Source organism: Sinomonas sp. RB5 (assembly GCF_054063535.1).
On sequence record NZ_JBSSGJ010000004.1, the window covers coordinates 165,876 to 222,923 of the forward strand.

Annotated in this window: 48 protein-coding genes, 1 pseudogene and 1 riboswitch (2 of these 50 running past the window's edge); of the genes and pseudogenes, 15 read left to right on the top strand and 34 right to left on the bottom strand. The window is 73.1% G+C overall.

Going from position 1 to position 57,048, the window contains the following annotated elements:
• The 3 genes from ACVWWH_RS07050 to ACVWWH_RS07060 all read right to left on the bottom strand — a co-directional run.
• On the bottom strand, window positions 1–1,181 hold the 5' portion of the coding sequence (locus ACVWWH_RS07050) for a bifunctional o-acetylhomoserine/o-acetylserine sulfhydrylase (protein ID WP_457316085.1). 211 nt of this gene lie to the left of the window's left edge; 1,181 of the gene's 1,392 nt are visible here — the first part of the coding sequence; it begins with the start codon at window positions 1,179–1,181; the stop codon falls past the left edge of the window.
• Between the two features lie 13 nt (window positions 1,182–1,194).
• Window positions 1,195–1,306: riboswitch (SAM riboswitch) on the bottom strand.
• Window positions 1,307–1,419: 113 nt separating this feature from the next.
• Window positions 1,420–2,727: a type II toxin-antitoxin system HipA family toxin gene (locus tag ACVWWH_RS07055; RefSeq protein ID WP_218030612.1), complete on the bottom strand. Its 1,308-nt coding sequence runs from the start codon at window positions 2,725–2,727 to the stop codon at window positions 1,420–1,422.
• Window positions 2,724–2,942 (bottom strand): type II toxin-antitoxin system Y4mF family antitoxin, encoded by a 219-nt coding sequence (locus tag ACVWWH_RS07060; protein WP_066497122.1) that lies wholly within the window; start codon window positions 2,940–2,942, stop codon window positions 2,724–2,726. Before ACVWWH_RS07060 ends, ACVWWH_RS07055 begins: the two co-directional genes overlap by 4 nt.
• 215 nt (window positions 2,943–3,157) lie before the next feature.
• Here ACVWWH_RS07060 and ACVWWH_RS07065 point away from each other — a divergent pair, with 215 nt between their 5' ends.
• From ACVWWH_RS07065 to ACVWWH_RS07085, 5 genes are all read left to right on the top strand, one after another.
• Entirely contained in the window at window positions 3,158–3,901 is a 744-nt protein-coding gene (locus tag ACVWWH_RS07065; protein WP_457316086.1) for a phosphatase PAP2 family protein, read from the top strand.
• A 6-nt stretch (window positions 3,902–3,907) separates the two neighbouring features.
• Window positions 3,908–4,537 carry a VTT domain-containing protein gene (locus ACVWWH_RS07070; RefSeq protein WP_066497121.1) on the top strand — a complete coding sequence of 210 codons (630 nt, stop codon included), beginning with the start codon at window positions 3,908–3,910 and terminating at the stop codon, window positions 4,535–4,537.
• 55 nt (window positions 4,538–4,592) lie between these two features.
• The gene (locus ACVWWH_RS07075) at window positions 4,593–5,261 is read left to right on the top strand and encodes a response regulator transcription factor (RefSeq protein WP_066497120.1); all 669 of its coding nucleotides are present in this window, start codon (window positions 4,593–4,595) and stop codon (window positions 5,259–5,261) included.
• The gene (locus tag ACVWWH_RS07080) at window positions 5,258–6,289 is read left to right on the top strand and encodes a sensor histidine kinase (RefSeq protein ID WP_066497118.1); all 1,032 of its coding nucleotides are present in this window, start codon (window positions 5,258–5,260) and stop codon (window positions 6,287–6,289) included. Before ACVWWH_RS07075 ends, ACVWWH_RS07080 begins: the two co-directional genes overlap by 4 nt.
• Before the next feature lie 89 nt (window positions 6,290–6,378).
• Entirely contained in the window at window positions 6,379–7,017 is a 639-nt protein-coding gene (locus tag ACVWWH_RS07085) for a VOC family protein (RefSeq protein ID WP_066497116.1), read from the top strand.
• 139 nt (window positions 7,018–7,156) lie between these two features.
• On the opposite strand, the gene ACVWWH_RS07090 is transcribed toward ACVWWH_RS07085, so the two are convergent.
• The 6 genes from ACVWWH_RS07090 to tdh all read right to left on the bottom strand — a co-directional run bounded on the left by ACVWWH_RS07090 (window position 7,157) and on the right by tdh (window position 13,868).
• Window positions 7,157–7,957 (bottom strand): CPBP family intramembrane glutamic endopeptidase, encoded by an 801-nt coding sequence (locus ACVWWH_RS07090; RefSeq protein WP_066497114.1) that lies wholly within the window; start codon window positions 7,955–7,957, stop codon window positions 7,157–7,159.
• A gap of 31 nt (window positions 7,958–7,988) precedes the next feature.
• Window positions 7,989–9,230 (bottom strand): amidohydrolase family protein, encoded by a 1,242-nt coding sequence (locus ACVWWH_RS07095; RefSeq protein ID WP_457316087.1) that lies wholly within the window; start codon window positions 9,228–9,230, stop codon window positions 7,989–7,991.
• A gap of 10 nt (window positions 9,231–9,240) precedes the next feature.
• Complete coding sequence (locus ACVWWH_RS07100) at window positions 9,241–10,368, bottom strand: NAD(P)/FAD-dependent oxidoreductase (protein WP_457316088.1); 1,128 nt, start codon at window positions 10,366–10,368, stop codon at window positions 9,241–9,243.
• 41 nt (window positions 10,369–10,409) lie between these two features.
• Complete coding sequence (locus tag ACVWWH_RS07105; protein WP_457316089.1) at window positions 10,410–11,396, bottom strand: MIP/aquaporin family protein; 987 nt, start codon at window positions 11,394–11,396, stop codon at window positions 10,410–10,412.
• A gap of 161 nt (window positions 11,397–11,557) precedes the next feature.
• A complete protein-coding gene (locus ACVWWH_RS07110) occupies window positions 11,558–12,778 on the bottom strand; it encodes a glycine C-acetyltransferase (RefSeq protein WP_457316090.1) in 1,221 nt (406 codons plus the stop codon).
• A gap of 43 nt (window positions 12,779–12,821) precedes the next feature.
• On the bottom strand, window positions 12,822–13,868 hold the full coding sequence (tdh, locus tag ACVWWH_RS07115) for an L-threonine 3-dehydrogenase (RefSeq protein ID WP_457316091.1): 1,047 nt from the start codon (window positions 13,866–13,868) through the stop codon (window positions 12,822–12,824).
• Between the two features lie 158 nt (window positions 13,869–14,026).
• Here tdh and ACVWWH_RS07120 point away from each other — a divergent pair, with 158 nt between their 5' ends.
• The 3 genes from ACVWWH_RS07120 (at window position 14,027) to ACVWWH_RS07130 (ending at window position 17,445) form a co-directional block, all read left to right on the top strand.
• Window positions 14,027–14,767: a hypothetical protein gene (locus ACVWWH_RS07120; protein WP_457316092.1), complete on the top strand. Its 741-nt coding sequence runs from the start codon at window positions 14,027–14,029 to the stop codon at window positions 14,765–14,767.
• 55 nt (window positions 14,768–14,822) lie between these two features.
• The gene (locus tag ACVWWH_RS07125; RefSeq protein WP_457316093.1) at window positions 14,823–16,370 is read left to right on the top strand and encodes an HD domain-containing phosphohydrolase; all 1,548 of its coding nucleotides are present in this window, start codon (window positions 14,823–14,825) and stop codon (window positions 16,368–16,370) included.
• A 70-nt stretch (window positions 16,371–16,440) separates the two neighbouring features.
• Window positions 16,441–17,445, top strand: a complete 1,005-nt coding sequence (locus ACVWWH_RS07130) for a LysR family transcriptional regulator (protein ID WP_457316094.1) — start codon at window positions 16,441–16,443, stop codon at window positions 17,443–17,445.
• On the opposite strand, the gene ACVWWH_RS07135 is transcribed toward ACVWWH_RS07130, so the two are convergent.
• The 11 genes from ACVWWH_RS07135 to ACVWWH_RS07185 all read right to left on the bottom strand — a co-directional run bounded on the left by ACVWWH_RS07135 (window position 17,387) and on the right by ACVWWH_RS07185 (window position 27,291).
• Entirely contained in the window at window positions 17,387–17,914 is a 528-nt protein-coding gene (locus tag ACVWWH_RS07135; protein WP_457316095.1) for a hypothetical protein, read from the bottom strand. The two genes, ACVWWH_RS07130 and ACVWWH_RS07135, sit on opposite strands and share 59 nt — an antisense overlap.
• An 88-nt stretch (window positions 17,915–18,002) precedes the next feature.
• Complete coding sequence (locus tag ACVWWH_RS07140) at window positions 18,003–18,647, bottom strand: DUF5666 domain-containing protein (RefSeq protein ID WP_457316096.1); 645 nt, start codon at window positions 18,645–18,647, stop codon at window positions 18,003–18,005.
• Window positions 18,648–18,760: 113 nt separating this feature from the next.
• A complete protein-coding gene (locus ACVWWH_RS07145) occupies window positions 18,761–19,132 on the bottom strand; it encodes a VOC family protein (protein WP_447421639.1) in 372 nt (123 codons plus the stop codon).
• Window positions 19,133–19,141: 9 nt separating this feature from the next.
• Window positions 19,142–19,492, bottom strand: a complete 351-nt coding sequence (locus ACVWWH_RS07150; protein ID WP_066497094.1) for a VOC family protein — start codon at window positions 19,490–19,492, stop codon at window positions 19,142–19,144.
• Between the two features lie 124 nt (window positions 19,493–19,616).
• Entirely contained in the window at window positions 19,617–21,128 is a 1,512-nt protein-coding gene (gene gatB / locus ACVWWH_RS07155; protein ID WP_457316097.1) for an Asp-tRNA(Asn)/Glu-tRNA(Gln) amidotransferase subunit GatB, read from the bottom strand.
• A gap of 2 nt (window positions 21,129–21,130) precedes the next feature.
• Window positions 21,131–22,732, bottom strand: coding sequence for an Asp-tRNA(Asn)/Glu-tRNA(Gln) amidotransferase subunit GatA (gatA, locus tag ACVWWH_RS07160; RefSeq protein ID WP_457316098.1), 1,602 nt, complete (start codon window positions 22,730–22,732; stop codon window positions 21,131–21,133).
• Between the two features lie 4 nt (window positions 22,733–22,736).
• Window positions 22,737–23,033: an Asp-tRNA(Asn)/Glu-tRNA(Gln) amidotransferase subunit GatC gene (gene gatC, locus ACVWWH_RS07165; protein ID WP_066497089.1), complete on the bottom strand. Its 297-nt coding sequence runs from the start codon at window positions 23,031–23,033 to the stop codon at window positions 22,737–22,739.
• A 54-nt stretch (window positions 23,034–23,087) separates the two neighbouring features.
• The gene (locus ACVWWH_RS07170) at window positions 23,088–23,585 is read right to left on the bottom strand and encodes a GNAT family N-acetyltransferase (RefSeq protein ID WP_457316099.1); all 498 of its coding nucleotides are present in this window, start codon (window positions 23,583–23,585) and stop codon (window positions 23,088–23,090) included.
• Window positions 23,582–24,472, bottom strand: coding sequence for an inositol monophosphatase family protein (locus tag ACVWWH_RS07175; protein WP_457316100.1), 891 nt, complete (start codon window positions 24,470–24,472; stop codon window positions 23,582–23,584). The genes ACVWWH_RS07170 and ACVWWH_RS07175 overlap by 4 nt, the downstream gene beginning before the upstream one ends.
• On the bottom strand, window positions 24,469–26,772 hold the full coding sequence (ligA, locus tag ACVWWH_RS07180) for an NAD-dependent DNA ligase LigA (protein ID WP_457316101.1): 2,304 nt from the start codon (window positions 26,770–26,772) through the stop codon (window positions 24,469–24,471). Before ligA ends, ACVWWH_RS07175 begins: the two co-directional genes overlap by 4 nt.
• Before the next feature lie 234 nt (window positions 26,773–27,006).
• A complete protein-coding gene (locus tag ACVWWH_RS07185) occupies window positions 27,007–27,291 on the bottom strand; it encodes a WXG100 family type VII secretion target (RefSeq protein WP_457316102.1) in 285 nt (94 codons plus the stop codon).
• 249 nt (window positions 27,292–27,540) lie between these two features.
• Between ACVWWH_RS07185 and ACVWWH_RS07190 the strand changes: the two genes are divergently transcribed.
• The gene (locus tag ACVWWH_RS07190) at window positions 27,541–29,418 is read left to right on the top strand and encodes a DUF222 domain-containing protein (protein ID WP_457316103.1); all 1,878 of its coding nucleotides are present in this window, start codon (window positions 27,541–27,543) and stop codon (window positions 29,416–29,418) included.
• Window positions 29,419–29,550: 132 nt separating this feature from the next.
• On the opposite strand, the gene ACVWWH_RS07195 is transcribed toward ACVWWH_RS07190, so the two are convergent.
• From ACVWWH_RS07195 to ACVWWH_RS07260, 14 genes and pseudogenes are all read right to left on the bottom strand, one after another.
• Complete coding sequence (locus tag ACVWWH_RS07195; RefSeq protein ID WP_457316104.1) at window positions 29,551–34,077, bottom strand: FtsK/SpoIIIE domain-containing protein; 4,527 nt, start codon at window positions 34,075–34,077, stop codon at window positions 29,551–29,553.
• Window positions 34,078–34,848, bottom strand: a complete 771-nt coding sequence (locus tag ACVWWH_RS07200) for a hypothetical protein (RefSeq protein WP_457316105.1) — start codon at window positions 34,846–34,848, stop codon at window positions 34,078–34,080.
• Window positions 34,849–34,936: 88 nt separating this feature from the next.
• Complete coding sequence (locus ACVWWH_RS07205; protein ID WP_457316106.1) at window positions 34,937–36,685, bottom strand: serine/threonine-protein kinase; 1,749 nt, start codon at window positions 36,683–36,685, stop codon at window positions 34,937–34,939.
• The gene (locus ACVWWH_RS07210; RefSeq protein ID WP_457316107.1) at window positions 36,682–38,559 is read right to left on the bottom strand and encodes an FHA domain-containing protein; all 1,878 of its coding nucleotides are present in this window, start codon (window positions 38,557–38,559) and stop codon (window positions 36,682–36,684) included. The genes ACVWWH_RS07205 and ACVWWH_RS07210 overlap by 4 nt, the downstream gene beginning before the upstream one ends.
• Window positions 38,546–39,469 (bottom strand): PP2C family protein-serine/threonine phosphatase, encoded by a 924-nt coding sequence (locus ACVWWH_RS07215; protein WP_457316108.1) that lies wholly within the window; start codon window positions 39,467–39,469, stop codon window positions 38,546–38,548. Before ACVWWH_RS07215 ends, ACVWWH_RS07210 begins: the two co-directional genes overlap by 14 nt.
• Window positions 39,466–40,599, bottom strand: a complete 1,134-nt coding sequence (locus ACVWWH_RS07220; protein ID WP_457316133.1) for an RDD family protein — start codon at window positions 40,597–40,599, stop codon at window positions 39,466–39,468. Before ACVWWH_RS07220 ends, ACVWWH_RS07215 begins: the two co-directional genes overlap by 4 nt.
• An 84-nt stretch (window positions 40,600–40,683) precedes the next feature.
• A pseudogene (locus ACVWWH_RS07225) lies at window positions 40,684–40,785 on the bottom strand (zinc-ribbon domain-containing protein); the annotation flags it as partial.
• The gene (locus tag ACVWWH_RS07230) at window positions 40,782–43,319 is read right to left on the bottom strand and encodes a transglutaminase family protein (protein WP_457316109.1); all 2,538 of its coding nucleotides are present in this window, start codon (window positions 43,317–43,319) and stop codon (window positions 40,782–40,784) included. The gene ACVWWH_RS07230 and the pseudogene ACVWWH_RS07225, both read right to left, overlap by 4 nt.
• A complete protein-coding gene (locus tag ACVWWH_RS07235; RefSeq protein ID WP_084249394.1) occupies window positions 43,316–44,680 on the bottom strand; it encodes a DUF58 domain-containing protein in 1,365 nt (454 codons plus the stop codon). The genes ACVWWH_RS07230 and ACVWWH_RS07235 overlap by 4 nt, the downstream gene beginning before the upstream one ends.
• 8 nt (window positions 44,681–44,688) lie before the next feature.
• Window positions 44,689–45,660 (bottom strand): AAA family ATPase, encoded by a 972-nt coding sequence (locus tag ACVWWH_RS07240; protein WP_066497071.1) that lies wholly within the window; start codon window positions 45,658–45,660, stop codon window positions 44,689–44,691.
• 175 nt (window positions 45,661–45,835) lie between these two features.
• A complete protein-coding gene (locus ACVWWH_RS07245; RefSeq protein WP_084249393.1) occupies window positions 45,836–47,116 on the bottom strand; it encodes an adenylate/guanylate cyclase domain-containing protein in 1,281 nt (426 codons plus the stop codon).
• Entirely contained in the window at window positions 47,116–47,715 is a 600-nt protein-coding gene (locus ACVWWH_RS07250; RefSeq protein WP_084249392.1) for a PH domain-containing protein, read from the bottom strand. The genes ACVWWH_RS07245 and ACVWWH_RS07250 overlap by 1 nt, the downstream gene beginning before the upstream one ends.
• Window positions 47,699–48,589, bottom strand: a complete 891-nt coding sequence (locus ACVWWH_RS07255; RefSeq protein ID WP_066497068.1) for a biotin--[acetyl-CoA-carboxylase] ligase — start codon at window positions 48,587–48,589, stop codon at window positions 47,699–47,701. Before ACVWWH_RS07255 ends, ACVWWH_RS07250 begins: the two co-directional genes overlap by 17 nt.
• 39 nt (window positions 48,590–48,628) lie before the next feature.
• Entirely contained in the window at window positions 48,629–49,489 is an 861-nt protein-coding gene (locus ACVWWH_RS07260; protein WP_066497067.1) for an SDR family oxidoreductase, read from the bottom strand.
• A 206-nt stretch (window positions 49,490–49,695) separates the two neighbouring features.
• Between ACVWWH_RS07260 and ACVWWH_RS07265 the strand changes: the two genes are divergently transcribed.
• The 6 genes from ACVWWH_RS07265 to ACVWWH_RS07290 form a co-directional block, all read left to right on the top strand.
• Window positions 49,696–51,279, top strand: coding sequence for an acyl-CoA carboxylase subunit beta (locus tag ACVWWH_RS07265; protein ID WP_066497066.1), 1,584 nt, complete (start codon window positions 49,696–49,698; stop codon window positions 51,277–51,279).
• Window positions 51,276–51,530 (top strand): acyl-CoA carboxylase subunit epsilon, encoded by a 255-nt coding sequence (locus tag ACVWWH_RS07270; protein WP_066497065.1) that lies wholly within the window; start codon window positions 51,276–51,278, stop codon window positions 51,528–51,530. Before ACVWWH_RS07265 ends, ACVWWH_RS07270 begins: the two co-directional genes overlap by 4 nt.
• A gap of 287 nt (window positions 51,531–51,817) precedes the next feature.
• A complete protein-coding gene (locus tag ACVWWH_RS07275; protein ID WP_066497063.1) occupies window positions 51,818–53,539 on the top strand; it encodes a DUF885 domain-containing protein in 1,722 nt (573 codons plus the stop codon).
• Between the two features lie 161 nt (window positions 53,540–53,700).
• Window positions 53,701–55,104, top strand: a complete 1,404-nt coding sequence (locus tag ACVWWH_RS07280) for a dicarboxylate/amino acid:cation symporter (protein WP_066497062.1) — start codon at window positions 53,701–53,703, stop codon at window positions 55,102–55,104.
• A gap of 161 nt (window positions 55,105–55,265) precedes the next feature.
• Entirely contained in the window at window positions 55,266–55,880 is a 615-nt protein-coding gene (locus ACVWWH_RS07285) for a TetR/AcrR family transcriptional regulator (protein WP_066497060.1), read from the top strand.
• A 72-nt stretch (window positions 55,881–55,952) separates the two neighbouring features.
• Window positions 55,953–57,048, top strand: the 5' portion of a protein-coding gene (locus ACVWWH_RS07290) for an MMPL family transporter (RefSeq protein ID WP_457316110.1). The gene runs 1,520 nt beyond the window's last position; the window shows 1,096 of its 2,616 coding nt (coding positions 1–1,096); it begins with the start codon at window positions 55,953–55,955; the stop codon falls past the right edge of the window.

Here is a 57,048-nt window from a genome sequence, read left to right on the forward strand (position 1 = left end):
ATCACGAGCGAGCGGACGTCGCCGATGTTGGCCACGTGCGAGTGCAGCGACAGGGCGTCGACGAAGGCCGCTCCCGCCGCGGCGGGGTCCGCGCCGTCGTTCACGGCGAGCTCGAAGGACACGATCGCGCCGGTGCCCTTCGGGGCGTACTTCTTCCCGAGCGCGTGCCACGGGCTCGAGGCCAGGCCCGCGTAGGCGACCGACTCGACGTCGGCCCTTGCCTCGAGCCAGCGCGCGACCTTCTGGGCGTTCTCGACGTGGCGCTCGACGCGCAGCGAGAGGGTCTCGAGGCCCTGGGCGATGAGGAAGGCGTTGAACGGGGAGACCGCGGAGCCGAGGTCGCGGAGCAGCTGGACCCGCGCCTTGAGGATGTACGCGAGGTTGGCCCCGAGGGCGCCGCCGACGCCGAGGTCGCGGGCGAACACGAGCCCGTTGTAGCTCTCGTCCGGCGTGTTGAAGCCCGGGAAGCGCTCGGGGTCCTGGGCGAAGTCGAAGCTGCCGCCGTCCACGATCACGCCCGCGATCGCGGAGCCGTGGCCGCCGAGGTACTTGGTGGCCGAGTGGACCACGACGTCGGCGCCGTGCTCGAGCGGGCGCACGAGGTACGGCGTCGCCACGGTGTTGTCGATGATGAGCGGCACCCCGGCCGCGTGCGCGGCACCGGCGACGGCCTCGATGTCGAGGACGTTCTGCCGCGGGTTGGAGATCGACTCGGCGAAGAACGCCTTCGTGGTCGGCCGGACCGCGGCCTTCCACTCGTCCAGGCTGTCCGGGTCCTCGACGAACGTGACCTCGATGCCGAACTTGGCGAACGTGTGCTTGAGCAGGTTGTACGTGCCGCCGTACAGGCTCGCGCTCGCCACCACGTGGTCGCCCGCCTCGGCGACGTTGAGGAGCGAGTAGGTGGTGGCCGCCTGGCCCGAGGAGAGCAGGAGCGCGGCGACGCCGCCCTCGAGGCTCGCGATGCGCTGCTCGACCGCGTCCTGGGTCGGGTTGCCGATGCGCGTGTAGATGGGGGCGAGCTCGGCGAGGGCGAAGCGGTTCGCGGCGCTCTCGGCGCTCGGGAACACGAACGAGGTGGTCTGGTAGATCGGCAGGGCCCGGGCTCCGGTCTCGGCGTCCGGGGTCTGACCGACGTGGATCTGGCGGGTCTCGAAGGACCACTGGGGGTTGCTGGACATAGCAAGCTCCTTTGCGCTGCGCTTGACCGGCGGCTCTCGCCGGCCCAGGTCTTCACCCGGGGCACCCCACCGCGGCGGAGGGTTGCCGGCCAGCGAACCGGGGTTTGGCGCTGGCACTCATGACCTATGGCACGAGTGTAGGGGCGCCTGAGAGGGGGCCCGAAGACTGTGACCGTCTGTGACTTCCCGCCGCCTAGGGCCCCGAACGTCCCCGGTCTGCGGGGTCTGCGGCGGCCCCTCAGCCCTCCATGAGGCGGCGGCGGTGCCGCAGTTCCTTCACCCACGCGCGGGTGACGGCGGCCGCGAACGGCGAGGGGCCGCCGTCGGCCGCCTGCAGGTCCGCCACGAGCGGGCCGGCCGCCCGCAGGGCGACGGCGAGCACCCCCTCCGCCGCGCGGGCCGGGAGCCCGAGCTCGTGCGCCCAGGCGAGGAAGTGGCGCCGGGAAATCCCCGTGCGCTTGCCTCCCAGCGGCAGGGCGAGCGACTTGTCCCCGTAGGGCACGGTCGAGGGGATGTCGTAGACGGGGGCGACCGCCCACTCCCCCGGCACCGCGAGCCCGCGGACCACCGAGACGTTCTTGGCGTGCAGGTCGCCGTTGCCGGTGAGCCACGCGAAGGCGCCCTGGAGGGCGAGGCTCCGCAGCGCCGGCAGCGGCGCGGCGCAGTGGGCGGCCACCACGCTGCAGAGCTCCTCGTAGCTCACGTTGTACTTGTCCGCGGGGTACAGGCCGAGAAGCTGGGAGCCGTCCTCGACCGCCAGGCGGAGGACGCCGGCCCCCGCCGCGCCCGCCTCGCGGGGCGGCCGGTCGAAGCGCTCGACGAGCAGCCCGGCCCTCCCCGCGACGTCGTGCACGAGCCTGACCGGGCTCACCGGGATCCGCAGCCTCACCGCATAGCGGTACATGAGGTGCTCGTTCTCGACCACGTGCGGGAACTCGGGGGCGTTGAGCTTGAGGATGTAGCTGCGCCCGGACTGGGCCGCGGGCACCGAGATCATCCCCGCGCTGACCTTGTCCTGCACGCCGGCGAGCGCCTTGGGGTCCACGAGGTTCGGATCGTCCAGGAGGCGGGCGAAGTCCGGGGTGCGGCGCGGGTCCAGCACCACCGCCTGCTCCTCGGGACGGCCGCGTGTGCTGTCCGGGGCGCCTGTGCCCTCCGGGGTGCCTGTGCCGTCCGGAATGCCGGGGCCCGTGGCGGCGCCCACGCCGGGGAGCGGCTCGCCATGGGGGACGATCTGCACGTCTCCCACGGGGTCCGCGCCGGCGGCCATGAGGAGCCCGAGCTCGTCGTCGGCGCTGGTCTTGACCGCGCGGCGCAGCGAGGCAAGGCGCCGGCCCTCCGGCAGGAGACCGGTGAAGAACGGCGGCACGGCGCCGGCGCCGGTCACGACCGGGCGGCCCGTGAGCGGCAGGGTGCTCGCGACCGGCTCGCCGCCGGAGAGGACGTAGCCGGGCAGGTAGGCGAAGCGGGTCCCCCCCTCGAAGCGCTCGATCCGGGCAGCGAGGAAGCCCGCCTTGTAGACGTCGGCGATGCGGTGCCGGGTCACGGGGCCCCGCCCCGGCCGGCGAGGCGCAGCTCGAGCCCGAGCGCGTCGAGGACCGCTTCGAGGGCGTCGAGCTGGACGCTGGCCTTGGCCTGCTCGACGAAGCGGACGAACCGCTCGCTCACGCCGGCGAGTTCCGCGAGGTCCTGCTGTGTCAGTCCGAGCGCCCGACGGCGGGCCCTCACCTCACCGGCGACCGTCCTGCTGAGCTTGCCCACACGCCTCCCCCGCTCCCCGCCCGACCCCATCCGGGCTCCGCGCCGCGACGGAAGTACCGGCACGAACGTTCCGCTGTCCAGCTTGCGCGGGCCCGCGGTGTGAGTCAAGCCACAGCGACGACCTGGAACCGGCACGATCGTGCCGCCGCTGGCCCCGGGCCGGCGGAGCACGGGTTCTTAGAACCGTCTTAGACCGCCGGCCCCATGATGGGGCCATGACGACCTCCCACGACGCGTCTCCCCGGCCGAGCGCCTGGGCCGACCTCCCGGCCCGCAGCCGGCTCCTCCACCTGCCCACGCTCAAGCACTGGATCCTCGTGCCCCTCGCGATGAGCGTCGTGGTGCTGGCCCTGGGCTTCGCCGCCACCACGAGCGCCTACACCAACGCCGAATTCAACGTCGACGCGTGGATGAGCCTGCACCATGTGCCGTGGATGGACACCGTCTCCCTGGCCCTCGAGCAGATCCTCGGCCCCAAGGGCGCCATCGTGATCCTCGTCGTAGTGCTCGCGGCCCTGTGGTTCGTGCGGCGCACCCCGGTGGACGCCCTCGCCGTCGTCGGCATCACGGGCTTCGGCTGGGTCTACAGCCTGATCTTCAAGTACGCGGTGCACCGCCAGCGGCCCGACCAGGGCCTCCTCGCGCACCCCATCTCCAATGCCATGGACCCCAACAGCTTCCCGAGCGGCCACGTCTGCTTCGCCGTCTCGCTCACCATCGCGCTGTACTTCCTCCTGAGGCACACGCGCTGGGGGGTCTGGGTGCTCGGCGTCGGGTTCGCGGCGTCCGTCTTCGTTGCGTGGACCCGCGTCTACGTGGGTATGCACTACCCGATGGACGTCCTCGTCTCCTTCCCCGCCTCGATTGCCGGGATCTTCCTCTTCGCCGGCCTCTGGAACCGCCTCGTCCCGCCGGTGCTCGCCAAGGTGCCCTTCATCACCCGACTCGAAAGCCGCTGATCCCCCATGCTCGATCCCACTGCACTCCTGACCGGAGCCGGCCCCTGGGTCCTCGGCGTGGTCGCCCTCATGGTCTTCATCGAGTCCGGCCTGCTCTTCCCCTTCCTCCCCGGCGACTCCCTCCTGTTCACCGTGGGCCTCCTCCACGCCCAGCTGGGGCTGAGCCTGCCCGTGCTCATGCTCGTCGTCGCGGCCGCGGCGGTGGGCGGCGACCAGGCCGGGTACCTGCTCGGGCGGTTCGTCGGCAAGCGCTGGTTCCGCGCCGACGCGCGCGTGCTCAAGCTCTCCTACCTCGACAGCGCCGAGGAGTTCTTCGGCCGCTACGGCGGCCGCGCCCTCGTGCTGGCCCGGTTCGTGCCGATCGTGCGCACCTACGTCCCGCTCGCGGCGGGCATGGCGCACTACCCCTACCGCCGGTTCGTCGGCTGGAACGTGCTCGGCGGCGTCGCATGGTCGGTGTCCATCACGCTGCTGGGCGTGTGGCTCGGCCACGTGGAGTTCATCGCCAAGAACATCGACATCCTCTCGGTGCTGATCGTCGCGGCCTCGGTCATCCCCATCGCCCTCGAGATCTGGCGCCGCCGCCGCAAGGCCGCGCAGCCCGATCCGGCCCCGGTGGGCGCCGAGCAGGACTGAGCCGGCCCGTGCGCCACCGGGGCGCCCGGCGCCCCCGCTTGGCACAATGGCAGCCATGACCGCCACGCCCCGCGTCCTGCTCGTCGAGGACGATCCCCAGCTCGGCCCGCTCATGGCGGAGCTGCTCGGTGACGACTTCGATGTGGTCCTCGCCCCCGACGGGCGCGAGGGCCTCCGGCTCGCGCTCGGGGAGGAGTGGGACGCCCTGGTGGTGGACCGCGGGCTCCCGCTCGTGGACGGCGTCTCCCTCGTGAAGTCGATCCGCGCCCGGGGACTCGCGGTCCCGATCCTCATCCTCACCGCCCTCGGCAGCGTCCCGGACAAGGTCGAGGGACTCGACGCCGGCGCCAACGACTACCTGGTCAAGCCCTTCGACTCCGACGAGCTGGCGGCCCGGCTCCGCGCGCTCACGAGGTCCTACGCGCCGCCCGCCCCCGCCCTGCTGGCCGTCGGCTCGTGGGACCTCGATCCGGCGGCCCGTGTGCTCACCTCGCCGTACGGGCACCGGGTCGAGCTCTCGGCGGCCGAGGCATCGCTGCTCGCGCGCCTCGCGGCCGAGCCGGACCGGGTCCATTCGCGCGCCGAGCTCCTCGCCTCGGTGTTCGACGCCGGCGACACCCCCGGCGTCGTCGACACCTACGTCCACTACCTCAGGAAGAAGACGGACAGGACCGTGATCAGGACCGTGCACGGCGTCGGCTACCAGCTCGGCGGCCTCGAATGACGGCGCCGGCCCGCAGCCCGCGCCTCCCCCGGCGCCGCCCGGCGAACTCGGACGAGGCGGCGCTGCGGCGCGCCGCCCTGAAGGTGGGCCTGCAGATCGCGGCGGCCGTCGCCGTCGTCGTCGTGCTCCTCCTGGCCGCCGCCGCCGTCTTCATCTGGGTCAAGTCCCAGCCCTCCGAGATCGCCGCGCACGCGGCCCGCAGCGGGCAGCAGCTCCTGCTGGACACGGTGGACGTCTTCGGCGCCCTGGTCGCCGGCGGGGTGTTCGGGATCGTGCTCGCCGGCGTCGTCGGCGCGCTCGTGGCGCGGCAGGCCGTCAAGCCGCTGGGCGAGTCGCTCGCCCTCCAGCGCAGCTTCGTCCAGGACGCGAGCCACGAGCTGCGCACGCCGCTGACGGTCCTGAACACGCGCATCCAGCTCGCGCAGCGGCGCCTGGGGCACGACAGCGAGGCGGCCGGGGTCCTCGCCGAGCTGCGCACCGACTCGGCCAAGCTCGCCGCCGTCATCGAGGACCTCCTGCACAGCGTCTCCGGCGGACCCGACGTCCCGGAGACGCCGACGGACCTCGCCGGGCTCGCGCGCGATGTCGCGGCCGATGTCGCCGTGCTCGCCGGCGAGCGGGGCATCGTCGTCGCGGCGGACACGCCCGGCCAGCAGGTGCCCGTCGCCGTCGCCCCGGCCCCGCTGCGGCGCGTGATCGTGGCGCTCGCCGACAATGCGGTCAAATACACGCCCGACGGCGGCCGGGTCACCGTCGGCGTGCGGGTCTCCGACGGCGGGAGGGGCCAGGGCACGGCCGCGCTGCTCACGGTCGCGGACACGGGCCCCGGGATCGCCGGGCCGGCGCCCGAGCGGGTCTTCGAACGCTACGCCGGGGGCGGTACGGCCTCGCCGGCCGGGCGCCGGAGCTTCGGGATCGGCCTGGCGCTCGTCCGCGACATCGCCGTCCGCAACGGCGGCTCCGTCCGGATCGCGGAGACCGGCGCGGAGGGCACCACCATGGAGGTCTCCCTCCCCCTCGCACGCTGACGCCGATGCGCGGCCCTCGGACGGGCATCCCCTGCTAGTAAGGCAACCCTAAGCTGAGGCGTCCATCACAAAGTGGCACCATGACTTCCATGCGTATGGACCACGTTTCTTATGCCTGCGAAGCCGACGGCCTTCTGGCCACGACGGAGCGGATCGCCAGCGCGCTCGGGGTCGAGGCAGTCAAGGGCGGGGTCCACCCGCGCTTCGGAACCCGCAACATGATCATCCCGCTCACGGACCACCACTACCTCGAGGTCGTCGAGGTCCTGGACCACCCGGCCTCGGGCAAGGCGCCCTTCGGCCAGGCCGTCCGCGCCCGCAGCGCCGCGGGCGGCGGGTGGATGGGCTGGTGCGTGGAGGTCGACGACCTCGCGCCCTTCGAGCAGCGCCTCGGCCGCCAGGCCGTCCCGGGCAACCGCAAGTTCCCGGACGGCCGCGAGCTCGTCTGGAAGCAGATCGGCATCCTGGGGCTCATTGCGGACCCCCAGGTGCCGTACATGCTCAAGTGGGAGGGCGACCCCTCGCTGCATCCGTCGAACGCCTACCCCGGAACCGTGCGGATGAGCCGGCTCACCATCGCGGGCTCGGCCGAGCGCGTGACCGAGTGGCTCGGCGAGCCCGTCGAGCGGCCGCTCGAGGACGTCGCGGTCGAATGGGTCTCGCCGAAGGGGACCCCGGGCATCATGTCCGTGACCTTCGACACCGCCAGCGGCGCCGTCACGATCTGACCCCTCGACCACGCGTACCTGACTCTCCAACTGCGCGCACCTGACTCCCCAACGGGCCCAGCCCGGTGGGGAGTCAGCTGCGTCAGGTCCAGGAGTCAGGTGCGCCAGGTTCAGGAGTCACGTACGCCACGTTCAGGGGTCAGCCCAGGCCCATCGCCTTCCCCACGAGGCTGAAGCCCACGAACGCGGTGATGTCGAGCAGGGCGTGGGCGATCACGAGCGGCATGACCCGCCCGTACCGGCGGTAGACCAGGGTGAACACGACGCCCATCACGGCGTTGCCGACGAACGGGCCGATCCCCTGGTACAGGTGGTAGCTGCCCCGCAGCAGCGAGCTCGCCGCGATGGCCGCGGGGGCGCGCCACCCGAGCCGGCGCAGCCAGCCGAGCATGAACCCGACCACGATGACCTCCTCGAGGACGGCGTGGCGCATCGCGGAGAGGATGAGCACGGGAACGGTCCACCAGTGGGCGTCGAGGCCGCTGGGGATGATCGCCGTGGTGATCCCCAGCGCGCGCCCGGCCCAGTAGAGCCCGAGCGAGGGAATCCCGATCGCGAGGAACAGCCCCACGCCCCACAGCCAGTCCCGCCCGGGCCGGGCGAGGTCGAACCCGAGGCGGCGGAACGGCGTCGTCCACGGCAGCGCCGCGGAGCTGCGCCGGGCGGCCGCGTCCCACACGAAGTACAGCACGAGCGCCACCGGCACGAGCGAGAACACGATGTCCAGCAGCTGATAGACGAGGTCGAAGTACTCGCGCGTGCTCAGCGACCGGTTGAGGGTGCTCGTCCCCTGCGAGAGGGGCGCCCGGGTGGCCTTGTCGAGCAGCTGGACGACGGAGTAGACCGCCGACTGGCCCAGGGAGAGCCCGAGGACGATCGCCAGCTGGGCGCGCCACCGGACGCGGGAGGCAGGACGGACGACGGCGCGTGCTTGCGGCATGCGTCTATCTTGCCCCGTCCGGGCGCCTCGCTCAGCGCACCCGCGTCCCGGCCCGCCACACGGCATGGGTGAGGGGCATGCCCGGCCGGTAGGCGAGGTGGGTGGCGCTGGGCGCGTCGAGGAGGTGGAGGTCGGCGCGGTGGCCGACGGCGATCGACCCCACCGCGCGCTGCCCGTCGGCGTCCGCCCCGACATGGCGGCGCAGCGCCAGCGCCCCGCCGAATGTCGCGGCCCGGACCGCCTCCTGGACCGTCAGGCCCATCTGCAGCACCGCCGTCGTGACGCAGAAGGAGACCGAGCTCGTGTAGCTCGTGCCGGGATTGCAGTTGGAGGCGATCGCGACCTGCACCCCGGCGTCGAGCAGGGCCCGTGCCGGCGCGAGCGGGGCTCGGGTCGAGAGGTCGCACGCGGGCAGCACGGTCGCGACGGTCCCCGGGGCGCCGGCCGCGCCGCCGTCGGCCCAGCCCGCCCAGCTGTCCGCGAGCGCGGCGATGTCCCCCTCGTCGAGGAAGTTCACGTGGTCCACGCTCGCGGCGCCGAACTCGACGGCGAGCCGGACCCCGGCGCCCGGGCCGAGCTGGTTTCCGTGGACGCGGAGGCCGAGCCCCGCGTCGCGGCAGGCCGCCAGGACGCGGCGGGACTGCTCCTCGGTGAACGCGCCTGCCTCGCAGAACACATCGGCCCAGCGCACGTGCGGGCGCACGGCGTCGAGCATCGGGCCGCACACGAGATCGGTGTACGCCTCGGGGTCGGCGCCGGCGGGGACGAGGTGGGCCCCGAGGTAGGTGACCTCGTCGACGGCCTCGGCGGCGAGGACGGCGCTGCGCGCCTCGTGCCCGACGTCGAGGCCGTAGCCGGTCTTGGTCTCCAGATACGTGGTGCCCCCGGCCACCGCCTCGGCGACGCGCCCCGCGAGGAGGCGGCGGAGCTCGCCGTCGGACGCGGCGCGGGTGGCGGCGGTGGTCACGCCGATCCCGCCGGCGGCGTAGGCCTGCCCGGCCATGCGCGCCTCGAACTCGGCGGTGCGGTCGCCGGCGAACACGAGGTGCGAGTGGGAGTCCACCCATCCCGGCAGGACGGCGCGGCCCTGGGCGTCGTAGCGCTCGTCGGCGGCCGGGGCGTCCGCCGAGCGGCCCACCCACACGATCCGCTCCCCGTCGAGGACGACGGCGGCGTCCCGCAGCACGCCGGCCCCCTCGCCCGAGGCGGGGCTCGCCTCGCCGGTGAGGTGCTGGGTGGAGAGTTCGCCGATGGCGTCGATGAGGAGGCTCATGCCTCCATCTTCAGCTCCGCACGGACAGCCGGTGCGGATCCAGGGCCCGCTGTGTCCCGGATACCGGACTCGCGCCGGTGCGGAGGGCCTCGGGGCCGGCCAGGAGCTGGGCGGCGGCCGCCTCGGCCAGCGCCGTCGAGGTCTGGAAGCCGTAGCCGCCCTGCCCGGCGAGCCAGAAGAAGCCGGGCCCCTCGGGGTCGAAGCCCACGACGGGCAGGCCGTCCTGGGGCGAGGTCCGCAGCCCGGTCCAGGCCCGCACGATCCCCGTGACCTCGAGGTCGGCGACGGCGCGGATGAGGGCGAGGGCTGCCTCGACGTCGCCGGGCCGCGGGACGGCGTCCTCCGCGCGGGAGGGCTCCGACTCCGAGGGCGAGACGAGGGCGCCGGCCGGATCCGGCCGGAAGTACCAGGTGTCGTCCGCCGCGGCGACCATGGGGGTGTCGGGGTCGAGCGGGGCGGCGAGGGAGACGAGGGCCGCGGTCCGCCGGTAGGGCTGCAGGCCGAGGCGCTCGACGCCGAACAGGACCGCCACGTCGTCGGCCCACGCACCGGCGGCGTTGACCACGTTGGCCGCGTGGAAGCCCTCGGCGCCCGCGCCCACGAGCCACCCCTCCCCCACGCGCTGGGCGCTGTGCACCGGGGCGCCCACGTGGAGCCCGACCCCGTGCGCCCGTGCCCGCTCCTCGTGGAACGCGAGCAGGGCCGGGGCATCCACGCGGACGGAGTCGGTGTCCAGGGCGGCAGCCTCGAACGCGTCAGGCCGCAGCGCCGGCACGAGCCGGGTGGCCTCCTCGCGCGTGAGCGCCCGCATGCCCTCGTGCGACTCCGCCTCGACATCGGCGCGGCTGCCCACGAGCATGAAGCGGCTCGGCCACACGAGCCGGCGCCCCGCGCCGTCCGCGGCGTCCGCCAGCACCTCCAGGGTCCGGCGCGTGAGCTCCTGCACGGGCGGGGGCCCGTAGCTCGGGATGAGCTGCTGCGCGGACCGGGAGGAGGTGTGGTAGGCGAGCGAGGGCTCGGCCTCGACGAGGGCCACCCGGCACCGGCCGGCCAGCTCCGAGGCGAGCGAGAGGCCGGCGATCCCGCCTCCGACGATGAGGACGTCGACATCCTGGGCACTGTTGGTGGTGGCCGTCATGGCCTCACTGTAGCCCGGCGCCGGCGCGGCCCACAGGGTCCTCAGCCGGCGGCCTCGCTTCCGGCGCGGCCGGGCTCGGGCTGCCCCGGTTCACGCGTGCGCCCCGGCTCCGGCGCGGGCTTGGCGAGGCGGTCGCGGGCGTGCAGGACGTCGCCGATGAACCAGTCGTAGACGAGCACCCCGATCACTCCGCCGATCAGCGGCCCCACGATCGGCACCCAGAAGTACCAGCTGAAGGCCCCGTCCACCGTTCCCGGCATCGCGACCTGTCCCCACCCTCCGAGCCACGCCAGCAGGCGCGGGCCGAGGTCACGGGCGGGATTGATGGCGTACCCGGCGTTGGCCCCGAAGGACATGCCGATGGCGGCCACCGCGAAGCCGATCATGAGCGGCCCGAGGTTGGCCTGCACGGCCGTGTTCCGCAGATCGATGATCGCCACCACGAGCATGACGAGGAACATGGTGCCGATGATCTGGTCGATCAGCGGACCGATCGGATTGCCGTTGTAGAAAGGCGCGGGGAAGGTCGCGAAGATCGAGAACGTCGCATTGCTCTTGGGGTCTCCGCGGCCCACCCCGACCGCCTTGTTGTAGGCGTCGATGGCCGGGAAGTAGTTCAGCAGCACGAGGGCGGCCCCGACGAAGGCGCCCGCCACCTGTGCCACCATGTAGGGCCCCACCTTGGACCACGGGAACTTCCGGCGCACGGCGAACGCGAGCGTGACCGCGGGGTTGATGTGCGCGCCGCTGACGCCGCCGGCCACGTACACGGCCATCGTCACCGCGAGCGCCCACCCCCAGGTGATGAGCAGCCAGTCGCCGCTCGCGAGGAAGATCGTGGTGGGCGTCTGTGCGCGGCCCGATCCCGGGAGCGCGGCGACGGCCATCGCGACGACGCCGTCGCCGAACGCGATGAGGACGAACGTCCCGAGGAATTCTGCGAGGAGCTCGCCCCAGAGCCCGCCCACATTCTTGAGGCCGGAGCCTCCCGTGCGCACGCTGCTCCTGATAGGCGTCACATCGCTCATGACATGCCTCCTGATTGCCCGGCGGCCACGGACGTGGCCGCCGCGCGGCGCGGAGGGCGGCAGGGACGTCGCTCGCCGTGCCGCGCAGCTTCCACGGTAGGAGCGCCGCGGAGGACCGGGACCGGGCCGAGCGACCCCCCGCCCATGTGATTTACATCACATCATGCTCGGCTCGCGACGGCCTCCCGTGCGGCGGCGAACGCGCGGACGGCGGTCTCGACGTCGTCCTCGGTGTGCGCGGCGGAGAGCTGCACGCGGATGCGGGCCAGGCCCTGGGGCACCACGGGATAGGAGAAGGCCGTGACGTACACGCCGTGCGCGAGCATCTCGGCCGCGATCCGCCCGGCGAGGGCCGCGTCGCCGAACATGACGGGCACGATCGCGTGCTCGCCCGGCAGCAGCTCGAAGCCTTCCTCGCCCATGCGGCGGCGGAACAGGGCGGCGTTGGCGAAGAGGCGCTCGCGCAGCTCGCCCGAGCCGGCCACGAGGTCGAGCGCGGTGAGCGTGGCCGCGACGATCATGGGCGCGACGGAATTCGAGAACAGGTAGGGCCGGGCCTTCTGCCGCAGGGTCGCGACGATCTCGGCCCGGCCGGAGACGTAGCCGCCGGAGGCGCCGCCGAGGGCCTTGCCGAAGGTGCCGGTGTAGATGTCCACCCGGTCGGAGACGCCCGCGTGCTCGGGGGTGCCGGCGCCGGTGGCGCCCATGAAGCCCACGGCGTGCGAGTCGTCGACCATGACCATCGCGCCGTACCGCTCGGCGAGGTCGCAGATCTCGCGCAGCGGGGCGAGGTAGCCGTCCATCGAGAAGACGCCGTCGGTGACGATGAGCACCCGCCGTGCCCCGGCGCCGTCGTTCATCGCCTTCGCCTCCGCCAGGCGGGCCTCGAGCTCGCCCATGTCGCGGTTGGCGTAGCGCAGCCGGGCGGCCTTGCACAGGCGGATGCCGTCGATGATCGAGGCGTGGTTGAGGGCATCGGAGATCACGGCGTCCTCGGGGCCGAGGATCGCCTCGAACACGCCCCCGTTGGCGTCGAAGCAGCTCGAGAAGAGGATCGTGTCCTCGGTGCCGAGGAACTCCGAGACGCGCCGCTCGAGCGCCAGGTGCGCGTCCTGGGTGCCGCAGATGAAGCGCACGGAGGCCATGCCGAAGCCGCGCTCGTCGAGCGCCCTCTTCGCCGCCTTGATGAGGTCCGGGTGGTCGGCCAGCCCGAGGTAGTTGTTGGCGCAGAAGTTGAGCACCTCCCCCGCCGGCCGTCCGAGCGGGCCGGCCAGGATGTGCGCCGACTGCGGCGAGTCGATGTGCCGCTCCTCCTTGAACGTGCCGGCCGCGCGGATCTCCTCCAGCTCCGCGGCGAGCTGGTCCCTGACACCTGTGAACATCGTCTTCCTCTCCTCGTCCTGCTGCATCCGCCGGGGCCGGCCCTCAGACGCCCTGCCAGTCCAGCACCACTTTTCCGCCGCTGCCAGAGCGGGCGACGGCGAACCCCTCCTCCCAGCGCTCGGCCGGCAGGATGTCGGTCACCACGGCGGCCACGTTCTTCCGGAGCACCGGGTTGGAGGAGAGCATGGCGCTCATCGCGTACCACGTCTCGAACATCTCGCGGCCGTAGATGCCCTTGAGGGTGAGCATGTGGGTGACCACCTTGGTCCAGTCGAGCTCCGCGGCCTCCGAGGGCAGGCCGAGCAGGGCGATGCGGCCTCCGTGGTTCATGTTCTCGATCATCCCCGCGAGCGCGGCCGGCCGCCCGGACATCTCGAAGCCCACGTCGAAGCCCTCGAGCATGCCGAGCTCGCGCTGGGCCTCGCGCACGCTCATGGTCGAGACGTCGACGGCGAGGTCGGCGCCCATCTGGCGGGCGAGCTCGAGGCGGCGCGGCGAGACGTCCGTGATGGCGATCTTCCGGGCGCCCGCGTGCCGCGCCACGGCGATGGCCATGAGCCCGATCGGCCCCGCGCCCGTGATGAGCACGTCCTCGCCGACCACGGGGAAGCTGAGGGCGGTGTGGACGGCGTTGCCGAACGGGTCGAAGATGGCGCCGAGCTCGGGGGTGACGGAGGGGTCGTGGTGGACCCAGACGTTGGCCTCGGGGATGACCACGTACTCGGCGAACGCGCCGTCGCGCTGGACCCCGACGCTCACCACGTTGATGCACATCTGCCGCCGGCCGGCCCGGCAGTTGCGGCACATGCCGCACACGATGTGGCCCTCGCCGGAGACGCGGTCGCCGACCTTGACGACCTGGACGTCCTCGCCCACCTCGACGACCTCGCCGTAGAACTCGTGGCCGGGCACGAGCGGGGCGGTGATCATGGACTGCGCGCTCGCGTCCCAGGACTCGATGTGCAGGTCCGTGCCGCAGATGCCGGTGGTGTAGACACGGATCTTGACGTCGGCGGGGCCGGCCTGCGGCTCCGGGCGCTCGGTGAGCTCGAGGCCGGCCTGCGGGCCGGGCTTGTAGAGGGCCTTCATGAGCCCATTCAAGCCCGTCGGAAAGTTTAGAACAACCGCAGGTTTCTCAATGGATACTTTGACTTTGCTTAGGTGTCGAAGATGAGGCAGATGTCTCATGCCCAGAGCGGCCGGCCGGCGCACGATGAGGGGGTCAGACACCACGAAGGGACCCCACGATGACCAGCATCCGCGCCGCCGCAGAGGCGGCACCGACACTGCCCCCGGGAGCAGACGAGCGCATCGCAGGCTCCGGCGTGGTCGGCCTCGCGTTCTCCTCCGGCGACTACCTCGCGACCCGTCGCATGCGCTCGAGCTTCGGTCCCGACTACACCGCGGTCTGGCATCGCAGCCCCGACGGCGGGTGGACCATCTACTCGACGAATCCCCCCGAGCTCAGTTGCGAGCGCTACATCGGCGCGGCCTGCACGAACGCGTCGGTCCAAGGCCCGATCGACGTCGAATGGCTCGACAACCGGACGCTGCGCGTGGGCATCCCCGGCACCCTCGCGTGGACCGTCGCGCTCGCCGCCACCCCCGTCACGCGGATGATGAGCCTCGTCTGCTCGCTCATGCCCCACTGGATGTGGGGCAGCCGGAGCGTGCTGGCACTCATGGGCCGCGTGTCCGGCCCACTCCTGCGGATCGGACGCCTCCGGCTGGCGGGCGCCGTCCCGAACGGCCAGCGCTTCGCGATGGCGCCCCGCCAGATCTGGGCCGTCCAGGACAGCCATGCCGTGCTGGACGGGCGCGACCTCGGCGCGCCGCGGCCGCTCCCCGCCCAACAGCGCCTCGGCGGCTTCTGGCTCCCCCAGCGCGGGCTGTTCATGACCGGCGCCGTGCACTACGACGCGTTCGACCCGGCCCACCATGTCTCTGCCGCCGAGCATGACCGTGTGCTCCGCGAGCTGGCCGCCTGAGGGCGCGGACGGACCGGCCCTCCCCAACGGCCTCCCCGTGCGGGAGGATGGACCCATGCCCCACCGGCCGGGCGCCACACGGCACACAGAGCTCCTCGCGGCCCTGTCGATCGCGATCGACCTCGGCCTGGGCCAGCCCGCCGAGCACGTGCTGCGCTCCTCGCTCATCGCCACGCGCCTCGCGGACCGGCTCGGCCTCGGCCTCGAAGACCGCGACGCCGCGTTCTACGTGACCCTCGTGATGTGGATCGGGTGTCACGCGGACTCGCACGAGTACGTGCGGTGGTTCGGGGACGACATCACCGTCAAGCAGCAGGCCTACCTCGTCGACTGGGCGGGCCTGCCGTACCTGCGGTTTCTGCTGGGCAACGTCGCGCTCGGCGCCCCGCTGCCCGAGCGGCTCAAGGTCATGGCCCAGCTCATGCACGACCCGCGGCGCCAGCTCGGCGAGATGATCCACTCCCACTGCGCGTCGGCGTCCCTGCTGTGCGCGGAGATCGGGCTCCCGGAGCGGGTGCAGCGGGCGCTCTCCGCCACGTTCGAACGCTACGACGGGCAGGGCAGTCCCGCCGGCCTCCCGGGCGCGGCGATCCCGCTCGAGATGCGCCTCGCGCACGTCGCGGACCTCGTCGAGGTGCGCGAACGGACCTACGGGCAGGGCGGGGCGGAGCACATGGTGCGCTCGCGCCGCGGCGGCCAGCTCGACCCCGTGGTCGCCGATGCCTTTCTCGCCGCCCCGGACGAGATCCTCGCCCCGCCGGCGGGCGCCAGCTACTGGGCCGCGGCGCTGGACGCCGCCCCCGACCGGAGCCGGCCGATGGACTCCGCGGAGCTGGACCGGGTGCTCGTGGCGATCGGGGACTTCGCGGACCTCAAGTGCCCGTTCACGCTCGGCCACTCGCGGGCCGTCGCCGACCTCGCCGCCCGGGCTTCGGCCGAGCTCGGGCTCGACGCAGACGAGGTCTCGGCCGTCCGGCGCGCCGGCCACGTGCACGACATCGGCCGGATCGGGGTCTCCAACCAGGTCTGGGAGCAGCGCGGGCCCCTCTCCGACCTGCAGTGGGAACGTGCCCGCCTTCATCCGTACCTCACTGCGCGCATCCTCGGGCGGGTCGAGGGGCTGGCCGAGGTGGCGCGCATCGCGGCGAACCACCATGAGCAGCCCGACGGCGGCGGGTACCCCCGCGCGCTGGCCGCCGCGACGCTCCCCGTCCCGGACCGGGTCCTCGCGGCCGCGGTCGCGTACGAGTCCGCCCTCGAGCCGCGCCCGTACCGCTCGGCGCTGCAGCCCGAGCAGGCCGCGACGAGGCTGCGCGAGCGCGCGCGCGCTGGGCGGCTCGACCCGACCGCCGTCACCGCGGTGCTCTCGGCGGCCGGCCACCGCCCGGTCCGGGGGGCGACGCGGGCCGGTGGGCTCACGCCGCGGGAGGCGGAGATCCTCGTGCACGTGGCGCGCGGCGAGTCTAATCGGCAGATCGCCGAGCGCTTCACGCTTTCGGAGAAGACGGTCCGCAACCACGTCGAGCGCATCTACGCGAAGCTCGGCGTGACCAACCGCGTCGGCGCGAGCCTCTACGCGGTGGGGCACGGGCTCGCGGGGTGACGGGGCCCGTGGGCCGCGCGACGATGCAGCCAGATCACGCCCATCGGGATCGACGCTTTAGCATGGGCGCATGGATGTCCGTCAACTGCAGATCCTGCGCGAGCTCGGGGAGCTCGGCAGCGTCAAGGCCGTGGCCGAGGAGCTCATGGTCACGCCGTCGGCCGTCTCGCAGCAGCTCGCCCTGCTCGCCCGGAGCGCCGGGACCCAGCTGACCCGCAAGGAGGGCCGCACCCTCGTCCTCACCGATGCGGGGAGGGTCCTCGCGGAGGCGGGGGGCGCCGTCGTGCGGGCCATGGCGGACGCCCGCGCCGCGATCGGCGCGTACCACGAGGACCCGGCGGGGACCGTGAGCGTGTGCGCGTTCCACTCCGCCGCGCAGGCCCTGTTCGGCCGGCTCACCCGGCGGCTCGCCTCCGGTCCCGGGACGCACGACGGCGCGTCCCCGGCGGACGCGGGCACGGCACCGCCGAGCGGGGCCGTGGAGCCGGGCGCCGCCGCTGCACCGGTGCCGCGGCTGCGGCTCGCGGACGAGGACGTGCCCCAGCACGGCTTCCCGGCGCTGACGGCGCGCTACGACATCGTGCTCGCCCACCGCCTCGCGCACACCGAGTCCTGGCCCGAGGACCGGCTCGTCGCCATCCCGCTCGTGCGGGAGCCGTTCGACGTGGCACTGCCTGCCGGGCACCGGCTGGCGGCCCGCGGCGAGCTCTCCCCGGAGGACGTGGCCGGCGAGCGGTGGGTCTCGAGCCGGATCGGCTACTCCCCCGCGGACGTGCTCTCCGCCATCGGCGCCGTGGCGAGCGTCTCACCCGAGGTCGCGCACCGCATCAACGACTACTCGACGGTCGCGGCCGTCGTCGCCGGGGGCGGCGGGCTCGGGCTCCTGCCGCGGTACACGGCCACGATCGGGCTGCCGGCTGGGGTGGTGCTCCGCCCGCTCGCGGGCATCGGCACCCAGCGCAGCATCGACCTCCTGATCCGGCCCGAGAACGCGCGGCGGCGCTCCGTCCAGCGGGTCACCGACGCGCTGCGCGCCCTGATGCTCGATCTCGTCCACGAGGCTGCGGCGCGATGAGGACGAGCGCCGGGTAGGTGATGAGGGCCAGGGCGAAGTGCATGAGCACGAGCACGCCCACGCCCGCCGCCGGCTGGCCCTTGAGCAGGATCCAGGCGTCGGGGGCGAGCCCCACCACGGTGACGGCGAGGGCCAGCCACAGGAACGGCTTCCAGGCCCTCGACGAGAGCCACGCCGTCACCGGCCAGGCGAGGCACGCGAGGACCACGCCGATGACGGTCAGCTTGGTGTACTCCATGAACTGGAAGTGCTCGTAGCCGGCGAGGTCGGGCATGGCGGCGATCGCCGCGGCCGCGAGCGCGGCGCAGGCGAGCACCGATCCGATGACGGCGACGGCGCTGGCCGCGATGAAGCGGACCAGCGACGGCTGCCTGCTGCCCCGCGGGAAGTCGAGGTCCAGCGCGCGGGCTGCGCGCTCGAGCGCGGGGCTGCGGAAGGCGGGGGTGCTGGGGCGCGGGGGCACGGACACGGGGTCTCCTCCTGGCTGGTCGGGCAGAACCAGCGTAGGGGCGCGCCTCTAAGGGCGCTCTAAGAAAGCCCCGGAGGAGTCCGGCCCGTCAGGACTGGGAGACCGACCCGCTCACCGACGGGCTCCCGGAGGGGCTGGGTGAGGGCTGCTGGCCGCCCGGCGTGCCCGGCTGGCGGTGCATCCTGCCGCCGTGGCCCTGGTGCCCCTGGCCCCCTTGGTTCTGGCCTCCTTGACCCTGGGAGGTGCGGACCGGGAAGGGCCCCTTCACCACGGCGGTGGCCGTGTCGACGCTGCCGTTGCGCTGGGCCCGGACGGCGACCTCGTCGCCGACCTTGAGGTCGCTGGCCTTCAGGGCCGGCCCCTTCGGGTCGGAGGCGGAGCGGAACTTCGTGCTGCCGTCCAGCACGTAGGAATGCGTGTAGCCGTCCTCGCTCTTGACCGTGAGCTTGGTGCCCGTCACCTCGGTCACCGTGCCGCGCTGGCCCACGAGGGTCACGTACGTGCCGTCGGCGCGCTTGACCGTGACCTCCCCGTGGAGTCCGCCGCGTGCCATCAGCCCCTGTCCGTGCCCGCCCTTCAGGGGCGAGGGGTGGCTGCCCTGGGACGGGGCCGAGGGTGAGGGCGACGGCGTCGAGGCGGCCCAGACTGCGGCGCCGCCGCCGCCCACGAGGGCGACGCCGAGGGCGCCGATGACGAGTGCACGGCGTGTGCGCTGTGAAGCGGTGGAACTCATGGATCCATCATCGCGCCCGCCGCGGGCTGGCGTGCGGGACGCGGGCGAACTGGGGGCCAACCGAAAGGTGGCTCACAGGAAGGCCCGGCGGCGACGCGAGGGAGCGTGGTGCTCTAGTTCTCGAACAGGCAGAAGGGGTGGCCGTCGGGGTCGAAGAAGACGATGACGTCGTCCTGGGGCTGGTGCGGGGCTCGCTCGGCCCCGCACTCGGCGGCATGCTCGGCGGCCTTCGCCAGGTCCGTCACCAGCAGGTCCAGGTGCATCATCATCTGCTGCTGGCCGGGCTTCTCCGGCCAGACCGGACGCTCGAAGTCCTCCTCCAGCTGGAAGGAGAGCTGCCGCCCGCCGGCCGGGTCGAGGACGGTGGCCCATTCGCGCTCGTCGTCGCCCAGCTCCCAGCCGAGGAGGTTGGCGTAGAAGCGGGCCGCGGTCTGCGGGTCCGGGCTTCCGAGGACCGTCGCGTGGTACTGGATCAGAGGCGCCATGGGCCCACCCTATGCAGCGGCCCCGAGGGGCCGCCAGATCCCGAAGCGGTTCCCCTCGGGGTCCACCAGGTGCGCGAACTCGATGGCCCCGTTGTTGGTCAGGGGGATGGCGATGCTCGCGCCGAGCCGCTGCGCCTCGGCGAGCGATGCCGCGACGTCGTCCACCTGGACGTAGAACACCGCCCAGCGGCCGCCGCCCACGGCGCCCGTGTCCCAGAGGCCCCCTGCGTCCGTCTCGACCATCCGGTAGCCGACCGGGGACGGCTCTCCGAAGCCCCAGCCGAACAGGCCGCCGTAGAACGCCCGCGACCCTTCCGGGTCCTCGGTGCCGATCTCGAAGTAGTTCACGTTCGCCGTCATCGCATCCTCCCTGAGCGTGGCCGGTACCGTCCGGACCGCCTCCCATGGTGCGCCCGTGCGCCCGCACGGCAAAGGGCGGGCACTCCCCTTTTTGCGAGGAGGGCCCGCCCCGGACGCGGTGCGGCTAGGCCTGGACGCCGAGCCGCTCGAGGATGAGCTCCTTGACCCGGCCGGCGTCGGCCTGGCCGCGCGTGGCCTTCATGACCGCCCCGACGATCGCGCCGGCGGCCTGGACCTTGCCGCCGCGGATCTTGTCCGCGACGCCGGGCTGGGCGGCGAGGGCGGCGTCGATCGCCTCGAGGAGGGGGCCGTCGTCGGAGACGAGGACGAGGCCGCGGGCCTCCATGACCTCGGTCGGGGTGCCCTCCCCGGCGACGACGCCGTCGAGCACCTGCCCGGCCATCTTGTTGTTGAGCTTGCCGCCCTCGACGAGGCCGTTGAGCTCGACGATGGCCGCGGGGCTCACGCCGAGCTCCGCCGGGTCCACGTCGGCCGCCTTGGCGCGGCCCACGATCTCGCCCATCCACCACTTGCGGGCCGCCTGCGGGGTCGCACCCGCGGCGATGGTCTCCTCGATCGAGTCCAGGACGCCGGCGTTGACCACGTCGCGGAACTCGGCGTCGGCGTAGCCCCAGGCCTCCTTGAGGCGCTTGCGCCGCTCCGCCGGAGGCTCCGGCAGGGAGGCCCGGATCTCCTCGACCCACTCCCGGCTCGGGACCACGGGCACGAGATCCGGCTCGGGGAAGTAGCGGTAGTCGTCGGCGTCGCTCTTGGGCCGGCCCGCCGTCGTCGTCCGCGTGTCCTCGTGCCAGTGGCGGGTCTCCTGGGTGACCTTCTCCCCCGCCGAGAGCACCGCGGCGTGGCGCTGGATCTCGAACCGGACCGCGTGCTCGACCGAGCGCAGCGAGTTGACGTTCTTGGTCTCCGAGCGGGTGCCGAACTGGGTGGCGCCCTTGGGCATGAGCGAGACGTTCGCGTCGCAGCGGACGTTGCCGCGCTCCATGCGGGCATCCGAGACGCCGAGGTTCTTCACGATCTCGCGGATGGCGGCGACGTAGGCCCGGGCCAGCTCGGGGGCGCGGCTGCCCGCGCCCACGATCGGCTTCGTGACGATCTCGACCAGCGGCACGCCGGCGCGGTTGTAGTCCACGAGGGAGTACTCGGCGCCGTGGATGCGGCCGGTCGCACCGCCCATGTGGGTGAGCTTGCCGGCGTCCTCCTCCATGTGCGCGCGCTCGATCTCGACCCGGAAGACGGTCCCGTCCTCGAGCTCGATGTCGATCCAGCCGTCGTGCGCGATCGGCTCGTCGTACTGGGAGGTCTGGAAGTTCTTGGGCGTGTCCGGATAGAAGTAGTTCTTCCGGGCGAACCGGCAGGACTCGGCGATCTCGCAGTTGAGCGCGAGGCCGATCTTGATGCTCGACTCGACGGCGGCCCGGTTCACGACGGGCAGGACGCCCGGCATGCCGAGGTCCACCTCGTTGACGTCCGTGTTCGGCTCGTCGCCGAACACGTTCGGCGCCGAGGAGAACATCTTCGTCTTCGTGTTGAGCTCGACGTGGACCTCGAAACCGAGCACCGGGTCGAACTTCTCCATGGCCGTCTCGAAGGACAGGACGGTCTGCGTGGCTGCCATCTCTACTTCACTCCTGCGTTGGTCTCGGCGGACTGCGCGACGTTCGCACGGGCGCCGAGCGCGGGCGCCTTGGCGAGCAGCGGGCCGCCCCACTGGGCCTCGAGCAGCGCCTCGAGGGCGGCGCCGACCCGGTAGAGGCGGGCGTCCTCGCGGGCCGGGGCGAGGATCTGGAGGCCGGCGGGGAGGCCGTCCTCGTCGGCGAGGCCGCTCGGGAGGGACAGGCCGGGGACGCCGGCGAGGTTGGCGGGGATGGTCGCGACGTCGTTGAGGTACATCGCCAGCGGGTCGTCGAGCTTCTCCCCGAGGGGGAACGCCGTGGTCGGCGCCGTCGGGGAGATGAGCACGTCCGCCTGGGCGAACGCGGCGTCGAAGTCGCGCTGGATGAGGGTGCGCACCTTCTGGGCCGAGCCGTAGTAGGCGTCGTAGTACCCGGCCGAGAGGGCGTAGGTGCCGAGGATGATGCGGCGCTTCGCCTCGTCGCCGAACCCGGCGGCGCGGGTGGCGGCCATGACGCGCTCGATCGTCATCGGGCCGTCCTGGGGCAGGACGCGCAGGCCGTACCGGACGCCGTCGAACTTCGCGAGGTTGCTCGAGACCTCGCTCGGCATGATCAGGTAGTAGGCGCCGAGCGCGTACTTGAAGTTGGGGCAGGAGACCTCGACGACCTGCGCCCCGGCGCCCTTGAGCAGCTCGAGCGACTCGCGGAAGCGGGCCTCCACGCCGGCCTGGTAGCCCTCGCCGCCGAGCTCCTTGACCACGCCGATGCGCAGCCCCTGGAGGCTTCCGTCGGCGGCGCCGGCGCGCGCCGCGGCGGCCAGGGTGTCGAAGGAGTCGGTGAGGGAGGTCGAGTCGAACGGGTCGTGGCCGCCGATGAGCTCCTGGAGCAGGGCCGCGTCGAGGACCGTGCGGGAGACCGGGCCGATCTGGTCCAGGCTCGAGGCCATGGCGATCGCACCGTACCGGGACACCGCGCCATAGGTGGGCTTGACGCCCACCGTGCCGGTCACGGCGCCGGGCTGGCGGATCGAGCCGCCTGTGTCGGTGCCGAGGGCGAGCGGGGCCTCGAACGCCGCGACGGCCGCGGCGGAGCCGCCGCCGGAACCGCCGGGGATGCGGTCCAGGTCCCACGGGTTGCGGGTCGGGCCGAACGCCGAGTGCTCGGTGGAGGAGCCCATGGCGAACTCGTCGAGGTTGGTCTTGCCGAGGATCGGGAGCCTCGCGGCCCGGATCTTCTTGATGACCGTCGCGTCGTAGGGGCTCATCCAGCCCTCGAGGATGCGCGAGCCCGCGGTGGTGGGCTGGCCCTTCGTGACGATGAGGTCCTTGATCGCGATCGGGACGCCCGCGAGCGGGTGGAGGGCGGCGGCGTCGTCCCCTCCGGCGGCGCGGATCGCGTCGACCTCACGGGCGACGCCGAGCGCCTCCTCGGTGTTGACGTGCAGGAAGGCGTGGATGCCGCGCTCCCCGCCGTCGACCTCGGCGATGCGGTCGAGGTGCGCCTGGGTGACCTCCTCGGAGGAGACCTCCTTGGAGGCGAGCTTCCCGGCGAGGGCCGAGGCGCTGGACGTGATCAGGTCGCTGAGCCGGCTGTCGTTGGTGCCCATGGGCTTACTCCTCGTCCAGGATGGCCGGGACCTTGAAGCGGTCCTGGTCTGCGTCGGGGGCGCCGGAGAGCGCCTCGGCCGGGGTGAGGACGTGCCCCACGACGTCCTCGCGGAAGACGTTCTGCAGCGGGATCGGGTGGCTCGTCGCCGGGACGTCGGGGCCCGCGGCCTCGCTCACGCTCTTGACGGCGTCCACGATGTGGGCCAGTTCGCCCGCCATCTTGTCCAGCTCCGCCTCGCTCATCTCGATCCGCGCGAGCTGCGCGAGGTGCGCAACGTCGTCGCGAGTGATCTCAGCCATGGATCTCCCTGTGAAGGTGGTTAGAAGGTTCGCGATCCAGTCTAGTCGCGGTGGTCAGAGGCGCTTGATGTAGACCGGGAGCATGATGTCGGTCCCCGTGACCGGCCAGTCCCGCTCGGGCGCGCGCTCGTAGCCCAGCCGGGGGTAGAGCGCATTCGGCGCCTCCCAGCCCTCCCCCGTGGTGAGCACGACGGCGGTCGCGTCCGCCCGCCGGGCCCTCGCCTCGACCTCGCGCACCAGCGCCGTGCCCGCCCCGGACCGCTGCACCGCAGGGTCCACCACGAGGAGGCGGAACTCGAACTCCCCGGGCCGGGCGATCTGGTCGAAGCCGTCGCCGTGCGCCATGACGGTCACGGATCCGACGATCCGCTTGTCCCGCTCCGCGACGAGGACCGTGCCCCGTGAGGCGCGGTAGGCCACGTCCGCGATGTGCTGCATGTACGGGTGCTCGGCGCTCTCGAAGTAGCCCGGGCCGAGGTAGGCGGCCTCGGCGATCCTGGCGATCTCCGCGTAGTCCGCCGGGGTCGCCTCGCGGACCCTGAGGCCCGTCATCCGATCGGGAAGCGGCCGGAGAATTCGATGCTCCCGGCGCAGGTCCAGGCGGCGAGCCGCTCGTCGTCGTCCGGGCCGCCGAGCAGCGGGCTCGTCAGGACGGGACGGCGCACCCAGCAGCCGGCCTCCTCGGCGATGAGTGCCCCGGCGGCGAAGTCGTGCTCGTTGAGGCCCCGCTCGCCGTAGGCGTCGTGGGTCCCGTCCGCGACGAGGCAGAGGTCCAGCGCGGCCGAGCCCAGCCGGCGCATGTCGCCGAAGCCGTCCATGAGCCCGCTGAGGGCCACGGCCTGCTCGGCCCGAATCGCGGGCTCGTAGGAGAAGCCTGTGGCGAGGATCGCCGACCCGTCGTCGGCCCTGCCCGGGGCGGGCCCCTCGAGGCGGCGGGGCCGCCCGGCGCGGTGGCCCTCGTCGCCGGCGCGTCCGGGGGCGGCGTCGAGCCGCCAGGCGCCGCCTCCGCGGACGGCCCAGTACTCGCGCCCGAGCGCGGGGGCGTTGACGACCCCGGCGAGCCAGTGGCCGTCCTCGTCGGCCACGGCCACGCTCGTGGCGTAGTACACGATGTCGCGGATGAAGTTGGTGGTGCCGTCGAGCGGGTCGATCGACCAGCGGAAGCCGCTGGGCTCCGCCACCCGGCTCGTTCCCTGCTCCTCCCCGGTCACGATGTCGTTCGGACGCTCGGCCGCGAGGACCGAGCGCACGGCCTTCTCCGCGGCGAGGTCGAATTCGGTGACCCAGTCACTGCCGGAGCTCTTCGTCTCGGCGGCGCCCTCGGCGGAGGTGAGCACGCCGTCTGCGCGGCCTGCGAGGACGGCGGCGCCGGCGGCGGCGGCGCTCCGGGCCACGGTCAGGAGGCGCTCGAGGAACTCGGGCGTGTGGGCGTGCGTCACTCGTCGTCCTCCTCGGCCCGCATGACCTGTTCCGGGGTGCCCGCGTCCGCGCCGCCCCCGTCCTCGGCCCCCGCCGGGGCGCCCAGCCCTGCGGGGCCCTCGGCGAGGAGCGTGCGGAAGCCGTCCTCGTCGAGGACCGGCACGCCGAGCTGCTCGGCCTTGTCGAGCTTCGTCCCGGCGCTCTCGCCGGCCACGACGTAGTCGGTCTTCTTGGAGACGCTGCCGGAGGCCTTGCCGCCCCGGATGATGATGGCCTCCTTGGCCTCGTCGCGGCTGAAGCCCTCGAGGCTTCCGGTCACGACGACGGTCAGCCCCTCGAGCGTGCGGCCCACCGAGGCGTCCTGCTCGTCCTCCATCTTCACGCCGGCGGCGGCCCACCGGTCGACGATCTCGCGGTGCCAGTCCTCGGCGAACCACTCGATGAGCGCGTCCGCGATGATGGGGCCCACCCCGTCGACGTCTGCGAGCTGCTCGCGCGCGTCATCCTGGGCGAGGACGGCCCGCAGGGCCGCCATCGACCCGTACCGGGTGGCGAGGGCCCGGGAGGCCGTGGGGCCCACGTGCCGGATCGAGAGCGCCACGAGGACGCGCCACAGCGGCTGGGTCTTGGCCTTCTCGAGTTCGCGGAACAGCTTCTCGGTCGTGGCGGTGGGCTTGGAGGGAGTCTTGGCCGTCGGCTTCGTGTAGAAGTACGGGACGAGCTCCCACTCCCCCGTGCCCACGCCCTTGGAGCGCTTCTCCCGGCGGATCCTCACGTCGCGGAGGTCCTCGGCGGTGAGCTCGAAGATGCCGGCCTCATTCTCCAGGGGCGGCACCTCGGGCTCGGCGGGCTGGGTGAGGGCGATGGCCGCCTCCCAGCCGAGGGCCTCGATGTCAAAGGCCCCGCGGCCGGCGAGGTGGAACACTCGCTCACGGAGCTGCGAGGGGCACGAGCGGGCATTGGGGCAGCGGATGTCGACGTCGCCCTCCTTGCCGGGCGCGAGCGGGGTCCCGCACGAGGGGCACGTGGTGGGCATGACGAAGTCGCGCACCGCCGCCTCGTCCCGCAGGGCCAGCACGGGGCCGACAATCTCGGGGATGACGTCGCCGGCCTTGCGCAGCACCACGGTGTCGCCGATCTTGACGCCCTTGGCGCGCACCACGTCCTGGTTGTGCAAGGTCGCCATCGACACCGTTGAGCCCGCGACCTTCACGGGCTCCATCACGCCGTAGGGGGTGACGCGTCCGGTGCGGCCCACATTCACCTGGATGTCGAGGAGCTTGGTGTGGACCTCCTCCGGCGGGTACTTGAACGCCACAGCCCAGCGCGGCACGCGGGAGGTATGGCCGAGGGCCCGCTGGGTCGCGAAGTCGTCGACCTTGACCACGATGCCGTCGATCTCGTGGATGAGGCTGTGCCGCTTCTCGCCGAACCGCTCGATGAAGGCCAGGACCTCCTCATAGGTGTCCAGGACCTCGTAGTACGGGCTCGTGGGCAGCCCCCAGGCCTTGAGCAGGTCGTAGGTCTCGGACTGGCTGGCCGTGCTCAGGCCCGCGCGGGCGCCGATGCCGTGCACGAACATGCTCAGCGGCCGCTTGGCGGTCTCGGCGGGGTCCTTCTGGCGCAGCGACCCAGCGGCCGCGTTGCGCGGGTTGGCGAGCGGGGCCTTGCCCTCCGCGATGAGCGCGTCGTTGAACTCGTTGAAGGCCTTGGTGGGGATGTAGACCTCGCCGCGGATCTCGACCTCTTCGGGGTGCCCCTCGCCCTCGAGCCGGGTGGGGATGTCCTTGATCGTCAGGACGTTGTGCGTGACGTCCTCGCCCGTGCGGCCGTCGCCGCGGGTCGCGGCCCGGACCAGCTCGCCGTTGCGGTAGAGGAGGTTGACGGCCAGGCCGTCGATCTTGAGCTCCGTGAGCCATCTCGCCGCGGGGAAGCCCGCCGCCGCGACGCTGGCCTCGGCACGCCGGACCCACGCCTCGAGCTCGTCGAGGGAGAAGACGTCCTCGAGGCTGTACATGCGGGCCAGGTGCTCGACCGGGGCGAAGGCCGCCGTGACCTCCCCGCCGACCTCCTGGGTGGGCGAGTCGTTCGCGATGAGCTCAGGGTGGAGCGCCTCGAACTCCTCGAGCCGACGGTAGAGCGCGTCGTACTCGGCGTCCGAGATCTCCGGCGCGTCCTGGTTGTAGTAGAGGGCGCGGTGGTGCCGGACCTCGTCCGCGAGGGCGTCGTACTCCTCGCGCAGCGACTCGGACGGGACGACCGCTTCGCCGACCGCTTCTTCGGTGCTCGCTGCCTGGGTGCTCGCTGCTTCTGGGCTCACGCTGTCTATCTTGCCCCATGGCCCCGACCCGCCCCCGGTTTCGGGTACGCATCTCGACGGCTCTGGGGCCTTCCGGGTACGAGCGCATGTACCCGAAACGCGAAAAGGGCGACGAGATGCGTACCCGAAACGGTCAGCCGGGGGGAGACGCAGGAGAGGCCCCACGGCTGGTGCCGTGGGGCCTCTCGCGGTCGGCGCCCGGTGAGCGCTGGCGGCACGGGGGCCGCGGGGCTGCTAGTGCAGGCTGCTGGAGGTCTGCTCCTGGGCCGTGGCGTTGGCGTTCATGGTGCGCGAGGCGTCGCGCAGCTGCTCGACGAGCTTGGCCAGGGACTTCATGCCCGTGGCCTGCCACTCGCCCTTGAACTGCTCGGCGTCGCGGCCGGCCCAGTTGGCCGGGATGTTGTTGTTGATCAGCGCATTGAGGTTGTTCTTGATCTGGTCCACCTCGTTGGCCTTCGCATCGAACTGCTTCGCGACACCGCGGAGCTCGGCAACGTTGGCGCCCTGCTGAATAGCCATGATCTTTCCTTTCGATACGTCCCCGGCGTGTCCAGGAATCCCGCCCACGACCCATCCTCGGATCCCTCGTCCAGAGGCGGCCATTGCGTTCATAGACCAACCTATCCCCCTGCCGCCAGGGCCACGATGGGGACTCCTCCCCACGCGGCGCCTGTTGCTCCGATGCGGCCCGGAGCGAGTGGTGAAGCGAAATTCTATGATGGGCTCCCCTCTCTTCTATTAATCGAATATATGTTCTATTCTTGATGTATGGAGCGAGATGGCCGGTCGGAGTCGGAGGCAGCGGTGCCTCCCGACGACGCGGTGTCGTCCGTCGGGTTCCCGTCCGAGCCGCCGGAGTGGTTGCGGCTGGAGTGGGAGCTGAACGATCTGGCGCGGCCGCAGGGGGTTGATCCGGCCGCGCTCGGGCCAGTGCTCTCGGCAGCGTTCCGGCGCGTCCCGGACAAGGACCTCGCCGTGTCCGTACGGGGAGGGGTGGACGCGGCACTGTTCGCTTCTGTGGATGCGGGACTGTTCGCGGACCCGGAAGAGCTCGAGGTCTTCCCCGCCCCGGTGGTGCGGGCGGAACTGCGCGAGGTGGCCGCTGCGGGGCTCGTACGCCGCCTGGTCCGCCTCGAACAGGTCGAGGCCGCACGCCTGGCCGAGCAGGCCGCGGTTCTAGGTGCCCTCGTCGACCTCTGCGCCGGTGACGGCACCGATCCCTTCCGAACGGCGGAGGCGGCCTCGATCGCGGCCTCGGAGGTCTCGGCGGCCCTGAAAGTCTCCGCCCGCACCGCCAAAGGCCTTGTCGCCGAGGCCCTGTCCCTGACCGACCCGGCCGCGGCCCCCATCCTGGCGGCGCTCGCCGGCGGGCGGCTCTCCCGCCGCCGGGCCAAGGCGGTCCTGGACGCGGCCGTCCCCGTGCCTGCGGAACGCCTGCCAGCATTCCTGGCCGCCGCCGTCGAGGCCGCCTGCCCCTCCGACCCCGACCGGATACCGTCCCCGGCCGCCCTCACCCGTCGGCTGCGCCGCCTCGTCGAGGACCACGCTGACGAGCCGCTGACCGCTCGCAAGGCCCACGCCGCCGCCGGCCGCCGCGTCGACCTCGACCCGGCCCCCGACGGGATGTGCTGGCTCACCGCGTACCTGCCCCTGGAACAGGGGGCCGCGATCGACACCCGCCTCGAGGCCATCGCCCGCTCCCTCCAGGCCCCCGACGAGGCCCGCACCCTCGCACAGCTGCGCGCCGACGCCTTCGCCGACCTCCTGACCGCCAGCACCACGGTCCCGCCCGGCACCGCGGTCCCAGGCGGGATCACGGGCGTCCGCGGGATCACGGGCGCCGGCGACACGGCACCCGCCGCCGGGCGCCCGATGGCCGCCACGGCGGCGGAGCCGGCCATCCCCGGCGCGCCAGCCAAGTCAGCCGGGCCAGCCAAGTCAGCCGGGTCAGCCACGTCAACCGGGTCAGCCAAGTCAACCGGGTCAGCCAGGCCCGCTGGCCCTGCGGGCTCCGAGGTGCGGTGCGAGGTCGTCCTCGTCCTGCCCGCCGCGACCGCAGCCGGGACCTCCGAAACCCCGGCCGAACTCCTCGGCTACGGCCCCGTCGACCCCGCAGCGGCACGGCTCCTCGCGGCCGAGGCCGCCACCTGGACGAGGCTGTGGGCCGACCCCGCCACGGGCGCGCCCCTGGCCATCGGCCGCGCCCGCTACGCCCCGACCGCCGCGATGCGCCGCTACCTCGGCGCCCGCGATGCCACCTGCCGCTTTCCCGGCTGCGACCGCCCCGCCCCCACCACCGAGGCCGACCACACCACCGAGTGGCACGCCGGTGGCCACACCGCTGCAGACAACCTCGCCCTTCTCTGCCGCGAACACCACCGTCTCAAGACCCGCGGCCACTGGACCCTCCGCCAAGCGGCCACCACCCAGCCCATCCCGCCCACCCAGAGCCGCAACGCCCCACCCAGCCCACCGGCACCCAGCCCACCGGCAGCCAGCCCCACGGCACCCAAGCCCACGGCACCCAATCCACCGGTAACCAGCCCACCGGGAGCCTTCACACCGCCGGGCACCCTCCACTGGACCTCACCAGCAGGACTGGCCTACACCACCTACCCCCACCACGCCCCGCCCCCGCCCTTCTAGGAAACGGCAGGGCTGTGCCGCGATGACGGGGTTCCTCTAAGAAGGCCAGACCTCCGAAGACGGCAGGGCCGCTCCATGTGGGCAGGGCTGGACGACGCAGGGCTGACGTCTGGGACTGATGTCCTGGAGGACTCAGCCGGCGGCGAGGTCCTCGAAGGCGGCCTGCACCTTGTACGCCCGTCCCCGCGCCACGTAGAAGCCCCGCCCAGGCACGTACCGGGGATTGCGGATGCGCCCCAGGGACGTGTTCAGCAGCGAGTCGCCGTCCATCTCCGCCGGGTTGAGCAGCAGGCCGCGGCGGCCGTTCTTGAACGGCTGGGACAGGCTCCAGGCCGAGCCCCAGCCTGCGGTCTCCGACTCCCCCACGATCCACAGGCCCTCGCGGTCCATGGCCGTGATGAGGCCCGAGAGCCCGCTCTCGGCCAGCGTCGAGTCGAACTCGGGCAGGCCCTCAATGAAGAGCGCGAACTCCCGCACCCCCACGTCGAGCTGGAGCTCGTCGACGGCGGCCGCCACGGCATCCTCTCCGGTGAAGCTCGCGTCCCACAGCGGAAGGTTCGCCAGGGCAGACCTCCGGGCACCGAGGTAGACCCTGCGGACGCCGGGCCGCGCCCGCCGCAGCCCGGCGGCGAGGGCCGCGAGCGCCGTCGTGCGCCCGGATCCGGGCGGCCCGGTGAGCATGAAGGCCCCCGACGGGTCGACGTAGAGCGGCTCGAGGGTCGAGTCCTCGAGGCCGAGCGCCACCCGTCCGGAGTCGGTCGGCAGCGCCTGCCCGGTGACGAGGTCCGGCAGCGTGCGCACGGGCGGGGCCTCGGGGACGCCCTGGCGCCGCATCGCCTCGGCGAGCCGGGTGATCTCGCGCGCCTGCAGCGCCACGTTCGCGTTCCCGCCGAGCACCCCGAGCTGCACCTCGAGGCCGTCCACCACGCCGCGTCCAGGCGGCGACTGCGGCGTGACCACGTCCTTGGGCTGGCCGAACATCATGTAGTCGTCCTCGCCCGTCATGCGCAGGATGATGCGCTTCTGCACGCCCGAGGCGATCGAGGCGGGAATCGAGTTGGTCCGGTCCCCGGTCATGACGAGGTGCACGCCGACCGCGCGCCCGTCGGAGGCGAGCTGCGTGAGCAGGTCGAATACCGCGCTCTCGGAGCTGTACTCGTACTGCTCGCGGAACGCCCCCATCCCGTCGATGAGGACGATGATGCGGGGCTCGTCGGGGCGGCCGGCGAGGCGCCGGTACTCGCCGATGCTGCCGGCCCGGGCGGCGGCGTACCGCTCGGAACGCTCGTCGACGAGTCCTGACAGGTGGCGCATGAGCCGGCCGATGCGCTCGGCGTCGTCCGCGTCGATCACGGCGCCCACGTGCGGGAGCGCCTCGAGCATGTGCAGGCCGCGCGAGCCCGCATCGATGCCGTAGACCTGCACGGGGCCGCCGCGCATCGTGATGGCCGCGGCGACCGCGACCGTGCGCAGCGCGGCGGACTTCCCCGACCCTCCGGTGCCGTAGACGGCCATGTTCCCGTCCCGGTCCGGCTCGTAGAAGAAGGTCGGCTGGCTCTGGTGCGCGGGATCGTCCACGACACCGAGCAGGAGCCGCTCGTCCGTGCGCGGATTGGGCAGCCGCGCCACATCGTAGGTCTGGGGCAGCTCGGCGAGCCACGGCTTGCGCGGCATCTCGAGCCCGATCCGGTCTGCCGCGGTCGAGATGGTGCGCACCATGCGCGCGATGTCGTTGGGCCCCTCGGCCTCGGGCTCGGCGTCCACGAGGTCCGCGGGCCGCTCCCAGGCCGCGCCGGTGCCGAAGTCCATCTCGGCGATGTCGATGCGGGGCAGCGCGGGCCGCTCCGTGGTCCATCCGGAGGCGTACCCGGTCTGGAAGCCCTGGATGCGCCCGGGGCCGGTCTTGGCGGCGCCGCGGCCGGGGATGCCCGGGTCGAAGTAGGCCGCGGTCTTCTCCCCCAGGATGTCCTCGGAGTCGGCCTCGTCCGCCATCCGCAGCGCGATGCGCAGGTTCGTGTTGGCGCGCAGGCTGTCCTTGATGACGCCGGCGGGCCGCTGCGTCGCGAGGATCAGGTGCAGCCCGAGGGACCGGCCGCGGGCGGCGACGTCCACGACCCCGTCGACGAACTCGGGGACCTCGGTGGCGAGCGCGGCGAACTCGTCCACCACGATCACGAGGTACGGCGGGGTGTCCGGGTCCGCGGCGCGCTCCATCGCGAGGAGGTCCTTGGCCTTCTTCCGGTTGAACAGGTGCTCGCGGTAGTGCAGCTCGGCGCGCAGCGAGGTGAGCGCGCGGCGCACGAGGTGGGGCGAGAGGTCGGTCACGAGCCCCACCGTGTGGGGCAGGCTGACGCAGTCGGCGAAGGCGGCGCCGCCCTTGTAGTCCACGAACAGGAACGTCACGCGGTCGGGGCTGTAGGCGTTGGCCATGCCGAGCACCCACGACTGCAGGAACTCGGACTTGCCCGCGCCCGTCGTGCCGCCCACCAGGGCGTGCGGGCCCTCGTTCTTCAGGTCGAGGAAGAACTGCTCCACGCCCTTCGAGCCCACGAGCGCGCGCAGGGTGCCCTTCGCCTTCGGATTGGCCACGGCCGAGGCGCGCACCGAGTTGGACTGCTGCCAGCGCTCGGCGACCGTGCCGGCGTCGTCCGCGATCTCCGCCCCGGCCAGCGTCACGTAGGAGACGCTGCGCGGGAGGTCGGAGTCGTCGTCGACCGGCTTGCCGACGTCCACGATCGGGGTGAGCATCCTGCCGAGCTGGACGGCGAGCGCCTCGTCGACGCTCTCGCAGCTGACCGGGTAGGTGTGCCGCCCGAGGCGGACCTGGCCGCTCGTGGCCCCGTGCTCGCCGTCGACCACGATGAAGTCGCGGCAGCACTGCGGCAGCTGCTCGGCGCCGGCCGCCACCCACACGACGTGGATGCCCACGTCGGGGCCGAGTTCGGCGATGCGCGTCAGGCGGCCGCGGTCCACCGGGGCGTCGTCCTCGACGAGGACGACGACGGTCGGCACGATCGGCTCGGACGTCCCGTCATGCTCCTCCCGCACTGCCCCGCGCCGACCGGCGGGGCCGCCCGAGGGGCTGGCCTGCCCATCCGGGCCGGCGGTGCGGACGGCGAGCAGGTCCTCGAGCCGGGTGAGCAGGAGCATCCCCGCCGCCGATCCTGCGGCGAGGTGGTCGCCGGCCAGGGGCGAGTGGGAGGAGCCCACGTGCGGGAGCCACTGGAGCCACTCCCACCGCTCCTTGGACTCGTGCGAGGCCAGCCCCGCGATCACCACCTCGGCGGGCGAGTGCAGTCCGGCGATCTGCAGCAGGATGCCCCGGGCCACGTTCTCGACGAGGCCCCGGGGGCCGGCGACGCCGAGGCCGCCGCCCTGGCGCAGGCTCGCCGTGACCGGCACGGCGTCGAGCACCGCGAAGCGGCCCTGCGCCTCGTGGAGGCGGCGGGTGAACTCGGGCAGCGTCCTGCCCTCGGGCGGGACGGTGACGCTCACGCGGCTCGGCACCGTGCCCAGCCCCAGCCGCACGGTGAGGAACTCGCGGTGCTCGGGGGCGTGGGTCCACAGCAGGGGCCCGAGGCGGTAGATCGACTCCACGGTCTCCGCCACCGAGGGTGCCTCCTGGAGCCGCACGGCCCGCTCGACCGTCTGCAGCTCGGTGATCTGGCGCGCGAATTCCGCGAGCCGCTCCTCGAAGAGCCGGGTCTCCTCGCGGAGCTCGCGCCTCGCGTGGCGCCGGTACTCGAACCACATGCCCACCGCGAACAGCGGCATCATCGCCATGAACACGATGGACACGACGCTCTGCAGGACCGCGAACATCACGACGCCCATGAGGATCGGCACGAACAGCATGACGATCGGGAACGGCTGGGTGGTGGGCCGCTGCGGCCCTTCCGGCAGCTCGCGGGCCTGCGGCGGGAACCGCGGCACGACCCGCGGGGAGCGGTTGAACGGCACGAGCGGGGAGGTCTGCGTGCGCCCGGCGCTGTGCCCGAGGCCCACCACGGACACGGTGGAGTCCCCGAGGGTCACGGCGTCCGAGGAGGCCAGCACGGCCTTGGAGACGGTGAGCCCGTCCATGACGAGCCCGTTGGAGGAGTTCAGGTCCGCGATCTCGATCGTCTCGCCCACCGTGATCCGCGCGTGCCGCTTGGACACGAGCGGGTCGGTGAGGACCACGTCGGCACCGGCGCCGCGGCCGATCAGGCTCGCGCCGACCGGGAGGGAGAATTCCCTGCCGGCGTCCGGGCCGGAGACCACGCGCAGGGTCGCCGCCGCCGGTCCGCGGTCGACGGCGGGCGCTCCGGCGCCGCTGTCGGCGCCGGCCGCGCCGTGGGCAGCCCCGCGCGGGGCCACCCGTGAGAGCGAGACGGTCGAGCCCTGCCGGAGGCCCGATTCGAGGAAGGTCCCCTCGGGGTCGAGCACGCGGCCCGTCATCCCGCCGGCGAGGACCGACTCCTCGACCCTGAGGGTCAGGCCGGCCAGGGCGCCCGCCTCCGCCCGGGCCGGACCCGCACCCGTGTGCTCGGCGGCCCGCGCCGGATCGGCGAGCCACAGCTCCCGGGCCACGTCGCCGACCGAGGCGAGGCCGTCCACGGTCACGGCCAGGTCCACCGCGGGCTCGGCGTCGCGCCGCAGCGTGAGTCTGATCCGCACCTAGTCCCCCTCCGGCCCGTCCTGCCCGGACGCCGCCGGGCCCCGGGGCGTCTCGGCCTGCGTCTTCAGGAGCACGAGGTCCTCGGCGGTGACGAGGTGGGAGCTCACGGCGTGCTCGACGAGCCGCGCCCGGCGGTTGGTGGCCAGCTTCCCGCCGCCGGCGCGGAGGCCCACCACGCCCACGCGGTCGAGCTTGTCGCACACGTTGTCCAGCTTCCGGTTGAACTTGGTCAGCGCCCACCCGAGCCGCCGGGCCGCCGCCGCGGAGGTGGGGATCGAGCTCAGCCCCGTCCCGTCGCGCCGCAGCATGGGCTCTGCGAGCGCCACGATCACGGCCTTCTGCGAGTCGGTGAAGGTGATGGGGCCGATGGTGGTCTCCCCCGCGGCGCCGCCGTCCTCCTCGGGGCTCGCGTGCTGCCGGAACGCGGGGGTGCGCACGTGCACGGCGAACTCGTAGGTCGTGGACCCTGCAGTGAAGATGACGTTGGTGTGCCCGAAGACGAGCGGGATCCGCGCGCCGGGCACCACCCAGGCCTGGAGCCCGCCGCTGACGTCCGCGATTGTGGCCGAGAGCAGCGACCCGACGTTGGAGAGCCACCAGATGCCGTCCACGTGCGAGATCTCGAGGAAGCGCCGGTGCAGGTAGGGATTGTCGTCGACCTCGAGGTCGCCCTCCCTGCCGATCCCGAACACGCCGCCCGGATCGGGCCGGTACAGCTCTCCGCAGAAGTCGACGACGAGGTCGCCGGCCCCTGGTGTTCCCTGGTCCATTCGTGTGTGCTCCGTCTCCCCAGTTCGGACATTCACATGGCTCCCGTGCCGCATCGCGGCGCCGGGCAGTATCACTTGGTGCTCACGGTCACTTGGTGCTCACGCACGCGCTCGGCGCGGAGTCGTCCATCGGCCCCGCCGCGCCGTCGCTGCGCCGCACCACGACGCGCACGCAGGTCTGCCCCGAGGCCTCCTTGGGCACGGTGGCCTTCGTGGCGGTGACCGTGGTGAGCGGCTGCTGGCCCGTCAGGCGCAGCACGGTGACGAGGTACGCGTCGCCGGGCTTGGGCTGCGGGTTCTTCCAGGTGAACGTCACCCCCGAGGCGTCCGCCGTGCCCTTCAGGTCGGTGACGTTGGGCACGGCGCCGGAGTCCACGGCGTCGACCGGCGGCGCGCTGTAGGTGGTCTGGTTGGGCGCGGGCCGGTTGGCCAGGCCCGGCGCGAGCACGATCCCGGCACCCACCGCGGCGACGAGGACCACGCCCGCCGCTGACGAGGCCAGCAGCGCACGACGGCGGCGCACCGCGGCGGCGCGTCCCTCGCCGTCGGCGTCGTCCCGGCCGCCGTCCTCGGGCCCCTGCCCCGCCGGCTGCCCCGCCGGCAGGGGGCGTCCCCGCAGGACCGTCGCGTCGCCGCGCAGCACGGTCGAGTCGCCCTCCGGCTCGGCGCCTGCCCCCGGGCCGTGGAGGGATTCCCGGCCGGGCGCCGTGCCGGTCCGCCCGCGCAGGACGGTGTCGTCCCGTCCCGTGGTGGTCTCGCCCGGCGCTGCCTCGCCCGGTGCCCCGGCGAGGCCCGCGCCCGGGGCGGTGAACGGCGTCGTGCGTCCGGGGGTGCCCGGCACCGTCCGGCCGGGCACGGTCCGGCCCGGCGCCGTCCCCGCGCGGGGGGCGTGGGGGTTGATCGCCACGACGCCCCGCACGCGGGTCTCCTCGTAGGACGAGTCGGGGTCGTCCTCGTCCGAGGGCTCCTCGAGCACCTCGAAGGGCGTCACCGAGAGGCTGAGCTCGTTCTGGATCCGCTGCAGCGCGAGGGCGAACGTGTGGGCCGAGGAGTAGCGGCTCTCGGGTGCCTTGGACATCGCGGTGGCGAGCACGAGCTCGAGCGACTCGGGCACGTCGGCGCGGCCCAGCGGCGGGACCGGCGAGGAGTGGATGCGCTGGACGAGCGCCCGCTGCGAGTTGTCCGCGCCCGGGATGACGAACGGCGAGCGGCCCGCGAGAAGCGTGTACAGGGTGGCGCCGAGGGCCCACACGTCCAGGGCCACGCCGTCGGCCACGCTGCCGCGGAACGACTCCGGGGGCGACCACGGGATCGACATGCCCATGTCCGCGTCCCCGCCGCCCTCCACGGTGCCCGAGATGCCGAAGTCCGTCAGGGCCGGCCGGTTGTAGTCGGTGACGAGGATGTTGGCCGGCTTGATGTCCCGGTGCGCGATCCCGGCCCGGTGGGCGGTCTCGACCGCGGAGGCGACCTGGATGCCGACCGCGAGGACCTCGTCCACGCTGAGCCGCTCGCGGCGGTAGCGGATGTCCAGGCTCGGGCGCGAGCAGTACTCCATCGCGAGGTAGGAGTGGCCGCTGTCGGTGATCTCCGCCTGGTAGATCGTCACGATGTACGGGTGCGAGGAGAGCTGGGCCATCAAGTTGGCCTCGGTCTCGAACTGGCGCCGCGCGCTCTCGGTGCGCAGGTCGGAGAGCAGCACCTTCACGGCGACCTTGCGGCGCGGCCTGTCCTGCTCGTACAGGTAGACGTCGGAGAAGCCGCCGGAGCCGAGCAGGCTCAGGTACCTGAAGCCCTTGAGCTCCGGGGGCGGGGCCGGGGGGCGCTTCGAGCTCACGGCACCGCCTCGAAGCGCAGGCTCACGCCGTCGCCGAGGTCCGCGACGTCGCCGTCGAGCACGATCGTCATCTCGCCCTGGGCGAGCCTGCGCGGCGCCTGGCCGGGCCGGGCGAGGACCGTGCCGTTGGTCGCCTTGAGGTCGCGGACCATGACGTGCCAGCCCTCGAGGCGGACCTCGAGGTGGTTGCGCGAGATGTCCCCCGAGGGGCTCGTGACCGAGACGAGCCGCGGCATTCCGCCGCTGGGCACGCGCGAGACCGAGGGCTGGCGGCCCACCACGAGCGGCTGGACGAGGTCGATGACCTCCCCGGTGGAGAAGACGACGCGGCCCAGGGCGGGACGCGGAACCTGCACCGTCTCGCCGTCGAGGTGCTCCCCGCAGACAGCGCACTGGGGGTACGAGGGCGGGCTCGCATGCCCCTGCGGGCACCGGCGGCCGAGCACCAGCGGGGCGGCGGCCGCCCCGCGGGCCGGGCCCGGCGCGCCGGAGGCGGCGGGTCCCTGGTCGGGTTCCGCGCCCAGCGAGGCCGGGTCGAGCTCGCTGCGCATGACCGTCTCCCCGTCATGGTCGCCGTACAGCTCGGACGTGATGGATCGGCCCTGCGGCCCGGTGCCGGGTCCGGCGCCGTCCCGGGGCGCGTCGGGGTAGTGCATCTCGCTCTGCGCGCGCGGCCTGGGCCGCGGCTGATGCTGCTCCCCGGGCGCGTGGGCCGAGGCGTGGGCGGGGGGCGCCTGCTGCGGCTTCGCCCACGGCACCGCGTCGATGAGGAGGCTCGGCGGACTCCATGCCGCCGGTCCGCGGCCGTTCCCGGTGTCCGACGGCGCGTGGCCGCCGGCGGCGCCCGCCTCGGGGCCCCGGGCGCCCAGTTCCCGGGCGTCGGGTGCACTGGCGTCGGGTTCGGTGGCGCTGGATTCGCCGGCGCTGGATTCCTGGGCGCCCGGTTCGTGGGCGCCCGGTTCGGGGGCACTCGGTTCGAGGGCACTCGGTTCGAGGGCGCTGGGCTCCTCGTCCTCCTCGCCGTCGGTCCTCACGGCCGCGTCCTCGACGGAACGGAGCACCGTGGTGCCCCAGAGGTGGTCGTAGTCGCTCGTGGAGGTGGTGGCCTCGGAGGCCTCCTCCGCCGCCACGGGGGCCGGCCCCGCGGCCGCCTCGTCGGGCTGTGCTTCATCGGCCGGCGCCTCATCGGCCAGTGCCGGATCGTCCTGAGCCGGATCGTCCGTCGCGGGGCCTGCCAGCGTGGAGCCCCCCACGGTCGATTCGGGCAGGAGGGTCTCCTCGCTCGCGGCCGCCCGGACAGCCGCAGTCACCGGCGCAGTCACCGGCGCGGCGACGGCGGCCGGCGGGACCACGGCGGCCGGCGAGCTGACGGCGCGAGCCGCCGACGCGGCGTCGTCCGCCTCTGCGGCGGGCATCCCTCGGTCCGCGGCCACGAGCACGGTGTCCGCAGCGACGACCCCGCCGAGGAGCGGCAGGGCGCCGCGGGGTTCCTCGCCTGCGACGGCGCCGGCGGGCGCACCGGAGACCTCGACCGCGTCCCACGCCTCGAACGCGCGCTCGAGCCAGGTCCCGACCTCGCTGCCGCTGAGCGCCTCGTCCCCCGAGGCCGTCGTCACGGTGGCGCGCACGGCCCCGCGCACGAGGAGGCGCAGCCGGTCGCCGTGCTCCGCCAGGGCGAACGCCGGCATCCGGGCCAGGCCGAAGGCCGACGCGAAGACGTCGAGGAGCGCATAGAGGTCCGCCCCGTCGGCGCCGAGCGCGTCCCAGAGGCGACCGAGGAACTCGTCCGACTGGGCGGCGGGGACGAGGACGGTCAGCTCGCCGCGCGCCAGCAGGGTCCAGCCGCTCCCGGGCCGGTACTCACGCCTCGCCACGGTCACCGCCCGGCTCCGCCTCGGGGCTTGGGGCTCCGGCGGGCCCGTCGCCGGCCGGTTCATCGTCGGCGGCCCGCTCGGCACGGTCGCGGTCCAGCGTGTCCTCCTCGGGCGCGAGCCGCGGGGCGGTCTCGCGCAGGCCGAGCTCGTCGGCGGCGTCCTGGGCATCGACGACGATGACGGTGACGTTGTCGCGCCCGCCGGCGTGGATGGCTGCGTCGATGAGCGCCTCCACCGCGTCCTGGGGATGGACGCGGCTCGTGAGCACGCGGAGGATCTCGCTGTCGCGCAGCTCGGAGGTCAGCCCGTCGGAGCAGACGAGCAGCCGGTCCCCGTCCTCGACGGGCAGGAGCCAGAAGTCCGCCTCGGCGTCCTCGCCCGTGCCGAGGGCCCGCGTGACCACGTGGCGGCGCGGATGCGTGAGCGCCTCCTCGGCCGTGATCTGGCCCGCGTCCACGAGCTCGCGGACCTCGGAGTGGTCCACGCTGATCTGGGCGAACCGGCCGTCCTGGGAGAGCCGGTACGTGCGCGAATCGCCCACGTTGGCCACGAGCCAGTACGGCACCGAGGAGATCTCGATCAGCACCGCTCCGGAGAGGGTGGTCCCGGCGCGGGCGCCCGTGGCATCGCGGATGCGCCAGTCGGCGTCCTCGATCACGTGCTGGATGTCCTGGGCGGTCGCGGCGTGCGTTCCCGGGGCCAGCATGGCGGCCTCGCGCAGCGTCTGCACGCACAGCTGGCTGGCCACCTCGCCCGCCTCGTGGCCGCCCATGCCGTCCGCGACCATGAACACCGGATCCTGGGCGAGGAACGAGTCCTCGTTGAGTTCGCGGCGAAGCCCGCGGTCCGTGCCGAAGCCGACCGTGAGCCGCAGGCGCGGATCAAGATCGGGCGCGTGCGTGTCGGTCACGCGTGTCCCCTTCCGATCGAGAAGAAGCAGTCGCCGAAGCGGACCACGTCGCCCGCATCGACGAGGACGGGCTGGCCGGCGGGAGCCTCGGCGGTCGCACCGTCGGCGCGGACCACGCGGGTGCCGTTGGTCGACTTGCGGTCCTGGACCCACACGCCGCTCGGGTCGCTCCACACCGCCAGGTGCGTCTTGGAGACGCTCTTGCCCGGATCGTCGACCGCGAGGAACTCCTGCACGGTCTCGTCGTCGTAGCCGGCGGGGTTGCGGCCGATGAGGACGGGCCCGCGCAGCGCGATCCGGCGGCCGTCGTTGAAGGTCAGCACCACGTCCGACGCCGAGGGGGCGCCGCCCGCTGCCGGCGCACCGGTCTGCCGGGACGGGGTGAACCGGGTGGCCCCGAGGTCGGCGTCCGGGTCGGCGGCATGCGGCGCAGGGGCGGGGACGGCGCCGGCGGGCGCGGGAGCCGCGGCCGGGGGCACCGCACCCGCGGGCGGGGCGGCCGGAGCGGTGGCCGGGCGCGCCGGCACCTGGGGCTTGGCGGCCGGCGACGCCATCGGGGAGGCGACCTCCTGGACGGAGGGGAGGTCCGCACGGGGCGCGAACGAGGCGGGGCCGTTGATCCCGCCGGTGGTGAGCGGGTCCCGGCCGGCGCGGACGTCGAAGACGAATGTCCTGGCCGCCTTGTCGTGCCAGCCCTGCCGCTTGCTGTTCGGATCGAACATGTTCGAGATGAGGGCAAGGACCACGCCGGCCACGGGGATCAGGCAGATGAGCCCGAAGACGAAGTTCCGCACGAACACCGCGCCCCAGCCGGGCGCGAGGCCCTCGGGGCCGCTCGTGCGCAGCCCCAGCATGGCCTGCCCCGGCGTCTTGCCGGTGCGGGCCTCCCAGGCCCAGCAGAAGATCCACAGGGCGATCCCGAGCACGGTGCCGGTCACCCACCAGACGGCGGCGGCCAGCAGGGCCTGCTCGTCCGAGCTCGTGGGGTACGCGCTCCCCGAGAGCGTCGAGAGGGAGGCGAGGGCGAGGAGGTAGGGCAGGAGCTGGAGGATCCAGGCGAGGCCGAGGTCGATGAGCTTGGCGCCGGCGCGCTTGCCCGTGGAGGCATTGACCAGCTCGAGATTCACCATGGTCCCCGTGTTCCCCTCGTATCCCCCAGTGCGGCCTGCAGGCGTGCGGCCGGACGGCCCGTGGCCTCCAGTGTGGCCCGCTGGCGCCCCGCAGACGGGGCAGAACAGCGCTCCTTGCCGGACCATACTGCCACACGCCGGGCACACCGCTTCGGGCTGCGCGCGGGGCGGCACCGAGGCCGTCATTCAGTCCCTCCCCTGGTCCTGCCCTTGGCTGCCGTGCCGCGCCGGCCCCACAGGCGCCGCAGAGCCGGTGCGCGGTCTGCGCCGCGCGCTCCGGAGCCGCGGGCGGCCAGCGCCGCCCGCGCCTCGAGCAGGAGCGAGCGCGGCGAGAACCTGGCGCGTTGGCGCCGCCAGAACCCGAGCGAGCCGCGCATCGCCTCGATGGAGCTGTCCACGTCGGCCCAGTAGGCGTCGACCTCGTTCTCGCTCGGACGGCCCGCGCCGAAGACGGCGGCGTCCGCGCGGCGGGCGAGCATCGTCGTCGTGCCCGCCGAGTCCGGGAACGCCTCCCCGAGGACCGCCGCGGTCTCGCGCCGGGTCGAACGGGCGTCGAGGCTCGCGCCGAGGTCGGTCGCGAAGTTCGTGTACTCGCGCCAGCCGCCGCTCACCCGCTCCGCCGGATGCTCCGCGGCCAGCCGCCGCCGGCGGCGGCGCAGCTTCAGCCACGCGACGAGCACGAGGGGCAGCGCGAGGACCGCGATCGGGATGAGCCCGATGCCCACGGCGGCGAGGATGGGGCCCAAGATCAGCCAGAAGTTGTCCTTCTTCTGCTCCTGGTCCAGCACGTCGGGCCGCGAGTCCGGTGGCAGCTCGACCGGCGCCTGGGGCGGCGGCGGGGGCTGGAGCACCTGCGGGCGCGGCTTCGACTGGGCCTGCGGGTCGGGCGGGATCGGGACGTTGTTCTTCGGCGGCGTCGGGTCGAAGGCGACCCAGCCGTAGCCCTCGAACGCCACCTCGACCCACGCGTGGACGTCCTTGCCCTTGATGTCGATCTTCGTCCCGGCCGGCTGGGGCTTCTCGGGGTAGAAGCCCATGACGACGCGGGCAGGGATGCCGAGCTGGCGCGCCATGAGCGCCATCGTCACCGAGTACTGCTCGTCGTCGCCGACCATCTGCTTGGCGGTGAGCATGGCCCGCAGCCGCCCCGCGCCGTGCCCGGAGAGGCTGGGCACCTGGCCCTCGGCGATGAGCCCGTTGCTGAACGCGCCGAACTTCTGGAAGTAGGACTCGAGGGTCCGCACCCGCTCGAGCGGCGCCTGGCTGTCCCCCAGGATGTCCCCGGCCTTGGCCTGGAGCACCTGCGGGACGCCGTCGACGGCGGGCAGGCTCACCGGAGCGAACTGGGCCTGGGCCAGCAGCGCGTCGTCGGGCCGCTTGGGCTCGACGACGCGGACCGCATACTCGTCGCCTGCGGCCACGCCGGCCGTGGAGATGGCCGTGTCCGTGAGCGGGTTGAAGTAGAGGCCTTCCGCCGCAGGGCTGTTCTTGTCGTCGAAGGCGATGCCCGTCGTCGTCCGCCCGCCGGGCAGGAAGTAGCCGCGGTAGTCGCGCACGGTGACGTCGAGCGTGTACGGCGTGCTCGCCCCGGAGGGCGGATCCGCGGCCGCAATCGAGGACGCGTCGCCGACCTTGGCGAAGGAGCCCGAGCCGGACTGGTCGACGTTGGCCACGGTGCCGTCGTAGGCATCCAGGGCCGCGAGCCGCACCCGGCCGCCCTGGGGCAGCCCTGAGACGGTGAACAGCACGGAGTCCCGCTGGTCCTTGACGAAGCTGCGGAACCCCGAGAGGGGGCTCACGTAGTTGTGCGGGTCGAAGGGCGGTACCACGCGGTCCCGGAGCACGTCGCGCTGGGCGCCCGCGGTGACGGCGGGGGCGAGGGCCAGCGTCGCCGCGGCGGCCACCGCCACCACGGCGGCGCCGAGGCCCACGCGGCGGAGTCTGGCCGCGCGCGCCGAGCCGGGGTCGGCCACGGTCGTCTCGCCCGAGACGACGCGTGCCGTCCCGACGCGGGCCGCCGACCGGCGGAACGAGGACCACAGGACCCCGGTCACGGCGAAGGCGACGCCTCGCGGCAGGGCGAGGAAGGTCTCGTGCGTGCCGAAGGCGATGCCGACGACGAACAGCACCGTGACCGGGACGAGGGGCCAGTAGGGCCGGCGCAGCCGCCACGCGAGCAGCCCCGCGGCGAGGCAGCACACGAACGCGCTCAGATACGGCACCACGAGCATCCCGGAGGCCGTGCCGAGCGGGGCCGCGACGGTCAGGTTGTCCTTCCAGGAGACGACGATCCCGAGCAGGAGCGTCCGCAGCGAGGCGAGGGTGGGAATGAAGCCGCCCGCGGACTCGTCCGGGGTCGCCACGAGGCCGCCCACCAGGAGGTAGGCGAGGAAGGCCCCCGCCGTGCTCACGAGCCAGCCGGGGCGCAGCGCGGACGAGCCGAATGCGACCGCGAGGCCGAGGGCTGCCCCGGTGAGGCCCGCGACCAGGTAGTGCCGGTCGCCGCCGTAGGCGAGGTGGAAGCCGGCGATGCCGAGCGCCGCGAGCACGAGGATGGCCGCGGCGTCGACCGCGTGCAGCCAGGGGTTCCGGCCGGCCCAGAAGCCCGGCCGCGGGGAGCGGGCAGCAGCGCCGCCGCTCCGCGGACGGCCGCTTCCGCCGCCGCTCTCGGCGCCGCCGGGGGTGGGTCGGCGCGGCCGCAGGCGGGTGGTCTCGCTCATGCCGCCGCCTTCCGCAGCACCGGGCCCAGGTCCTCGAGGGCACCCACCGTGAGCACGGTGAGGTCCGCGATGCCGGCACGCCTGGGGGCGGCCCCGGCCTCGCAGCGCACGGCGAAGGTGCGGATGCCGGGCGGGATGGATGCTGCGGCGGCGCGCAGCTGGGTGGGGGTGACGCCGGTGCCCACCACGAGGAACACGACCGAGGCGTTGGGCACGCTGTCCGCGGTGGAGCGGGCGGCGTCGACCGCCGTCGGGCGCATCGCGGCGCCCTGCAGGCGGGTCAGGTCGTCGAGGTAGTGGCGCGGGCTCTCGGTGCGCAGCGGGCCGCGCTGGGTGAGGGCGCTCAGCTCGCGCTGCTCCGCGAGGGCCTGCCGGCCGATCGAGCCGGCCACCGAGACGGCGAGCTCGAAGTCGTCCTCGGTGCCGTACTCCGCAAGGTTCGCGGACAGGCACACCGCGAGGTGGGCCCGGCGCGTCTCCTCGAACTGGCGCACCATGAGCGTGCCCGTGCGGGCCGTCGTCTTCCAGTGGATGTGGCGGCGGTCGTCACCGGGGATGTACTCGCGCAGCGCGTGGAAGGACACGTCCGAGGTGGCGAGCTCGCTGGTCGGCATCCCCTCGAGGTCCCGGATGAAGCCGGCCGCCGAGGTCCCGAGCACGGCGGTGCGGGGGTGCACGTACAGGTCCTGCGGCTCGGTCCAGACCACCTGGCGGCGCAGGAGCCCGATCGGGTCGGCCCGGACGGAGCGGACCGGCCCGACCACGATCACGGCGCGCCGCTCGGTGGGAATCGTGAACAGGTCCTCGTGCGGGACGCCGGGGCGCATGCGCGGAAGGTGGAACACGGCCGTGGCCGCGCCGACGGGCAGCTCGAGGAGCGACGGCGCCACGGGACGCGAGGACGTGGTGACCACCTCGATGCCGCCCACCGCGCTCTCCCCCACGGCCACGCGGGTGCGGGCGAGGTCCAGGTCTACGGCATACGAGGCGCGGCCCAGCACGAACACAATCGAGAGGACGAACAGGCTCGCCGCGAGCAGCGCCGCGGCGGTCGCCTCCTGCCAGCCCCAGGCGGCCCCGGCAAGGGCCAGCAGCACGGCAGCGAGCGCAACCGCCCAGCCGAGCGGGCTCACCACCGACAGCGTCGGGTGCAGGCGGCTCCGGTACGCCGCGCCGGCGCGGGCCAGCGTCGGCGCCGCGTAGGAGCGGCCGAGGCCCGCCGCCTCCAGCCAGAGCGAGGCGGGGTGCAGGCGCGGCCGGGAGGACGCGTCGGTCTCGGGCGCCGGACGGCTCCCGCTGCGTCCGGGAAGACGGCGGACGACGGCGTCCCGCGCCGCCGCGAACGGGTTGCGGGTGGGCATCGCCGGGCTCACACCCCGGCGCGGGACTGCGGTGCGGCGACTTCGCCCAGGACGCGCTCGAGGATCCGGTCCGGGGTGACCCCGGCGAACTCGGCCTCCGGGTCCATGACGAAGCGGTGGGTCCAGACGACCGCCGCCAGCTCCTTGACGTCGTCGGGGAGCACGAAGTTGCGCCCCTGCGCCGCGGCCCAGACCTTGGCGGCCCGGACCATGGCGATGGCGCCGCGCACGCTCACCCCGAGCCGCGTCTCGGGGGCGTTGCGCGTCGCCTCGCACAGGCGCGAGACGTACTCGAGGACTGCCGTGTCCACGTGGTTCTGGGCTCCCAGCTCGGCCATCTCGGCCACCGCGTTGGTGGTGATGATCGGGGCGAGCTCGCGGGACCGGTCCTTCACCGAGGCGCCGCCGAGGAGGCGCACGGTGGAGGCGTGGTCGGGGTAGCCGATCGAGGTCTTGATGAGGAACCGGTCGAGCTGGGCCTCGGGGAGCCGGTAGGTGCCAGCCTGCTCGATCGGGTTCTGGGTGGCCATCACCATGAACGGCCTGCCGGCCTCGTAGGTCACGCCGTCCACGGTGACCCGGGACTCCTCCATGACCTCGAGCAGCGCCGACTGGGTCTTGGGCGAGGCCCGGTTGATCTCGTCCGCGAGGACGATGTTGGCGAAGATCGGGCCCTTGTGGAACTCGAACTGCTGGGTCTTCTGGTCGTAGATCGTCACGCCGGTGACGTCGGAGGGCAGCAGGTCCGGGGTGAACTGGATGCGTGAGTTGGTGCCCTGCACCGTGGCCGCGAGCGCCCGCGCGAGCGAGGTCTTGCCGGTCCCGGGCGCGTCTTCGAGGAGGATGTGGCCCTCGGCGAGCATGGCGGTGAGCGCGAGCCGGACCACGTGGTCCTTGCCGAGCACGGCCTGGCCGACGTTCGCTGCGAGGCGCTCGAAGGTCTCGGCGAACCATGTGGCCTGCTCTGTCGTCAGCGTCATCCGCTCCCCCTGGAATGTGTGTGCTCTCTCCACCGGCCCGGGCCCCGAGCCCCGGCGATGTCCCCGGCACAGCCTAGTGCCTCGCCGTCCGGGCCCGCGATGGGGAGGTCTCCCCCCACCACCGCACACTGACCCGGCGCGCCGGCGGGTGCGCCGCGTCAGTCGGGGACGCGGGTCAGTCGAGGACGATGCCCGGCCCGGTGCCGTGGCGCAGCGCCACCGGATGGATCTCGCCGAAGCCGCGGACCATCTCGGGCTCGCGGTGTTCGAGGACGAACCGCTCGTCCCCTGCGAGGGCCTTCGCGGTGACGTCGTCCACGAGGACCTGCCCGGGCTCGGCGATCGCGGTCAGGCGGGCGGCGAGGTTCACCGTCGGCCCGTAGATGTCTCCGAGCCGGCTCAGCACGCGGCCCCAGACCATGGCGACCCGGCACTGCGGGAGGATCTCGTCCTCCGCGAACTCCTTGGACAGCGCCAGCGCGATCTGGGCGCCCGCCGCCGGGGTCTCGGCGATGTAGAGCACCTCGTCACCGATGGTCTTGACGAGGCGTCCGCCGCCCACGGCGATGATCTCGGAGCAGCGGTTCTCGAACCGCTGGACGAGCTGGGCGAGGGTCCTCTCATTCATCCGGCGCGAGAGGGACGTGTAGGAGACGAGGTCGGCGAAGCCGACGGCGCGTGCCAACGGCAGCGGGGCGTCGTCCTCCGTGCCGTCGCGTCCTTCCTCGCTCGAGTCGAGCCCGGCCTGGGCCCTGACCACGAGGCGCTGGACGCCCGCGGCGAGCTGGCGGTGCCAGGAGTAGACGAGCATCTCCTCGAGCGGGCCGACCAGGTCCGGGAGCCGCTCGAGCAGCGCGACGCGTGCCTCGGAGTCAGTCATCCCCTGGCTCGAGATCATGTCCTCGACGAGGGCCTCGACCTGCCAGACGACCATGCGGTCGGTCATCTGGCCGATCGCCCGGGCCACCGAGATCGCCGCCTCCTCCGTGAGCTTGCCCTCCCGGACCAGGCGGGGCATGACCTTGAGCGGCTCGAGCTCGGCCTGGGTGAAGGCGAGGTCGTCGTCGGTGAAGTTCGGCATGCCCAGGGCGCGCCAGAGCTTGCGGGCCGAGTACAGCGAGACCCCGGCCGCCGCCGCCACCTCGCGGCGCTTGAGGGTGCGCTCGCCCCCGAGCAGCAGGACCTCGATGTCCTTGGACGTGATCCGCCGGGCCGGCCGCGGGGCCCGCTGGCCCGCACGGTGCGACTGGGCCCGGGCCGGGTCCGCAGACGCGTCCTCGGCTGCATCCTCACCGGCCCGCACCTCACGGGCCGCGTCTTCACCGGCCGCGTCTTCACCGGCGGAGTCCGCATCGCCGGCGTCCGTGCGCACCGCCTCGGGAGCAGCAGCGTCGAGGCGCTCGGCGGGCCGCTCCTCGGGGCCCTCCCACAGCGCCTCGCCGTTCGGCTCGTCCATCAGTCCTCCCTCAGTTCCCACGGAAGCGACGCATCGCTGAAGTCAGTGATCTCGTCGCCAGGATCCGGCTGACGCTCCTGGAGCGGGAGCTCCTCGATGGCGTCGAGGATGAACTGGCTGAAACGGCGCACTTCCGGCACGTCGGTCAGCGTGAGCTGCGCCGACTGGCCCGAGGTCAAGGTTATCGTCCCGGACCTGAGCATCCCCTGCATGAATCCCTGACGGACGTGGACATCGCGCACGAGCGAGAGCGGCATGCCGCGGTCGCTACGCGTGAGGCCGCGTTCGCGGCGGAGCACGCGCCGGCTCGTGAGGACATAGCTCACGGAGCGCCACGCGAGCAGCTCGCGCAGGCAGTACCCCACCAGGATCCACACGGCGAGCGCCGTGGGGACGAGCGGGGACCAGGATGACGTCTCCGCGGGGAGCCAGGGGGCCAGCGCCTCGAGGCGGCCGCGCGAGAGCCAGCCCGCGGCGAAGGCGGCAGCCCCGCTGACGAGGATGAGGACGACGGCGGGCAGCACGAGCATGCGGCCCTGGCGCCGCGTCCTGACAATCAGCTGCTCCCCCGGGTCGAGGAGCCTACGCATAGCCGCCATCGGCGGGGCGGAGGTGGACCACGTCGCCCGCCGCGACCGAGTGGCGGGTGCCGTCCTCTTCGACGACCCGCAGGGCGCCGTGGGCGTCGAGGCCCGTCGCGCGCCCCACGAGGGTCTGTCCGCCGGGGAGCTCGACGCGCACGCGCTTGCCCAGCGTGATGGTGGCGTCCTCGACCTGGCCCCAGAGCCCGCGGCCGGCCGCGAGCGGCGCGTCGGGGTCGCCGTCGACCGCGCAGAACTGCCGGTAGCGGCGGGCGAACGCCGCAAGGTACGCGGCGAGGATGTCCTCCCGGCGGTGCTCACGGCCGGTGGCGATCGCCAGGCTCGTCGCGGTGGGCACGGGCAGCTCGTCCTGCGCCTGCCCGACGTTGATGCCGGTCCCGAGCACGACGGCGGGCGGCGCGCCGTGCGCTCCCGGCGCCAGCTGGGCGAGGATCCCGGAGATCTTGAGCCCGTCGACCACCACGTCGTTGGGCCACTTCACGCTCGCCTCGACCCCTGCCGTCTCGGCCAGGGCCTCGCGGAGGGCCAGCGCGGCGAGCGGCGAGAACCACGAGTAGCTCTGCGTGGGCAGCGGGCGTCCCGCGGCGTTGTGCGGGCGCAGCACGACCGACACCGCGACGGCAACCCCGACGGGGGACTCCCAGTGCCGGTGGAGGCGTCCCCGTCCCGCCGTCTGGTGGTCGGCGACGAGCACGGAGAGGTCCCCCCACCCGTCGGGGTCCGCCTCCGCCCGGCGGAGGAGCTCGGCGTTCGTCGAGTCGATCTCATCGAGGACCTCGAGGCGGGACAGCCCGGCCTCGCGCACGAACCCGGGCCCCAGGAGCGTTGCGTCGAGGGGCCCGCGGGACTCTGGCTGCGCGTGGTCGTCCATGCCTGAATCCTATCGAGAGGGCGGCGACCGCCCCTGATCTCAGAGGAAGATGTCCTTCACGAGGCGGTCCTCGGCGGCGCCGAGGCTGTAGCGGGCGAGGTCGGTCACCCCGGCGGCGGCCAGGACCTCCTCGTCGGTGAAGAACCCTCCCGTGGTGGTGCGGGGGTCGCTCGTGAGCAGCACGTGCGCGGCGTCGGCCACGATCTCGGGCCGGCGCCCCGCGGTGGCGAGGGCGTCGCCGCCGGGCATGTTGCGGATGGCGGCCGTGTCGATGAGGGTCGCCGGCCACAGGGAGTTCACGCCGATCCCCTCGCCCTTCAGCTCCTCGGCCAGGCCGAGGGTCGTCAGGCTCATGCCGTATTTGGCCATGGTGTAGGCGAGGTGGCGGCCGGCCCACGCCGGGTCGAGGTTGATCGGCGGCGACAGGGTGAGGATGTGGGCGCCTGCCGCGGAGGACGCCGAGGCGCGCAGCGCGGGCAGGGCGAGCTTGGACAGCAGGAAGGTGCCGCGGACGTTGATGTCCGCCATGAGGTCGTAGCGCTTCATGTCCACGGCGTCGGTCGTGGAGAGGTCGATCGCGGAGGCGTTGTTGACCACGGCGTCGATGCCGCCGAACCGCTCGCGGGTCGCCTCGACGGCCCGTGCCACGTCCTCGTCGCTGCGGACGTCGCCGACGATCGCGAGGGCGGACCCGCCCGCCTCCTCGATCTCCTCGGCGGCCGTGTAGACGGTGCCGGACAGCTTGGCGTGCGGCTCGGCGGTCTTGGCCAGGAGGGCGACGTTGGCCCCGTCGGCGGCGGCGCGCTTCGCGATGGCCAGGCCGATGCCCCGGCTGCCGCCGCTCATGAGGATGGTGCGGCCCGCCAGCGTGCCGGCGGCGCCCGGTGTGATGGTCGTCATGCTCCCCAGTGTACGGGACGATGTTACTGACCGGTAACAAGATCGCGGCGCCCATGGGGACCCGTGCCGGCCGAGCGCACGAATTTGTAGGGTTCCTACACAGGCGGCCCCGCAGGGCCTCACTAGACTGAGGTGACGTCTCCGCCCTTTGTGCGGACCCTACAGAGCCACCGCGCGTGCGCTACGGACCGAGAGCTGGAGTGAGTGTGACCCACGACCTGACCACCACCGCAGGCAAGATCGCGGACTTCCGCGACCGGCGGGCGGCCTCGCTCGCGCCCTCGGGCCAGGAGGCGATCGAGAAGCAGCACGCGCGCGGGAAGAACACGGCGCGCGAGCGCATCGACATGCTGCTCGACCCGGACAGCTTCGTCGAGTTCGACACCCTCCGCGTGCACCGCTCCACCGCGTTCGGGATGGAGAAGAAGAAGCCGCTCGGCGACGGCGTCGTCTCCGGCTACGGCACCGTGGACGGGCGCCTCGTGGCGGTCTACAGCCAGGACTTCTCCGTCTACGGCGGATCCCTGAGCCAGGTCAACGGCGAGAAGATCGTCAAGGTCCAGGAGTTCGCCCTCCGCAACGGCTGCCCCGTGGTGGGCATCAACGACGGCGGCGGCGCGCGCATCCAGGAGGGCGTCGCTTCCCTCGCCATGTTCGCGGACATCTTCCGCAACAACGTGGCCGCCTCGGGCGTGGTCCCGCAGATCTCGCTCATCATGGGCCCCTGCGCGGGCGGCGCGGCCTACTCGCCGGCGCTCACCGACTATGTGGTCATGGTGGACAAGACGAGCCACATGTTCATCACCGGGCCCGACGTCATCAAGACCGTCACGGGCGAGGAAGTGGACATGGAGACGCTCGGCGGCGCGCGCCAGCACAACGCCACGACCGGCACCGCGACGTACCTCGCCTCCGACGAGGCCGACGCGATCGAGTTCGTCCGCGAGCTCCTCGACGTCCTGCCCTCGAACAACCTCGTCGAGGCCCCCGTCCTCGACTCGGACCAGGAGCTCGAGCAGACCGACGAGGACCTCGCCCTCGACACGCTCGTCCCCGACTCCCCCACCCAGGGCTACGACATGCGCGCCGTGATCGAGGGGATCCTCGACGACGGCAACTTCCTCGAGATGCAGGCGCTCTACGCGCCGAACGTGATCATCGGCTACGGCCGCATGGAGGGACACACGGTCGGGATCGTCGCCAACCAGCCAATCCAGTTCGCGGGAACGCTGGACATCGCGGCCTCGGAGAAGGCCGCCCGGTTCGTGCGCCACTGCGACGCCTTCAACATCCCCATCATCACGCTCGTGGACGTCCCCGGCTTCCTCCCCGGCAAGGACCAGGAGTTCCAGGGCATCATCCGCCGCGGCGCGAAGCTGCTCTACGCGTACGCCGAGGCCACGGTGCCGAAGCTGACGGTGATCTGCCGCAAGGCCTACGGCGGCGCGTACATCGTCATGGGGTCCAAGAAGCTCGGCGCGGACCTGAACCTCGCCTGGCCCACGGCGCAGATCGGCGTCATGGGCGCGCAGGGCGCCGTGAACATCCTGTACCGCCGCGAGCTCGCCGCGGTGTCGGCAGAGGGCGGCGACGTCGAGGCCAAGCGGGCCGAGCTCATCCAGCACTACGAGGAGGAGCTCCTCAACCCCTACCAGGCCGCCGAGCTGGGGTACATCGACGCCGTGATCGCACCGTCGGAGACCCGCGTGCAGCTCCTGCGCGGCCTGCGCGCGCTGCGCGACAAGCACGCGTCCCTGCCCGCCAAGAAGCACGGGAACATCCCGCTGTGAGCGCGCTCCCCCAGACGCCCCAGACGCACGACGGCGGGGACTCCCCCGCCGTCGCCGCCGCGCCGGTGCTCTTCTCGGTCACCCGCGGGAACCCGACCGCCGAGGAGGTCGCGGCGCTCACGGCCGTGCTCGCCTCGCTCGGCACCGCCGAGCCCGAGGCCGCGCCGGCAGCACCGACGCGCCGCGAGCGGATCCGCCGGGCGACCCTGCGCCCGCGGCACATGATCGCCCAGCGCCGCGGCCGCGCCTGACGCATCTGCCGGGCCCGGACTCTCACCCGTGCTGAGGAGTCACCTACGTGCCCTCAAGGAGTCACCTGCGCGCTCCCCAGGAGTCAATCCGCCGGGCGCGACTCCTCAACGGTGCGTACGTGACTCGGCAACGGTGCGTACGTGACTCCTCAACGGTGCGTACGTGACTCCGCAACGGGGCGTAGGTGGCTCCTGAACGGTGCGTACGTGACTCCTCGCCCAGGGCACAGGCGGAAGATGTGCACGGGTTCTTTCACGTGTCGGCGCCTCGCGCTAGGCTCGTGAGGGTGACGCAGAACACTCACCAGAACCAGCACAGCTCCGGCACCCGCACGCCCAGCGCCCTCGACGCCATCGCGGACGAGTTCACCCGCAGGCTGCTCGACCTCGACCCTGCCCTGGCGACCGAGCTCGGCTACCCGGGCCACGAGACGGAGTACCCGGACTACTCGCCCGCGGGCCTCGCCGCGCACAGCGCGCTCGTGCGGGACACGCTCAGCGCCCTCGACGCCGCAACGCCCGAGGACGAGATCGACGAGGTCACCCTCGATGCGATGCGGGAGCGCCTGGGCCTCGACGCCGAGCGGCACGCGAGCGGCTGGGTGGCCGCGACGCTGAACAACATCGAGTCGCCGGCGCAGTCGATCCGCGCGGTCTTCGACCTCATGCCCGCCGACACGGCCGAGCACTGGCGCCACATCGCCGGGCGCGCCGCCAACGTCCCCGCGGCCATCGAGGGCTACGTCGCCTCGCTCCGGGCCGCCGCGGCGGACGGCAAGGTCTCGGCGGCGCGGCAGGTGCGCGTCGTCGTCGGCCAGTGCCGCAAGTACGGCGCAGACGGCACCGGCTTCTTCGCCAGGCTCGCCACGGACGCAAGGCTCGACGGTGGCGCCGCGCTGCCGGACGAGGTCGTCTCCGCCCTCGCCGACGGCTGCACGGCCGCGGCCGCGGCGTACCGCGGGCTCGCGGACTTCCTCGAGGGCGAGCTCCTCCCCCAGGCGCCCGAGGAGGACGCCGTGGGCCGCGAGCGGTACGCCCTCGAGTCACGCCGGTTCCTCGGCGCGACGGTCGACCTCGAGGAGACGTACGCCTGGGGCGTCGCCGAGCTGGACCGCATCATCGCCGAGCAGGAGGCGGTGGCCGAGCAGATCAAGCCCGGCGCGGGCATCGCCGAGGCGAAGGCCGCCCTCAACGCGGACCCGGCCCGGCAGCTCAAGGGCACCGACGCGCTGCGGGCCTGGATGCAGGACCTCTCGGACCGGGCCGTGGCGAACCTCGCCGGCACCCACTTCGAGATCGTGGGGCCCATGCACCAGCTCGAGTGCATGATCGCGCCCACGCAGGACGGCGGGATCTACTACACGGCGCCGTCCGACGACTTCTCCCGGCCCGGGCGCATGTGGTGGTCCGTCCCGGAGGGCGAGGACACCTTCACCACGTGGGCCGAGACCAGCACCGTCTACCACGAGGGCGTCCCGGGCCACCACCTCCAGTGCGCCACCGCCGTGTACCGCCGCGAGCTGCTCAACGACTGGCGCCGCAACATCTGCTGGGTCTCCGGCCACGGCGAGGGCTGGGCGCTGTACGCCGAGCGGCTCATGGACGAGCTCGGCTACCTCGCGGACCCCGGCGACCGCATGGGCATGCTCGATGGGCAGCGCATGCGCGCAGCGCGCGTGGTCTTCGACATCGGCGTCCACCTCGGGCTCGAGGTCCCGGAGCGCTGGGGCACGGGAACCTGGACGGCCGAGAAGGGCTATGGGTTCCTGAAGCAGAACCTGGACGTGTCCGAGGGCCAGCTCGACTTCGAGTTCAACCGCTACCTCGGGTGGCCGGGACAGGCCCCCTCCTACAAGGTGGGGCAGCGGCTGTGGGAACAGGTCCGCGGCGAGCTCGAGGCGGAGGCCGCCGCCCAGGGCCGCGAGTTCGACCTCAAGGAATTCCACACGCGCGCCCTGAACCTCGGATCGGTCGGCCTGGACACCCTCCGGCGCGCCCTGACCGCCTGAAGCGACGTGACATATCCCACAAGGGCTGAGGGAATAGCGTAACAAAACGGCGTGGCGGCGCGGCACAGCGGGGTTCGACCCCCGGCCGCGCCGTCACACTGGGCGTCATCTGAAGAAACACAAGCTTCGTATGGTACAAGCTGCGCCCCTAGCGTGGACGGGTGAGCACCTCAACCAGCACCGCGCGCACCCCGCGCCGCCTCCCGACGTGGGCCACGTCGTTCGGCCCGCAGATCATCGCCGCACTCGTCGTCGGCCTCGTCCTCGGCCTCCTCGCGAAGTACACGGGCAGCACGAAGGCCAGCCCGAACGCCCTCGGCGCCACTCTCGCGACCATCGGCAGCAGCTACGTCAGCCTGCTCCAGACCGCCGTGGTCCCCCTCATCTTCACCGCCGTGGTGAGCTCGATCGCCAACCTCCGCCAGGTCTCCAATGCGGCCAAGCTCGCGTGGAACACCCTGCTGTGGTTCGCGATCACCGCCTTCATCGCGGTCCTGATCGGCATCACCCTGGGCGTCGTCTTCCAGCCGGGCGCCGGGACGGGCATCACCCAGCAGGCGAAGTACACCGGCAAGAGCGGTGACTGGTGGGCGTTCCTCACCGGCCTCTTCCCGCACAACTTCCTCGGGCTCGGCGCGAGCTCGACCGCGGGCGACGGCGGGGCCGTCACCACGACCGTGTCGTTCAACGTCCTGCAGATCCTCGTCATCGCGATCGCCGTGGGCATCGCCGCGCTCAAGGTCGGCGCCAAGGCCGAGCCGTTCCTGACCTTCACCCGCTCGGCCCTCGAGATCATCCAGAAGGTGCTCTGGTGGATCATCCGCCTCGCGCCGCTCGGCACGATCGGCCTCATCGGCAACGCCGTCGCCGTCTACGGCTGGGACACCATCGGCGCCCTCGGCAAGTTCGCCGTGGCCATCTACGCCGGCCTCGTGCTCGTCCTGTTCGTGGTCTACCCGATCCTCGTGAAGTCGCACGGCCTGTCCGTGAAGCAGTACTTCTCCGGCGTGTGGCCGGCGGTCCAGCTCGGGTTCGTCTCCCGCTCCTCGATCGGCACGCTCCCGCTCACCCAGCGCGTCGCCGAGCGCAACCTCGGGGTGCCGCAGGGCTACGCGTCCTTCGCCGTGCCGCTCGGCGCCACCACGAAGATGGACGGCTGCGCCGCGATCTACCCGGCGGTCGCCGCGATCTTCGTCGCCCAGTTCTTCGGCATCAACCTGGACGTCAGCCAGTACCTGCTGATCGTGCTCGTCTCGGTCCTCGGCTCGGCCGCGACCGCCGGCACCACCGGCGCCGTCGTGATGCTGACGCTGACCCTCTCGACGCTGGGGCTGCCCCTGGCCGGCGTGGGCCTGCTCCTGGCCATCGACCCGATCCTGGACATGGGCCGCACCGCGGTCAACGTCGCGGGCCAGGCCCTCGTGCCGACCCTCGTCGCCAAGCGCCAGGGCATCCTCGACGAGGCGCTCTACAACGCCCCGCGCCACGGCGACCCGCTCAAGGACGAGTCCGCCACCGCCTCGGTGGAGCAGGCGCACGACGGCGAGCTGGCCGCCGCGCGCTGACCTCCCGCCTTCCGCCGCGCCAGACGCCCTGTCGCGGAGGAGACGCCCTCGGGCCGTCCCCTCCGCGACAGGGCGTCCTGCGTATCGCCAGCAGAACCCGGCCGGCCCCAACAAGCCTTCAGAACTTGCACGGGGTGCAAACTTGCACGTAGTGTCATGGGGTGACCGCTGAACCCTCGTCGCGCCGCGAGCTGAACAAGGCCGCGACCCGCGAATCGATCATCGCCGCGGGGCTGTCCCTCGCCCTGTCGCGTGGGCTCGGCGGCTTCACGGCCGAGGAGCTCGCCGACGCCGCCGGCGTCTCCCGCCGGACGTTCTTCAACTACTTCGGCAGCGTCGAGGAGGCCATCGCCGCCCCGACCTTCGGCTTCCTCGACCGTGCGCTCGGCAAGCTCCGCGAGCGCCCGGCGGACGAGCCCATCCTCGAATCCGCGCTCCACGTCCTCACGGGCATGGCCGACAACGACCTCATCGAGCCGATGGCCCAGTCGTTCCTCGTGGCCGCCGGCCACGACCCCCTCACGCGCTTCCAGCTGCAGGCCTTCGACGACTGCGCCGACAAGATCGGCACGGCGATCAGGGAGCGCCACCCCGAACTCGGCGACGACCTCTACGTGGCCGCCCTCGCGGGGAGCATCATCTCCTGCGGCAAGGCGGCCCTCGAGACGTGGATGACCGAATCGGGAGGCGACCTCTCGCCGTCGTCCCTCACCCGGCTCCGCAGCCTGCTCTCCTCCGCGATCACCCACCTCAAGACCGGCTTCGCCGCGCCCTGAGCCCGCCCGCCGGTCCGCTCCGCGGCGCGCGCACCACCGACCCGTCCGTTCCGCTCTGAATAGGTAAGGCCCATGGCTTCGCTCCTCTACCGCCTCGGCAGGTTCGCCTACGACCGCCGCTGGCTCGTCCTCGCCGCCTGGCTCGTCATCGTCGCGGCGGTCGGAGGCTCCGCCGCGGCGTTCCACGGCAGCATGACCAACAACTTCCAGATCCCGGGCACCGAGACCCAGCGCATGCTGGACAAGCTCAAGGCGGAGCTGCCCTCCGCCGCAGGCGGGAGCGCGACCGTGGTCTTCACGTCCCCGGACGCGGCCTTCACCGACTCCCAGAAGAGGGACCTCAGCGCTGCGCTGGCGAAGATCAAGGGCCTCGACGGCGTCCAGAACGTCACGGACCCGTTCACCACGCAGGCCCAGCTCGACGGCGCGGCCGCGAAGATCGCGGACGGCAAGGCCCAGATCCAGGCGAACGAGGCGAAGCTGGCCGCCGGCGCGCCGCAGCTCGAGGCCGCCAAGGCCAAGCTGGACGCCACCCGGGCCCAGCTCGACGCCGGGCAGGCCCAGCTCGACGCCCAGAAGAAGGCCCTCGCCGCGCAGGGCCTCCCGGCCGCGGCGATCGCCCAGGCCACCGCCTCGGCCCAGGCCCAGCTCGATGCCGGCCGCCAGCAGCTCGCGGCCGGGCAGGCGCAGTATGACGCCGGGAAGAAGCAGGCCGACGAGGGCGCCGCCAAGCTGGCCGACGCCAAGGCCCAGCTCGCCCTCGCCCAGCGCCAGGCCACCGCGGCCGAGGGCCTGCGCTTCGTCTCCAGCGACGGCAAGGCGGCCATCGCCTCGATCCAGTTCACCAAGTCCACCGATGCCCTCACCCCCGCGCTACGGCAGGACGTCCAGTCCATCGCCTCGAGCGTGGCGGGCGTCAACGCGTACCCGAGCAAGGAGCTCACGCAGGACATCTCGCAGATCTTCGGCACGTCCGAAGGCATCGGCGTGGCCGTCGCGGCGATCGTGCTGTTCGTCATGCTCGGCACGTTCGTGGCCGCAGGCCTGCCCCTGCTCATGGCCCTCATCGGTGTGGCCGTCGGCGTGGGCGGCACGTTCGCCCTCACGAGCGTGGTCTCGATGAGCTCGGTGACCCCGATGCTGGGGCTCATGCTCGGCCTGGCCGTGG

What these genes read in the sequence shown, in the direction of transcription:
- ACVWWH_RS07065 (WP_457316086.1), top strand. Translation starts at nt 3,158, where the DNA reads ATGACGACCTCCCACGACGCGTCTCCCCGGCCGAGCGCCTGGGCCGAC.
- ACVWWH_RS07070 (WP_066497121.1), top strand. Translation starts at nt 3,908, where the DNA reads ATGCTCGATCCCACTGCACTCCTGACCGGAGCCGGCCCCTGGGTCCTC.
- ACVWWH_RS07075 (WP_066497120.1), top strand. Translation starts at nt 4,593, where the DNA reads ATGACCGCCACGCCCCGCGTCCTGCTCGTCGAGGACGATCCCCAGCTC.
- ACVWWH_RS07080 (WP_066497118.1), top strand. Translation starts at nt 5,258, where the DNA reads ATGACGGCGCCGGCCCGCAGCCCGCGCCTCCCCCGGCGCCGCCCGGCG.
- ACVWWH_RS07085 (WP_066497116.1), top strand. Translation starts at nt 6,379, where the DNA reads ATGCGTATGGACCACGTTTCTTATGCCTGCGAAGCCGACGGCCTTCTG.
- ACVWWH_RS07090 (WP_066497114.1), bottom strand. Translation starts at nt 7,957, where the DNA reads ATGCCGCAAGCACGCGCCGTCGTCCGTCCTGCCTCCCGCGTCCGGTGG.
- ACVWWH_RS07095 (WP_457316087.1), bottom strand. Translation starts at nt 9,230, where the DNA reads ATGAGCCTCCTCATCGACGCCATCGGCGAACTCTCCACCCAGCACCTC.
- ACVWWH_RS07100 (WP_457316088.1), bottom strand. Translation starts at nt 10,368, where the DNA reads ATGACGGCCACCACCAACAGTGCCCAGGATGTCGACGTCCTCATCGTC.
- ACVWWH_RS07105 (WP_457316089.1), bottom strand. Translation starts at nt 11,396, where the DNA reads ATGAGCGATGTGACGCCTATCAGGAGCAGCGTGCGCACGGGAGGCTCC.
- ACVWWH_RS07110 (WP_457316090.1), bottom strand. Translation starts at nt 12,778, where the DNA reads ATGTTCACAGGTGTCAGGGACCAGCTCGCCGCGGAGCTGGAGGAGATC.
- tdh (WP_457316091.1), bottom strand. Translation starts at nt 13,868, where the DNA reads ATGAAGGCCCTCTACAAGCCCGGCCCGCAGGCCGGCCTCGAGCTCACC.
- ACVWWH_RS07120 (WP_457316092.1), top strand. Translation starts at nt 14,027, where the DNA reads ATGACCAGCATCCGCGCCGCCGCAGAGGCGGCACCGACACTGCCCCCG.
- ACVWWH_RS07125 (WP_457316093.1), top strand. Translation starts at nt 14,823, where the DNA reads ATGCCCCACCGGCCGGGCGCCACACGGCACACAGAGCTCCTCGCGGCC.
- ACVWWH_RS07130 (WP_457316094.1), top strand. Translation starts at nt 16,441, where the DNA reads ATGGATGTCCGTCAACTGCAGATCCTGCGCGAGCTCGGGGAGCTCGGC.
- ACVWWH_RS07140 (WP_457316096.1), bottom strand. Translation starts at nt 18,647, where the DNA reads ATGAGTTCCACCGCTTCACAGCGCACACGCCGTGCACTCGTCATCGGC.
- ACVWWH_RS07145 (WP_447421639.1), bottom strand. Translation starts at nt 19,132, where the DNA reads ATGGCGCCTCTGATCCAGTACCACGCGACGGTCCTCGGAAGCCCGGAC.
- ACVWWH_RS07150 (WP_066497094.1), bottom strand. Translation starts at nt 19,492, where the DNA reads ATGACGGCGAACGTGAACTACTTCGAGATCGGCACCGAGGACCCGGAA.
- gatB (WP_457316097.1), bottom strand. Translation starts at nt 21,128, where the DNA reads ATGGCAGCCACGCAGACCGTCCTGTCCTTCGAGACGGCCATGGAGAAG.
- gatA (WP_457316098.1), bottom strand. Translation starts at nt 22,732, where the DNA reads ATGGGCACCAACGACAGCCGGCTCAGCGACCTGATCACGTCCAGCGCC.
- gatC (WP_066497089.1), bottom strand. Translation starts at nt 23,033, where the DNA reads ATGGCTGAGATCACTCGCGACGACGTTGCGCACCTCGCGCAGCTCGCG.
- ACVWWH_RS07170 (WP_457316099.1), bottom strand. Translation starts at nt 23,585, where the DNA reads ATGACGGGCCTCAGGGTCCGCGAGGCGACCCCGGCGGACTACGCGGAG.
- ACVWWH_RS07185 (WP_457316102.1), bottom strand. Translation starts at nt 27,291, where the DNA reads ATGGCTATTCAGCAGGGCGCCAACGTTGCCGAGCTCCGCGGTGTCGCG.
- ACVWWH_RS07190 (WP_457316103.1), top strand. Translation starts at nt 27,541, where the DNA reads ATGGAGCGAGATGGCCGGTCGGAGTCGGAGGCAGCGGTGCCTCCCGAC.
- ACVWWH_RS07200 (WP_457316105.1), bottom strand. Translation starts at nt 34,848, where the DNA reads ATGGACCAGGGAACACCAGGGGCCGGCGACCTCGTCGTCGACTTCTGC.
- ACVWWH_RS07220 (WP_457316133.1), bottom strand. Translation starts at nt 40,599, where the DNA reads ATGGTGAATCTCGAGCTGGTCAATGCCTCCACGGGCAAGCGCGCCGGC.
- ACVWWH_RS07230 (WP_457316109.1), bottom strand. Translation starts at nt 43,319, where the DNA reads ATGAGCGAGACCACCCGCCTGCGGCCGCGCCGACCCACCCCCGGCGGC.
- ACVWWH_RS07235 (WP_084249394.1), bottom strand. Translation starts at nt 44,680, where the DNA reads ATGCCCACCCGCAACCCGTTCGCGGCGGCGCGGGACGCCGTCGTCCGC.
- ACVWWH_RS07240 (WP_066497071.1), bottom strand. Translation starts at nt 45,660, where the DNA reads ATGACGCTGACGACAGAGCAGGCCACATGGTTCGCCGAGACCTTCGAG.
- ACVWWH_RS07245 (WP_084249393.1), bottom strand. Translation starts at nt 47,116, where the DNA reads ATGGACGAGCCGAACGGCGAGGCGCTGTGGGAGGGCCCCGAGGAGCGG.
- ACVWWH_RS07250 (WP_084249392.1), bottom strand. Translation starts at nt 47,715, where the DNA reads ATGGCGGCTATGCGTAGGCTCCTCGACCCGGGGGAGCAGCTGATTGTC.
- ACVWWH_RS07255 (WP_066497068.1), bottom strand. Translation starts at nt 48,589, where the DNA reads ATGGACGACCACGCGCAGCCAGAGTCCCGCGGGCCCCTCGACGCAACG.
- ACVWWH_RS07260 (WP_066497067.1), bottom strand. Translation starts at nt 49,489, where the DNA reads ATGACGACCATCACACCGGGCGCCGCCGGCACGCTGGCGGGCCGCACC.